Genomic DNA, 54,652 nt, shown 5'->3' with positions numbered 1-54,652 from the left:
CGTCGTCGTCCTTGTGCGGGTTGAAACCCTTGTCGGCCTCCGGGGTGTCGAAGTGATCACCGACCTCGGCGGCGCGTTCGTTGTATTCGGCGTAGCGCCCGATCTCTTGGTTCTCGTCGATCTCGAGCTGGTCGGGCAGGCCCGAGCCGGTGTGCGCACGGCTCGGGTCCACCCCCGGCTCGTGATGTGCCACGTCCACGGCGCCGAACATCGCGTCGAAGGCGCGGTCGAATCCGCGTTGTTCGCGACCGTATTTCGCGCAGGTGGCACGCAACGCGGCCCGCAGGGCCGTCAGATCCCTGGCGCCGAGCAGGCCCAGGACCCGACGCACCTCGATCACCTCGGCGGGCGATGTCGCCACACCGGCCCGACGCAGCAACTGACCGAATGCCGCCGCGGCGATGTCGAGGATCTGAGACGGTGTCACTTTCGGCCGCCGCGTCCGCGGAACGCCGCGGTGGTGGTGTTGGCCGGCCGCGACGCCACGGTGACTCGCTCGTGCACTTCGGTTGCGACAGTGGGTGTTTGCGTGAGGTGACGCAGCGCGATGTCGCGGTCGCTCGTGAACTTCACCAACGTCGACAGCAGCAGGTCCTGCGACACGTCCCCGCCGAGCAGCGCAGCCGCGCGTGCCCCGTCGATCACCTCGGAGATCGACGGGCTCTTGCGCAGCGGAAGCTCACGCAGGGTTCGCGCGAGTTCGACCACGTCGGCCACCACCGCGGGTTCGACGTGCGGCGCCCGGACGCCCACGATGTCGCGTTCCCGTTGCGGCGTAGGGAAGTCGAGATGAAAGTGCAGACAACGACGCTTGAGCGCGGCCGACAACTCGCGAGTGTCGTTGGAGGTCAACACGACCCACGGCACCGTGCGGGCCACGAACGTCCCGATCTCGGGGATCGTGATCTGCCGCTCGGCCAGCACCTCCAGTAGCAACGCTTCCATGGCTTCCTCGGTGCGGTCGACCTCGTCGATCAGTAGCACGACGGGCTGCTCGGACAGCACCGATTCCAGTAGCGGACGCACCGACAGGAAGTCCTCGGTGTAGAGGTTCCCGGCGATCTCGTCAATGGCGCTGGCGTCAGCGGCGATTCGATCCCGCAACATCTGCACGTGCAGCAGCTGTTTGGCGTAATCCCATTCGTAGAGCACGCGGTTGTCGTCGAGTCCCTCATAGCACTGCAGCCGGACCAACTTACGGCCGCCCGCCGCGGCGAGCGCCTTCGCCAGTTCGGTCTTGCCGACACCCGCAGGGCCTTCCAGCAACAGCGGCCGGTCGAGTGCGGTCGCGAGATGCACCACGGTGGCGAGGTCGGTGTCGGCGATGTAGTCGTGCTCGCGGAGGGCGTCGGCGAGTTCGGCGGCGCTGTCGAACGAGACCGGCTCGTCGTGCATGGGAATGGTCACGGTGGTCACGGCTGCCTCCAGGGGGTGGGGCAGAGCAGGGGCGTGCTCGGATGGGGGCGACAGCTCCGCCCCTGCTCTGCCACCGGGTCAGTAGGACTCGTTGATCGCGTGGCCGACGACGGGGATCATCGACTCGACGGTGACCTCACGGGGATTGCCCGGCGTGCACCAGTCGTCCTGGATGTGTTCGGAGATCGCGAGGACCGTCTTGTCGTCGCCCTTGATCACCTCACCCCGGCCCGCGTACTTTCCGGTGTTCATCCGGTTCTTGTCGTACGAGTCGGTGCGAATCTGGCTGAAGTTGTCAGGGATTCCGACGTCCTGTGACAGCCGGATGGCGGCTTCCACCGCGGCGTCGGCGGCCTGCACGGTGGTCATGTTGCGGGTGTCGACGCCCATGGCCGTGGCCAGCTGCGCATAGCGCTCGTAACGCGACGGCAGGTTGTACTCCCACACGCGGGGCAGCGCGATCGCGTTGTTGAGGCCGTGGTGGCTGTCGAAGAATGCGCTGACGGCGTGGCTGATCGAGTGCACGATGCCAAGCCCACCGGAGTTGAACGCCTGGCCGGCGATGTACTGCGCGTTCATCATGCCTTCGCGGGCCTTGAGATTGCGCGGTTCGAACACCGCCTCGCGCAGGTGCTTGGCGACGAGTTCGACCGAGTACAAGGCGTTTCCGAGCGACGGCGCGAAGTCCAGCCGCGACACGAACGGCTCACTGCCGTGCGCGAGGACATCGAAACCGCAGTATGCGGTGAAGTGCTGGGGGCAGCTGTAGTACAGCAGCGGGTCATCGATCGCGAGGGTGACGATCGTCGCCTCGTCGAATCCGACCCACTTGTGCGGGTGGTCCATGTCGGAGGTGTCGGTGATGACGTAGGCCCACGAGGTCTCCGAACCCGTTCCGGCCGTGGTGGATACCGCGATGTGGGGCGGGTTCTGCTTGTTGGTGGACTTCGCGAAACCTTCGAACTCGTTGATGTTGCGGCCGTCGTGGGCGATCACCACGCGGGCGCCCTTCGCGGCGTCATGGCTCGAGCCTCCGCCGATCGAGATGATGCTGTCGCAGCGCTCCTGCTGGTAGAGCGCGGCGGCTTCCATGACGTTGTAGTCCTTGGGGTTGGACTCCACCTTGTCGTAGAGCACGACCTCGACGCCCTGGTACTCGATCTTGCCGGTGAGTTCCTCGATGATGCCCGAGCCCCGCAGGCCCGTGGTCATCAGCAGCGTGCGCTTGAAGCCCAGGTTCTTGGCCTCCACGCCGATGATGTCGTGTGCGCCGACGCCGAGCAGCGCACGCGGGAACGGATGGAACTCCTTGATCGGAAAGTCCCAAATCTGGTTCAGCTCAATGGCCATTGGATACTCCTTCTGTCGTGTGACACCACCGTGAACGTTGGTGTGGCGCGTCACAACGATTCGAAGTCGTTACCCGCCGACCGGCATGCCAGAACTGTCCGATCGGGTAGGTCGCGGCCCACTCGTAACGGTGAGTCGCCGTGTGTGGCCGTTCGGCCTAGATCATCCCGGGCATACCAGGTATCCCACCGACTGGTGGCGGTGGCGAAGGTATGCCATACGGGCCGCCGGCACACCGGGTCGGCCGGCATCCTCGACAACCTGCAGCCATAGGCCGCCCGCATTCGTCCGGTTCAGTCGTTGATGCGCGTCGGTGGGTCGGCGAAAGCAAAATCAAACGGATACTGGTGGCCGGGACCCATCACATCGCATCGTTTAACCGGCACCAGGTGGGAGCTGAGGCCACTGGGCACGTACTGGAAAACTCCCACACAACGTTCCCACGTGCCGTCGGGCTGAATGGGCCCGTCGCACTTGCTGATAACAGGTCCGCCGTAGAGGCAGCCCGCGCTCGCCGGCGGCGCTGTGGCAGTCAACCCTCCGGCAAGCAGCACGACAGCCAGTCCTCCGATGATGCAGAGCTTCATGGGGCTCTCCCGTCACATCGCCGCCCGGCTCTTGGCTGGTAAGTACCGTCGGCAACACTGCGAACAACCGTTGACGTTACCGCTTGCGCACGTGGTTTGTGCGCGCAGTTCAGAAACCGAAGTCACTCAGGCCGGGGTGGTCGTCAGGTCGTCGGCCCAGCGGCCAGAAGAACTTACGGTCGTCCTCGGCAATCGGCGCGGTGTTGATCGACGCGTGGCGCGTGTGCATGAGCCCGTGCTCATCGAACTCCCAGTTCTCGTTTCCGTATGACCGGTACCAATTGCCCGCGTCGTCATGGTTCTCGTAGGCGAACCGGACGGCGATGCGGTTGCCGTCATACGCCCACAGTTCCTTAATCAGCCGGTAGTCGAGTTCGGTGTTCCACTTGCGGGTCAGCAGAGCGACGATTTCGTCTCGGCCCGTCGCGAACTCCGCGCGGTTGCGCCAGCGCGAGCCGACGGTGTACCCGAGTGACACCCGCAGCGGGTCCCGCGTGTTCCATGCGTCTTCGGCCAATCTGACCTTCTCTATTGCACTTTCACGGGTAAACGGTGGCAACGGCGGCCTGGCGGATTCCGACATTCGACTTCGCTCCCTTCAACGGAGAACGATCGTTCTCCTTTATCTGCTACCGTAGAGAACGTTGGTTCTCCGCGCAAGGAGCGAAGGGTGTTGGATCAGGAAACGGCCCAGGAGCGGGCTCTCGAAGCAGCCGAACAGCTCTTCTACAGGCGCGGCATCCAAGCGGTCGGCATGGATGCCGTGCGCACCGCATCCGGGATATCCCTCAAGCGCCTGTATCAACTGTTCCCGTCGAAAGAGGAACTGGTTCTGGAGTTTCTGCGGCAGCGCGATTCGCGATGGCAGCGCGCGCTCGTCGACCATGTCGAAGCCCAGACGCCGGCCGAGCGAGTCACCGCGGTGTTCGACTGGCTCTACAACTGGTTCTCCGAACCCGACTATCGCGGGTGTGCCTTCATCAATTCGTTCGGCGAACTCGGCGGCGTCTCACCCGCGGTCGCCGAACAGGCACGCCACCACAAGCGCGTCTTCCATGACTACCTCGCCGCCCTCGTCGAAGCCGCCGGCCGACCACGCGCTCTCGGCGGTCAGCTCGCGCTACTCGCCGAGGGCGCGATCACCACAGCCGCGATCTTCGGTACGCCCGAGCCCGCACACCAAGCACGGGAAGCCGCGCAGGTCTTGATGCGGGCGTGATCGCGCGTCAGTGTCCGTTAGGCCCTTCGCCCAGCGCCGTCGCGAAATGCTCCAAGTCGTCGAGTGTCGTGTCGATGTGCGGCGAGATCCGCAGCACCGGCTTGGTCATCTCGAACGGCGCACGCATCACCTCGCAGGCCGTGGTGACGATGCCGCGTTCGGCGATCAGCCAGGCCCGGACCGTGGTGGGATCGGCACCGTCGGTCGGTTCCAAGGTGGTGATCGCGGTGGGCTCGTCGACGGGTTCGATGACGCGCCAACCGGATACATCGGCCAGGACCGTGCGGGCAGTGCGGCCCACCTCCGCGAGCCGGGCCCGCACGAGGTCCGGCCCGGCCGCCAAGTGCTCGCCGATGGCCACCGAGAACCCGATCCGGGCCGCCGCATTGTGTTCGCCGTGCTCGAAGCTCTGCAGCAGGTTCACCGGCACATCCCAGTCCACCGGGGGAAGCTGTCGTTGCAGCCGTTCGGCGAGTTGCGGCCGCACAGCCAGGACTCCGACACCGCGCGGCCCCGACAACCACTTGCGGGACGACGAATACAGCGCATCGGCGCCGACATTGCAGTCCAGATGCCCGAGCGCCTGCGCGGCGTCGACCACGATCGGGATGCCTTCGGCGCGGCAGGCCGCGACGAACTCGGCGACCGGCTGCGCAACACCCCGATGGCTCGCCAGCGCTGTGAAATGCACGAGCGCCGGGGGATTCGCCACTAACTCACGTATGGCCTCGTCGACAACCACCCGGCCGTCGCCATCTACCGGCAGTGCCCGCACCTCAAACCCGTTGGCCGCCATGACCGCAAGGTTGGGCCCGAATTCGCCGGGCAGACACGCCAGTGTCCGCTCCCCCGGCCAGCTCGCGAGCAACAGACCCAACGTATGGTTGGAGCCGGTCGTGTAGACGACATCCGACGCATCGAACCCGGTGAGCGCCGCGACCGCGGCCCGCCCGGCGTCGAGTACGGGGGCGGCGGCTTCGAGCGCGACGTATCCGCCCACCTCGGCTTCGTGGCGGGCATGCGCGGTGGCGGCGTCGATCACCGCGAAGCTCTGCCGCGAGCACGCGCCGCTATCCAGATGCAGGCCGGCGACTTTCGGGCGGGCATCCCGCCACTGCTGCGCGAGACTCATTTCACCGCCAGCGACAAGCCGAAATCGCCTGCCGAATCGGTCCACCAATGAGTCTGCCGCAGACCGGCTTTCGCGAGCTCGGCGGCGACACCATCCGGCCGAAACTTGCACGACACCTCGGTGAGCATCTCCTCACCGGCGGCATAGGCAACGTCGAGATCCAACGCCGCGATCCGGACCTGCTGCGGGGTGCGCGCGCGCAACCACATCTCGGTCCGCTCCTCGACGCTGTTCCACTTCGCGACATGGTCGAAGGCGTCCAGGTCGAAATCGGCGTCGAGCTCGCGGTTCACGACGGCCAGCACATTGCGGTTGAACGCGGCCGTGACACCCGCGCTGTCGTCATAGGCCCGCACGAGCCGCTCGGATTCCTTCACCAGATCGGTGCCGAGCAGCAGGCTGTCGTCGGGTTGAAGCGTGTCGGCGAGGGCGCTCAAAAAATCCATCCGCGGGCCGGGTGTCAGGTTCCCGATCGTCGAGCCGAGGAACACGACCAGCCGCCGCCCGACGCGCGGGATCTTGCCGAGGTGTTCTTCGAAATCACCGCACACCGCATCGATCTCGATGCCCGGATACTCGCGGCCGATCGCGTCACCGGCGGCGCGCAGCACCCCGGCGTCGACGTCGAACGGGATGAAGCGGCGCAACGACCCACCCGCACGCATGGCGTCGAGCAGCATTCGTGTCTTCTCCGAGGTCCCGCTGCCGAGCTCGACGAGAGTGTCGGCTCCGGCCGCGGCCGTGATCTCGGCGGACCGCTCCCGCAGGATCTGCGCCTCGGTGCGGGTCGGGTAGTACTCGGGCAGCCGAGTGATCTGATCGAACAGATCACTGCCCACCGAGTCGTAGAACCATTTTGGCGGAAGGGTTTTCGGGGTCTGCGTAAGTCCATCGCGCACATCGCGGCGCAACGCGGCGGCCGCGGAATCGGCCGCGAGGTAGTTCGACAGCGAGAGCGTCATGCCGGTCCTTTCAGAGGTGTCAGCTCGACGTGAGAGTCCTGCACATGGACGAGATGGCGGTCTGGGATGTCCTGCCAGCCGGGATCGTCGTCGTAGGGTTCGCTCGCCAGCACCACGCCGTCAGAACAGCGCAGCAGCGACAGGGTGTCACCCCAGGTCGTGGCGAGCATACGAGATCCGTTGGCGGCCAATATGTTCAGCCGGGCATTCGGGTCACGACCACCGACCTCGACGATCGTGTCGCCCAGCGCGTCGAGGCCGCGTTCGAAGATCAGCGCCGCGAGCACCGCGCTGTCGACCGCGGATTCGGCACGCGCCGTGAGCGGCAGAACCGCACGGTCGACGAGGCCGTTGTGCGACAGCAGCCACTGGCCGTCGCTGAACGGAGCCGACGCCGACGGTTCGATCGGCATGCCGATGGTCGCCGACCGCACCGCGGCCACGATGCAGCCACTGCGCAGCGCGGGCGCGACCGACGCGAACGAGGCATCGCCCCACAGCGGTTTGTCGCTGCGCCAGCGCGCGGGCGTCGGCAGATCAGGCGAGAAAAAGCCCGCACCCCAACCGTCGGCGTTCATCAGGCCATGCTTCTGGCGCCGTGGCGCATAGGACTGCACCAGGAGCGCCTGCGGCGGTTCGAGCACGAGTGAGGCCACCGACCGGGGTTCGCCGAGCCAGCCCATGTGCCGGCACATTACGAGGCGTCCCAGGCCAGCCGGACACCCGAGAAGATCTGCCGCCGGACCGGATGGTCCCAGTTGCGGAAGCTGGGCCGCAGAATGCTGGGCGCGACCGCCCACGAACCGCCACGCAGGACCTTGTAATCGCCGTCGAAGAACGGCTCGGTGTAGCGGTCGTACACCATCGGCGTGAAGCCGGGCCACGGACGTAACGGCGAGCTCGTCCATTCCCAGACGTCGCCGAGCATCTGCTCGACACCGTAGGCCGACGCGCCGTTCGGATACGCCCCGACGGGTGCGGGCCGGAGCGCATCGCCGCCGAGGTTGACCAGCATCTCGGTCGGCTCCGAAGCGCCCCAAGGGAATCGGCGCCGGCTGCTGGCGACGGGATCCCACGCGCAGGCCTTCTCCCATTCGATCTCGGTCGGCAGTCGGGCTCCCGCCCAAGCCGCGTAGGCCTCGGCTTCGAAGTACGTTACGTGCTGGACGGGTTCGTCGGGCGGGATCGCTTCGGTGTGGCCGAACCGGGTGCGGGTGCCATCGGCGTTCCAGAACTGCGGCGCCGTCAGGCCCGCATCCTGCCGATGGGACCAGCCGCGTTCGGACCACCACCGCGGTTGGTCGTATCCGCCGTCGGCGATGAACTCACGCCATTCCGCGTTGGTCACCGGGACGCGGCCGATGCGGAACGACGCCACGTCGACGACGTGCGGCGGCCGTTCGTTGTCGAGCGAATGCGGTTCGGTGAGCTCGTCCACCCCGAGCACGAACGGTCCGCCCGGTATCAGCACCGAGGTGCCTGCGAGCCCGGACCGCCCGGCGGGCAGGGCCGCTCCGGCGTCGAGTATCGCCGGGCCTTCGCGGAGGTTCAGCGCCTGCAGCATGGTTTCGTCGTGCTGGTTCTCGTGGCTGATCACGAGCCCGAAGTTGAACCCGGGATCCTCGTCGTGCAGCGCGTCGAGCGCGTCGAGCGCCTTGGACCGCACGGTGGCGCAGTAGGCCCGTGCATCGGCGGGCGGCAGCAGCGGCAGGTCGACTCGGCTCGCGCGCGAATGCACGAACGCGTCATACAGCCGGTCGACCTCGGGCGCCAGCATCCCGGGCCGGTTCGGGTTGCCGTCGCGCAGAAGCCACAGTTCTTCCTGCTGGCCGATATGGGCCAGATCCCACACCAGCGGACTCATCAGCGGGTTGTATTGGCGGTGCAGTTCTGCGTCGTCGAAGTCGACGAGGCGCAGAGTTCGCTCCCGGGCTCTCGTGAGCTCTCGGGCCAGCATCTCGCGTGTGGTCAAAGCTCACCTTTCGCCAGTTGGCTCACCGCGGCGGCGATCCCGTGTTGCACTGCCTGATCGGCGAAGTCGTCGGCCGGGCACCGTCCCTGTTCGACCGAACGCACCAAATGCCGCATCGATTCCTCAAGTTCGGCCGGTGCCCGCTCGGCCGCGGCCTGTACGCACGTCAGCGCGGCGGCATGCAGGTGGCGATCGGCCAGCCCGGCCTGCGCGGCGCGATCCCACGCGGTGGCGACCGATTCGGTGGCCTGTGCCGCGATCTCCGCGGCGTCCGGATCATCGAGCAGCGTGGTGAGGGTGAACACCGCCGCGGGCCACAGCGCGTCGGACACGCTGTCGAGATAGCGGATCTCCAACCATCGACGCGGCCGCACGGGCGGGAACAACGTCGTGAGGTGGTAGTCGAGGTCGGCTTCGGTGGGCCGACGGCCACCCAGGACGGCCCGGCCGTCGGCCCAGTCGGCGAACGGCACCCAGTTCGTCACCGGAACCGCATCGGGCGAATTCACCAGCATCACGGGCGCCCGCATCGCATAGCGTGCCCAATCGCTGGCCGGATCATCACCGTCCACGCCGAGGATCGGCCCGCACCGGGCGGAATCCAGCTGGCCCCACACCCGCTGGCGCGTCGAACTCCAGCCGGTGAACTGACCGCCCAAAACCGGCGAATTCGCCGTGATGGCAATCATCATCGGCCCGAGCGCATGCGCGAGCCGCACGCGATCGGCCCAGCCGTCGCGCGGTCCGGCATCTAGATTGACCTGGACCGAAGCCGTCGACGTCATCATCGCGGCACCCGGTTCGGACGATCCGCTGGCCGTGAAGAACTGCTCCATGGCCTGATAGCGCTGCCCGGGGTTGACGCGCTGCGTCGGCCGCAACGGATCGGTGCCGAGCAGCACGAGCCCCAGACCTTCGCGCGCGAACGCCGCGCGCAGCACGGCCCGGTCGGCCAGCAGCGCGCCGATGGCTGCCATCGGGCCGTCGAACGGCGGACCGGACAGTTCGACGGCGCCGCCCGGCTCGACCGTGATCCGGCTACCGCCCGGCAGTGGCGGCACGGTCGCGATCACCGCCGAAAGCTCATCCCAGCCCGGACGCCGCATCGGATCAGCGAGGTCATAACAGTGCGCCTCGATCTCAAGACCGACCCGCCCGGTCGGCCCGTCCTGCAGGCAACCGGCGCCGACATGTGCTGCGGCCTGCTCTGCGCTGGTGAACTCCTTGGGTGGTAGGCGGCCTGGGTCAACTCTGATGGGTACGGCCATGGCAACACCCCTCCCGGTCCTCACCGGTGTCGGACCGTCTGGTGTCCTCTATCTTCCAGATGGCACCGACAAGTCGCGACCCTGTTATTGCCCGAGCGTGTTCTGCATCGCGCCGGCCAGCACGTTGACGGCGGGGCCGCCGTTGCCGGACTGACACACTTTGGCCTGTAGCAGAACATTTTCGCGCTTGCGCGTGGTCGTGAAGCAGCGGCGGTCGGTGCCGGCCTCCTGTTTGACCCAGTCGGCATCGGTCGCCGAGGCCGGGCCACCGGTGAACGTCCACACCTCGTTGACGAAGTTGTCCAGATGCATCGCCGTCGTCTGACCCGAGCAGCCCACTGTCCGGTCGACGACACGGTGGAACGCCCGGTCGGCCGCGTCGGGGTTCGCGAAGACTCCGACGGCCTGCTTGACGAGGTGGGTGTCGTCGCCCGCGGCGGTCTGGGTCGTCGCGCCGTTGAACGACGCCAGATCCGGATCGTTGTACACCTCGGGCAGCCCGATGTCGGCCCAGTTGTTGCACACCGGGTTGTCCACCGAGAACCCCTGGAACGGTTCGGTGAACTCGGCTTCCCATCGCATCGGGGCGCCGACGATGTTGCTCACCGAACCCTTCGGCATGACGGCGTAGGACACCACACCCGGATCGGACGGACGTGCACCCGCAGGTGCCGCCAAGGCCAACGCGAGACCGGCCACCCCGAGACCCACAGTCACGGCACGCATGGGCTCGATCATGCCAGTCAGTACACGGTGCGGGTGCAATAGGTCCGGGCGGGCGACGGGTACGGCCACGCGAATTGTCCGGCCGCCGTTGGGCATGCGGCCTGGTCACGGACATCGAGCCGCTGCGTCACCTGCACCAGGACGCCCTGACCGCGATCCGAGCAGTCGGCCAGTTCGACGACGCCGGCAGGCAGCCCGAGCTCGTAGCAGTGATCTGCGACGAGGTTGGGCACAAGGCACAGCCGGGCGGTCGACGGATCGGCGTACTCGGCGGGCAGATGCTGGTATTCGCTGCTCGGGCAGGCCCCGCTGCCGTCGGCGATCGCGCCGACCGTGTAGCTGGGATCGGCGCTGCAGTCGACCTCGGCGGCGCGGACCACCTCGGGCGCCTGTGGCGTGCCCGCGGGCACGCTCACGCAATCTCCGACGGCAAAGACCAGCACCGCGCCGCGTTGCGGTTCGGAGCCGCGCACGCCGCAGCCGCTGGCGACAAGCAGGACCGCCAGCAGCGCAACTAGAACCCGACCGCGCGTCATGGTTAGCGAGAATCTCACGATTCCGGCCGCCGTGCCCAGGGCTTCGGACGAATAGCAGACCAATAGCAGAAGCCCCGGCCACCGAGGGGTCGTGGCCGGGGCGTCCTGCGGGCTGCAGATGTGGTCTAGACGGTGCTGCTGTTCGCCTGGCAGTCGGCGCAGACTCCCCAGAAGACCACCTCGGCCTCATCGACCGTGAAGCCGGCGAGGTCGGAGGGTTCCAGGCACGGGGTCTCCCCCACTGCGCAATCGACGTCCGCCACCCGGCCGCAGACCCGGCACACCAGGTGGTGGTGGTTGTCGCCCGTTCGGGTCTCGTACCGAGCGGACGAACCGGCAGGCTCTATCCGCCGGACGAGACCTGCGTTGACGCAGGCCCGAAGCACGTCGTACACGGCCTGCGTGGACACCGATCCCAGGTTCTGGCGAACTCGCCCGGCCACATCGTCTGCAGTCGAATGCGGCTCGGCGGCGAGCGCCTCCAGCACCGCGACCCGCGGCGCAGTGACCCGCAACCCGACGGCCCGTAACAGGGCCTTCGGGTCGTGGTCATGCACCGTGGTCACGAATCCAGTATGCGCGCATTTTCTGGAATCGGTCAAAAAGAGCGGCTGTGATTATGGTCGCGCCGGTGCCGTGGGCGTCGGCGCCTCCGGACGGTCCGGCGGTGACGGCGGACGGAACTCCGGTCCACCGCCCGGCCCGAACGGCGGCATCATGCGCTCGGCCGGAGCCATCATCGGCGGCGGTCCGCCGCGGTGGAACATCATGACGCCGTGCCGATCGCCGTGACCGCCGCGGTGGTGGTCACCACCACCGGAATGGGCGCCGAGGACGAACCCGGTCCCGAAGATGACGGCGACGATGAAGACGACGCCCGCAACGATGCCGACCCATGCGGCGGCTTGGACGACACGGCTTTGGCGGCGCTCGGGCACCACCGGCGCGACGGGCGTTTGCGCAACGGGTTCAGAGGTCACGACCGGACCGGTCGCGGGCTCGGACGTGGCTGGTATTTCTGTCATGTCACGAGCATGCGAGCGCTGTTCAGGTGCCGATCAAGAATCAGCTATGAATCAGCTGTGAAAGGCCGGTAGCGGCCTCCCGCTGCGGTACGGAAACGCAGCGCCTCCAGCGCGCGCCCGGACCGCGGTGCCCCTCCGCCCGCCTATGCGCGACAACAGGTGCCCGGGACCCGGCGTCACTCCCAGGGTTTGATCGGGTTCACGATGTACTGCAGCACGCGGTACGGCGTTCCGCCGCGCGGCGTGGTGTTCCACTGGCTGACGAACACGCGGACCTCATCCAGGGTCGAGCCGGGCGAGATGTAGCCGCCGTACGGTTGGGCCAGTCGGTTGACCTCGGGTGGTGGCAGCGCCTCGGCCGGCTCGGGCCACTCGCTCGCGACCACGACAGTCGTCACCGGCGCGGTCCCGAGCCCGGTCGGATCGTCGGCGACCCGCATCTCCATGTTTCCCGTGCTGGCGTTGAAGTACGAGAGCACCGACTTGCCGTCGATCTGCCGGATGCTCATCTCCCCCACCCGATCGGCCCACAGTGCGGTCGGCGGCTTACCCCAGCCGCCTCCTGGCGCCGCGGACCAACCCTGCCAGGCCGCCCGGTCGGTGAATGCCTGTGGAGTGGCCCGGTACAGAAACACCGGACCGCTCCGGTCGAAGTTGTTGGCGACGATGTAGACCCACCCGCGCGGCGAATCGGGCGTGGGAATCGGGTCGTAGTAGCCGCTGATCTGGGATTGCGCACCGCCCAGATACGACGCGTCGCGCGCCGAACCGGCAATCGTCGGCCAATTACCTTGCGCCGCGTCGGCTTTCACCAATCGGGAAGTCTGCGGCACCAGGTTTCGCGTGGTGGTCACCATCATGTAGTTCTCGCGGTTGATGGCCACGACACCCGCGGGCAGCTGGGATCCACCCGGTGGCGTCGCATCGGCGAGCAGCGGTTTGTCGACCCCGCTGACGCCGTCGTAGCGGACCCCGGCCGGATCGTCGATGGAATCGGACTCGACGTGCAGTGCGATGGGTGAATACCAGCCACCAAATCCGACGGCCTGCCCGGCGAAGCTGTCACCACACACCTGCAGGACCCGGCTCGGGAACTCCATGAACTCACACAGATCGGTGGCGCCGATACCGTAATCGCCTGTCGGCGTGCCGGTTCCGGCTATCGGCCCGATCCGCAGCACCTGGCCGGGCGCCAGCTTCGGCAGAACCGGTTCAGGCCACGGCTCCGGCGGATTGGCATGAACCACCGTCGCCTGCCACACCGACGCAGCGATCAGCACCGCGGCAGCGGAGAACCAGCGGGCCACCCGAAGGGGTCAGAGCTCGGCGGCCAACAGCTCGGCGATCTGAATGGTGTTCAGCGCCGCACCTTTTCGTAGGTTGTCGCCGGACACGAACAACGCGAGACCGCGGCCGTCGGGCACACCGGGATCCTGGCGGATGCGGCCGACCAGTGACTCGTCGACACCGGCGGCGGCCAGCGGAGTCGGCACGTCGACGAGCTTGACCCCGGGCGCCGAAGACAGCAGCTCGGTCGCCCGCGACACCGAAAGCGGTTCGGCGAATTCAGCATTGATCGACAACGAGTGTCCGGTGAACACCGGAACCCGCACACACGTACCCGACACGAGCAGCTCGGGAATGCCGAGGATCTTACGGCTCTCGTTGCGCAGCTTCTGGTCTTCGTCCGTTTCGCCCGAGCCGTCGTCCACCAGCGAACCGGCCAGCGGAACGATGTTGAACGCGATGGGCGCGACGTACTTCACGGGCGCGGGGTACTCGAGCGCCGATCCGTCATGGACCAACTGCTCGACACCGTCGATCACCGCACGCGCCTGCGACGCCAGCTCTTCGACACCGGCCAGGCCGCTGCCCGAGACGGCCTGATAGCTCGACACGATCAGCCGGGTCAGGCCCGCTTCGTCGTGCAGCGGCTTGAGCACCGGCATCGCGGCCATGGTGGTGCAGTTCGGGTTGGCGATAATGCCTTTGGGACGTCGTCCGGCGTCGCGCGCGAAGTTGACCTCGCTGACGACCAGCGGCACGTCCGGGTCCTTGCGCCAGGCCGACGAGTTGTCGACGACGACGGCGCCGGCCTCGGCGAATCGCGGCGCCTGCACGCGCGACATCGTCGCGCCGGCGGAGAACAGCGCGATGTCCAGACCGGACGGATCGGCCGTCTCGCTGTTCTCGACCTCGATCTCCTGGCCGCGGAACGGCAGCTTCTTGCCCTCGGACCGTGCCGAGGCGAAGAACCGAACCGAGCTGGCCGGGAAGTTGCGCTCCTCCAGCAGGGTGCGCATGACCTGGCCGACCTGGCCGGTCGCACCGACGACTCCGATGTTGACCATCTCTAACGCCCCGTTCCGCCGTAGACCACGGCCTCGTCGTCACTGCCGAGGCCGAACGCCTCGTGCAACGCCGCGACGGCCTTGTCCAATTCGGTGTCCTTGATCAGCACCGAGATGCGGATCTCGGAGGTCGAGATCAGGTCGATGTTGACGCCGACCTCGGCCAGCGCCTCACAGAACGTGGCGGTGACGCCGGGGTGGCTGCGCATGCCCGCGCCGACCAGCGACACCTTGCCGATGTGATCGTCGTACAGCACCTGGCTGAACCCGATCTCTTCCTTGAGCGCGGTCAGCTTCTCCACCGCGCCGGGACCGCTCTCGCGCGAGCACGTGAAGGTGATGTCGGTCTTGCCGTCTTCGATCTTCGAGATGTTCTGCAGCACCATGTCGATGTTCACGTCGGCCTCGGCGACCGCGCGGAACACCTGGGCGGCGTAGCCGGGCACGTCGGGCAGCCCAACCACCGTGACCTTCGCCTCGCTGCGGTCGTGGGCTACTCCGGTCAGGATGGCGTCTTCCATGGGGATGTCCTCGATCGATCCTTTGACGATGGTGCCGGGCTTGTCCGAGTACGACGAGCGGACGTGTATCGGAACGTTGTACCGGCGGGCGTATTCGACGCAGCGCAGCATGAGCACCTTGGCACCGCAGGCCGCCATCTCGAGCATTTCCTCGAACGACACGGTGTCGAGGTGGCGCGCGTTGGGCACGATGCGCGGATCGGCGGTGAAGATGCCGTCCACGTCGGTGTAGATCTCGCAAACGTCGGCGTTCAGCGCGGCGGCCAGGGCCACCGCGGTGGTGTCGGAGCCGCCGCGGCCCATGGTGGTGACGTCCTTGCTGTCCTGGCTGACGCCCTGGAAACCGGCGACCAGCACGATGACGCCCTCGTCCAGCGCGTCGCGCAGGCGACCGGGGGTGACGTCGATGATCTTGGCGTTGCCGTGGGTGCCGGTGGTGACGATGCCGGCCTGCGATCCGGTGAAGGAGCGGGCCTGCGCGCCGAGCGACTCGATGGCCATCGCGACCAGCGCGTTGGAGATGCGCTCACCGGCGGTGAGCAGCATGTCCATCTCCCGCGGCGGCGGCGCGGGCGAGACCTGGCGCGCCAGGTCCAACAGGTCGTCGGTGGTGTCGCCCATCGCGGAGACGACTACGACGACGTCGTTGCCCGCCTTCTTGGTCTCCACGATCCGCTCGGCGACGCGGCGGATCCGCTCGGCATCCGAAACCGAGGATCCGCCGTATTTCTGTACGACGAGCGCCACTGTCTGCCCTTCAAAAGCTGGGAATGAGTCGCATCAAGGATAAGGGAGACACGCATCCGATTTTGTCCGCCGGTAACTTGGCGGACGTGCCCGACGCCCCGAGCGATCGGCGGGCCGCCACGAGCGTCCCGATCCATCCCGATCTCGCCGCCCGCTGGAGCCCGCGGGCCTTCGACCCTCAAGCCATCATCACTGGTGAGCAGCTCACCGCCGTGCTCGAAGCAGCGCGGTGGGCGGCGACGTGGGGCCACCGGCAGCCCGTGCGGTTCGTCGTTGGCTCACGGGACGACGAGACGTTCGCCACACTCGCCGGCCTGCTCAAACGCGGCAACAGCTATGCGCACGCCGCCGGTGCCCTGATTCTCGTGTGTGCCGACGAGGGCGAAGATGACCGCACCGCGCTCTATGCCGCCGTCGACGCCGGGGCCGCGATCGCCCAGTTGACGGTCGAAGCCGTCTCACGCGGGCTGATCGCGCACCCGATGGCGGGGTTCGACGTCGACGGCGCCCGGGCCGCGTTCGCCATCCCCGACGGCGTGCGACCACTGGCCGTCGTCGCACTCGGCACGCTGGGCGACTACGCGGCCGTCGATGACGCCATCGCCGAGCGCGACGGCCGGCCACGCGAACGGCTGCCGCTCGCAGAGATCGCGTTCACCGGCCGCTGGGGCACGCCGCTGCGCTAGACGGTCCACCAGTTCTGCCCGTCGGAGATGACATCGACGGCATCGTTGCGGCCGAGCCTGACATGGCGGCCACCGTCGACCTCCTGGCCGCTGGGAGCGATCAACCGGCTCGCACCGATGGCGAGGTTCTTGACGGTGTAGCGGTTTGTGTTGCCGACGGCCGTCGGCAGCGTGGCCTCGGCACCTCGATCGAGCAGGTACACGTAGTCGGTACCGGATGCGGCGGCCATCGTGACGTCGTCGCTGACCGAATTCACCACGCGTGTCGGCAGATTCGCCGAGGTGTTGCCGGCGATGCCGACGTTGCGCCCGGATGCGCGCACCGCCGCGACACTGAATCCGTTGTTGTCCCATTGGTTTCCGGAGATCGCGAGGTCGTCGACGTACTCGGCGTCCACCGCGTAGGACCAGCCGGCGCCCTCATCCTCGTTGGCGATGAAGTTGCCGGTGATGTTGAAACCCTTAGTGCGGTGGTCGGCGTCGCGGGAGTAGATGCCGATCGCCGGGTACGCGTCGGGCGCGCCCTTGCCGCCGTTCGTGATGTTGTTCGCCACGATCTGTACCTGCGGGCTGTCGGCGTCGAGGAACGACGGCATCGTGTAGATGATCGCCTCGCGCCGCGCCCCTTCGCAGATGTTGCCGACGATGGTCAGCGACTTGTTGCCGCGCAGCTCGATGTTGTTCTCCGGCGCCCCGTTGAGGTGATTGGCCAGGATGCGCACCGGCCCACTCTCGACCGACAGATTGGGCCTTGTCGATCCCACGTTGTTGTTGACGATCCACGAGTCGTAGAACCGGTACGTCGTGTAAACGCCGTAGCCCGTGCATTGTTCGACGAAGTTGTCGTCGATCCAGTTGAGCAGGCCCTCGGTGGTGGCGTTGAGCCGGATGCCGTAGTCGGACCAGCCGCGCACCCGGCAATGCCGGACGTAGCTCTTGTCCACATCCACGTCGAGTCCGGGGCCGCCCCGAAAATCGGCGTCTATCACCAGGTTCTCGATGCGGCTTTCGATCCACCGCCCGGAGATGGGAGCGAAGTTCCCGGTCGCCAGCAGGCGCGCGGCCCGCTCACCGTCCCCGAGCAGCCAAACTCTTGCCAGCCCCGCCTGATCCCCTAGCGAAGCCGACAGCGCGTAGTCGCCCGCGGGGAAGAACACCGTGCCGCCGACGTCGGCGACCGCGCGGATCGCGGACAGCACCGCCGGGTAGTCGTCGGTCACCCCGTCGCCGATTGCACCGTGCGAGCGGACATCTACGACTGCCATTGGCCAATGGTAGATACGCGCGCGTCAAATCAGGTTTAACGCGCCCGCAACACGCGATGACTGTCCACGTAACAGAAACATCGGTTACTGCCGGTGATCGGCCCGTCGGGGCCGCCACCCCCAGGAGATGTTTGATGGATACAGGAACCACGGCATTCATGCTGTGCTGCATCATCGGCCTCACGCTGATGATTCCCGGCCTCGCGCTGTTCTACGGCGGCATGGTCTCGGTCAAGAGCTCGACCAACATGATGATGATGACCTTCGGCGCGGTCGCGGTTGTCGGCCTGCTCTGGGTCCTGTTCGGCTTCTCGATGGTCTTCGGCACGTCCTACAGCGGATTCGTCGGCAGCTTCACCGAATTCGCGGGCATGACGAACCTCACCGAACCGATGACGACCATCGACGGGCTGCCCATCAGTTTGTTCTCGCTGTTCCAAGCCTTGTTCGCGGCGATCACCGTCGCGCTCATCTCCGGAGCCGTCGCCGACCGGATGAAGTTCGGCGCCTGGATGATCTTCGCCGCGGTCTGGGCCGTGCTCGTCTACTTCCCGGTCGCACACTGGGTGTTCGCCTTCGACGGTGTCGTCACCGAGAACTCGGTCGGCGGCTGGATCGCCAACAAACTCCACGCCATCGACTTCGCCGGCGGCACCGCGGTGCACATCAACGCGGGCGCGGCCGCCCTGGCCGTCGCGATCGTGCTCGGCAAGTCGGCCATGTTCGGTCAGCTGCGCAAGCCGCACAATGTTCCGCTGACCCTGCTCGGTGCGGGCATGCTGTGGGCCGGCTGGTACGCGTTCAACGGCGGATCCGCACTTGCCGCAGGCAATTCGGCCGCGATCGTCATGGTGACCACGTTCGTCGCGACCTGCGCCGCGGTGCTCGCCTGGCTGGCCGTCGAGAAGTTCAAGACCGGCCATGTCACCGGTGTCGGCGCGGCCTCCGGCGCCATCACCGGCCTGGTGGCGATCACGCCCGCGTGCGGTGCGGTCACCCCGATCGGCGCGATCTTCGTCGGCGGCATCGCGGGCGCGGTCTGCGTGTACGCGGTCGGCCTCAAGGACAAGTTCGGCTATGACGACTCGCTCGACGTGGTCGGCGTGCACCTGGTCGGTGGTGTCGTCGGCACGCTGTTGATCGGCTTCTTCGCGAGCGAAGGCATGCCCAACGCCGTCAACGGCCTGCTCTACGGCGGCGGCATCGACCAGTTGTGGCGGCAGGCGGTCGCGGCCGCCGCGGTGATGGCCTACTCGTTCGTGGTCGCCTATGCCATCGCGTTCGCGATCAAGAAGACCATGGGCATCCGCATCTCGCCCGACGAGGAGGAGAAGGGCATCGACGCCAAGTTCCATCGCGACTCGGCATACGAGCTCGAATTCGCCTGATCTGAACGGTGATTCCCCGGCCCGGTCACCGCGGACGGTTTTCGCGGCGACCGGTCACCGGGGTTTCGTCGGCTTGCTGAAGTTTCACGCTGTGATACATTGATTCCCGACAAGAGACGAAAGTTCTGGAGCCATGCCCCTCGATCTCGCCACCCTCGCCGAACAGTCCGGCACGAAGTTCATCCTCGCCCTGTTCGTGGACCTGCGCGGAAAGCCTTGCGCCAAACTGGTTCCCGTCGAAGCCATCGACATGCTGGCCACCGAGGGCGTCGGTTTCGCGGGCTACGCCGTCGGCGCCATGGGCCAGGAGCCCAAGGATCCCGACCTGATCGCCATCCCGGACCCCGCCTCGTTCACCCCGATCCCGTTCATCAAGGAGGGCCTGGCCCTCGTCCACTGCGATCCGCATGTGGAAGGCAAACCGTGGCCGTACGCGCCGCGCGTCATTCTCAAGAGCCTGATCCAGCAGGCTGCCGACGCCGGCTTCGAGCCGTGGATCGGCGCCGAGGTCGAGTATTTCCTGTTGCGCCGCAACGCCGATGGCAGCCTGGTCACCGCCGACACCGACGACACCGCCGCGCAGCCGTGTTACGACGCGCGCGGCGTGACACGGATGTATGACCACCTCACCGCGATCTCCACGGCGATGAACCAGCTCGGCTGGTCCAACTACGCCAACGACCACGAGGACGGCAACGGCCAGTTCGAGCAGAACTTCAAGTTCGCCGATGCACTGACCACTGCCGACCGCGTGATCACCCTGCGCTACCTGCTGTCGATGATCGCGGCCGAACGCGGCATGGTGGCCACGTTCATGCCCAAGCCGTTCTCCGACCGCACCGGCAGCGGCCTGCACTTCCATCTGTCGCTGACCAGCGGCGGCAACCCGGTGTTCCCTGGCGAGACCGACGAGCGAGGGCTGGGACTGTCCGAGACGGCATACGCGTTCATCGGCGGCGTCCTCGACCATGCGTGCGCGCTGCAGTCCGTCGTCGCGCCAACAGTCAACTCCTACAAGCGAACCGGTGCGGTCAGCACCGCATCGGGCGCCTCGTGGGCACCGCGCAAACCCAGCTACGGCGGCAACGACCGCACGCACTACATCCGGGTACCCGACAACCAGCGCATCGAACTGCGCGGCGGGGACGGGTCGGCCAACCCGTATCTGGCGATCGCGGCTACGCTGGGCGCCGGGTTCGACGGCATCAAGCGCAGTATCGACCCGGGCGCCGTCGGCAGCCAGGGCACCTCGGCCCTGCCGCCCACCCTGCTGCACGCGGTCGACGCGCTCGAGACCGATCCGGTGGTCGCCGGTGTGCTCGACGTCGCGGGCGACGGTGTGGCCACCTATTTCGCGAACATCAAGCGCGAAGAGTTCTTCACCTACCACGGCGCCGTCACGCCGTGGGAGATCGACTCCTATCTGACGGCCTTCTGAGAGGACAGCAAGAATGTGCGGGATCGTGGGGTTGCACCTGCGCACACCGGAGCTCTACCCCCGGTTGGGTGAACTACTCAGCGGCATGCTGGGTGAGATGTCGGACCGCGGCGCCGATTCGGCAGGCGTCGCGGTGTACGGCGACCCGGTGTGGTCACCACCCGGGCGCGGGTGCGTATCGGTGACCGACCTGCCAGGGCAACCCGACCTCGGTCCGGATGTCGATGTGGTGCAGGTGGATTCGACCTATCTGCTGTCATCCGACGAGAGCTCCGAGGCTCTGCTCAAGCGCGTCAAAGCCGCATATCCGGATGCGCTCGTCGCGGGGTTCGGCGCCGATCTGGCCGTGCTCAAGGGCGTGGGCCACCCCCGCACGCTCACCGACGCGTGGGGTCTGGCCAAGGCCCAGGGCTGGCAGGGCGTAGGACATACCCGGATGGCCACCGAGTCGGCGGTGACGCCGTCGGGCTGTCACCCGTATACGGTTGGGCCGCAGCAGTGCCTGGTGCACAACGGATCCTTCGCGAACCACGCCACGATCCGGCGCGATCTCCGCCGCGCCGGCGTCGAGTTCGACAGCGAGAACGACACCGAGGTGGGCGCGCGGTTCGTCGCACAGCAACTGGCGGCGGGGCGCGACGTGGAGACCGCGTTGAAGGAACTGTGTGTCACGTTCGACGGCTTCTACACACTACTGGTGTCCAACCACGATTCGTTCGCAGTCGTGCGCGATGCGATCGCGTGCAAGCCCGCGGTGATCGCCGAGACTGCCGAATGGGTCGCGATGGCGAGCGAGTACCGCGCACTGTCGGGGCTGCCCGGCGTCGAATCCGCCAAGATCTGGGAACCCGAACCGGAGGTCGTCTACGCATGGACCAGGTAACTCTCACCGCGACCGGATTCGACCTTCGCACAACGCCTTTGCGTGAGGTCAACACCGCGCTGCACCGGCCCGGCATCGACGGCGAGTTCGTCATCGAACATCCGGCGGGTGCGCACAACGTGGCGGTCGGCCTCAACGCGCCGGTCACGGTGACCGTCGAGGGGCATGTCGGCTATTACGCCGCCGGGATGAATCAACTCGCCGACGTCACCATCAACGGCAACGCGGGCACCGGAGTCGCCGAGAACATGATGAGCGGCACCGTGCGGGTCAAAGGCAACGCGTCGCAATCGGCCGGTGCGACCGCACACGGCGGTCTGCTGGTCATCGAGGGCGACGCCGCGGCGCGCTGCGGCATCTCCATGAAAGGCGTCGACATCGTGGTGGGCGGCGACATCGGGCACATGAGCGCGTTCATGGCCCAGGCCGGCCGACTCGTTGTGCGCGGCAATGCCGGTGAGGCGCTGGGTGACTCGATCTACGAGGCCCGGATCTACGTGCGCGGCACGGTCGCGTCGCTCGGCGCGGACTGTATCGCCAAGCCCATGCGGCCCGAGCATCATGCCGAGCTCGCGGATCTGTTGGCTGCCGCGGGTTTTGGCGACGACACCGCGGAATACACCCGCTACGGCTCTGCCCGAAACCTCTACCATTTCCACGTCGACAATGCGAGTGCCTACTGATGACGTTCACGACAGACGATCGCGCCCGGCTCGGCCTGCGCGAATCGGCCACATTCGACCGCCCGACGATCGCGGCGATCCAGCGCGCCGCCGAGACCGGCATCTACGACATCCGGGGCTGGGGCGCCAAACGGCCCCTTCCCCACTTCGACGATCTGCTGTTCCTCGGTGCGTCGATGTCGCGCTACCCCCTGGAGGGTTACCGCGAACGCTGCGGCACCGACGTGGTGCTCGGCGACCGCAACGCCAAACACCCACTGCACCTGGATATCCCGGTCACCATTGCGGGTATGAGCTTCGGCGCATTGTCCGGCCCGGCCAAGGAGGCGCTGGGCCGCGGGGCCAGCGAGGCAGGCACGTCGACCACCACGGGTGACGGCGGCATGACCCCCGAGGAGCGCGGGCAGAGCAAGCATCTGGTCTACCAGTACCTGCCGTCGCGGTACGGCATGAATCCCGACGATCTGCGCAAGGCCGACGCGATCGAGGTGGTGCTCGGCCAAGGCGCCAAACCGGGCGGCGGCGGAATGCTGTTGGGCCAGAAGATCTCTCCGCGCGTCGCAGGCATGCGCACGCTGCCCGAGGGCATCGACCAGCGAAGCGCCTGCCGGCACCCGGACTGGACCGGGCCCGACGACCTCACCATCAAGATCAATGAACTGCGCGAGATCACCGACTGGGAAAAACCGATCTACGTCAAGGTCGGCGCCACCCGCACGTACTACGACGTGAAGCTGGCGGTGCACGCCGGCGCCGACGTCGTCGTGGTCGACGGCATGCAGGGCGGCACGGCCGCCACCCAGGATGTGTTCATCGAGCACGTCGGCATCCCGACGCTCGCGGCGGTGCCGCAGGCCGTGCAGGCACTGCAGGAACTGGGAGTTCACCGAGCCGGGGCGAGCGGAGCTTGTGGAGCGACGGGAAATAAGGGTGTGCAGTTGATCGTGTCCGGCGGGATCCGCTCGGGCGCCGACGTCGCCAAGGCCCTCGCGCTGGGCGCCGACGCCGTCGCGATCGGCACGGCCGCGCTCATCGCCCTCGGTGACAACCATCCGCGGTATGCGCACGAGTACGAAAAGCTCGGCAGCGCAGCCGGTTTCTACGACGACTTCCAGGACGGCCGTGATCCGGCCGGCATCAGCACGCAGGATCCGGAGTTGGCCGCGCGGTTCGACCCGATCGAAGGCGGCCGGCGGCTGGCCAACTATCTGCGGGTGCTGACGATGGAGGCCCAGACCATCGCGCGGGCATGCGGCAAGGCGCACGTCTGCCACCTGGAGCCCGAAGACCTCGTCGCGGTCACCATCGAGGCGGCCGCGATGGCGCGGGTTCCGCTCGCCGGCACGAATTGGATTCCGGGCTCGTGAACACTGCAGATGTGGTCATCGTCGGCGGCGGCCTGGAAGGGGCCGCCGCGGCATGGGCGCTCAGTCAGCGTGGCGTGACCGATGTGCTCGTCGCCGAACGCAACACCGTCGGCTCTGGCATGACCGGCAAGTCGAGTGGGATCGTGCGTTGCCACTACGGGGTCAGCTCGCTGGCCGCGATGGCTGCCGTCGGGCTTGAGGTCTTCGAGAGAGCCGACGAGATATTCGGTGACGACATCGGATTCCGCCAGACGGGTTACGTCGTCGGCGTCGGTGAACCCAACGTCGACGCCCTGCGCAAGAGCCTGGCCGCGCAACGTGAGGTCGGGGTGCAGACCGAGGAGATCGACAAGAGCGAGGTCGCCGAGCTCTGGCCGTGGGCCGACCTGAGCCCGTTCGCGGCGTTCGGCTGGGAAGCGCGCGGCGGCTACGGTGACGCGTATCAGACCGCGCAGGCGTTCGCGATGTCGGCGAGGGCGGCAGGGGTGCGAATTCGGCAGGGCTGCAACGTCACCGACCTGCTGATCGACGGGGACAAGGTCACCGGGGTCCGATTGGCCGACGGCACCGAGGTTTCGGCGCGCACCGTCGTCGTCGCCACCGGAGCGTGGACCCGCCCGTTCCTGGAGCCCTACGGCGTCGATGTGCCGATCCGGGTGGTGCGCGAACAAATCGTCCTGATCCACCCTGGCGTGGAAAGCACAGCTATCGCCAAGGTTCCCGTGTTCTCGGATCTGGTGTCGCTGCAGTACGTGCGCCCCGAGCTGGGCGGGGAAATCCTGTTCGGCAACAGCGATCTCGCGCACTGTGAGGAGACCGATCCCGACAACTACCTCAACCGCGCCACCGACGACTTCGTCGACCTCACCGTCGAGAAGGTCAGCAGCCGCTTCCCCGGGCTGCCGAACGCGTCCATCACCGGCAGCTACGCCGGCTGCTACGACGTCACGCCGGACTGGAACCCCGTCATCTCGACGACCGGTGTCGATGGCCTCGTCGTCGCGGCGGGCTTCAGCGGGCACGGATTCAAAATCGCGCCCGCTGTCGGCAGGCTCGTGGCCGATCTGGTGATCGACGGACGCAGCGGCGACCCGCGGATTCCGGATACCGATTTCCGATTGAGCAGGTTCGCCGAGGACAATTTGCTGAAGAGCCCGTATCCATACGTCGGAGCGGGAGAGATGCGCTGAGGACAAGGGGGCACAGATCGCATGAGCGACGTTCCGCTACTCCGTAACAAGTCGGGAACGGCACGTGACCGCGATCCGCACGAACCGGTCGAGGAACTCGAGTTCGAGGCCGCGATCGGACGCAATGTCCGACAGCTCCGTCAGCAGCACGGGCTCACGGTCGCCGAGATGGCGGCCCGGGTCGGCATCTCCAAGGCGATGATGAGCAAGATCGAGAACGCGCAGACCTCCTGCAGCCTGTCGACCCTCGCGCTGCTGGCCAAGGGGCTCGACGTACCGGTCACGAGCCTGTTCCGCGGCGCCGACGTCGAGCGCCCGGCGGCGTTCGTGAAAGCCGGCACCGGCCCGGAGATCGTGCGCAACGGCACCAAGCAGGGCCACGAGTACCAGCTGCTGAGCTCGCTGCGCGGCGAGCACAAGCGGCTGGAATGCCTGCACGTCACGCTCACTGAGAAGAGCCAGACCTATCCGCTGTTCCAGCACCCTGGCACCGAGTTCATCTACATGCTCGAAGGCGTCATGGACTACAGCCACAGCCGTTCGGTGTACCGACTCCAGCCCGGCGACTCACTGCAAATCGACGGTGAGGGCGCACACGGGCCGGTCGACCTGGTCGAGCTACCGATCCGCTTCCTGTCGGTGATCGCGTTCCCCGATTCTCAGGTCTGACGAGATGGCTTAGACAGCCTCAATTTTCGCGCGCGTAAGGATTCGGTTTCCGCCACGCGCCGGTGGCGACGTCGCTAAAGTCACACCCGACAAAGGGGACCGCCCATGAGCACAGCCGCCGAACGCGCAGCACACCTCGACCTTGTCGGACGACTGAAGTCGGGCTATCCCGAAATCCCCGACGCGCCAACGCCGGATCTTCTCGATCACGAGCGCTTCCTGGCCTACATGAAAACCGTCCACGACGTGGGCGGCGAGCCGGATGCTCCGATGAAGTACGAGAACAAGGACTACGAGTACTGGGAGCACATGACCTATGTGATGTGCGAGGTGCTCGGATGGCGTGGGATCTGGCTGTCCGAGGAACGCCGCCGGATCGGCAACGTCGACGTCGGGCGCGCGATCTACCAGGGCTTCCCGTACTACGGGCGCTGGCTCTGGGCCGTCGCACGCGTCCTGGTGGAAAAACACCACATCAGCCTCGGCGAGCTCACGTCCCGGATGGCCGAGGTGAAAGGTCGCTACGAAGGCGGCCTGAACGGGCGCAAGCTCGAGGCGCAGCCCAAGTCCGAGGGCGACGGCGCCGACGTCAAGCGCAACGAGCACCACATCCGCGCGGTCGGTATCGGCGATCCACAGGTCTACGCCGGCAAGGCCGGCCAACCCAAGTTCAAAGTCGGTGACGCGGTCGTGGTGCGCGAACTTCCGGTGCTGCTCTACACCCGCACCCCGGAATACGTGCGCGGCGCGCGCGGCGAGATCGCCGAAGTCACCTACGAGAGCCCGGCCGCCGAGGACGAGACGTGGGACCGCGCCGATGCCCCGCCGGAGTGGTTCTACATCGTGCGGTTCAACCAGTCCGAGCTGTGGCACGGCTACACCGGAACGACCTCCGACACCCTGCAGACCGAGATTCCCGAGCGCTGGCTGGAGAACGCATGAGCGATCATCACGACCACGATCACGATCACGACCGCACGGTCAAACCGATGGTCGACGAGATCACCGACTTCGAAGTGCTCGAGATCGCGCTGCGCGAGCTGTGCATCGAAAAGGGCATCTTCACGGCCGAGGAACACCGCCACTTCACCGAGTTCGCCGAGCAGATCGGGCCGACACCTGCCGCGCGCCTGGTCGCCCGGGCGTGGCTGGACCCGGATTTCAAACAGCTCGCGGTCACCGACGCGCTCGCGGCCAGCAAGGAGGTCGGGGTCGACTGGCTGGAGCCGACGGGCTTCGGCACGCCGAGTGACTTCGTCGCATTCAAGATCCTCGAAGACACCCCGACGCTGCACCACGTGATCGTGTGCGCGCTGTGCTCGTGCTATCCCCGGCCGATCCTGGGCAATTCACCGGAGTGGTACCGCACCCCCAACTACCGCAGGCGCCTGGTGCGCTGGCCGCGGCAGGTGCTCGCCGAGTTCGGGCTCTACCTGCCCGACGACGTGGCAGTCCGGGTCGAGGACTCCAATCAGAAGCATCGCTTCATGGTGATGCCGGTGCGCCCGGACGGCACCGAAGGCTGGAGTGAGGATCAGCTGGCCGAGATCATCACGCGGGACTGCCTCATCGGCGTCGCGCTGCCCAAGCCCGGCGTCACGACCAACGCGATCGTGGACACCCGGGCCGCGATCCACCCGGCGGGGTAGGCGATGGCCGACGAGATCGCGACGCTCAAGCACATCGCCGAACGCAATCAGGTGTGGCCGCGCATGGCCGCCAAATACGGCGTCGAGAACCCGGTGCCGCCGTGGAAGTCGAGTCTGGACGGCCTGTGTGATGCCCTCGACCACTCGGCCTGCGGCGATCAGGTGCTGACGTTCAAGGAGCGGCGCGACGAGGAGGATGCGCTGTCGGCGACGGTCTATGCCGATCTGCCGTATCCGGAGAACCAGCTGATGGCGTTGGCACACTCGCTGCTGGTCCGCGGGGTCATCGACGAGGCGGAACTGCAGCGGCGGCTCGAAGTGGTCAGGGCCCGGCTCGAAGCCTGACCGGCCCCGTTGTCACACGGGCCCCTGACGTACCCATTTTTGGGCAGGCCAGGGATGCGGAGTACAGTGGCCCTCGATGTTGACTGTGCAGCGGGTGCTCCTTCTCGGACGCCGCGACGGGGTCTGATCCAGACTGGCCTCCCGTCGCGGGTTTTCGCGATGCGCCGGTCTGAATCCACAGGGTTGATCCCCAAGACTCCGGAGCAGAAATCATGACCACCCCCGACATCTCTTCCGACGCATTCAATTCGGTACGCACCATCAACACGCCTGCCGGCGCACCGCACCCCACCCAGCCGTCCTGGAACACTCAGCGCGGGTCCTCGATGCCGGTGAGCCGGTACCGCAGCTTCGACGAGGAAGTCCAACCGATCAGGCTGCCGGACCGCACCTGGCCCGACAAGGTCATCGACACCGCACCGATGTGGTGTGCGGTCGACCTGCGCGACGGCAACCAGGCCCTGATCGACCCCATGAGCCCGGCCCGCAAGCGCCGCATGTTCGACCTGCTGGTCCGGATGGGTTACAAGGAGATCGAGGTCGGTTTCCCGTCGGCGTCCCAGACCGACTACGACTTCGTCCGCGAGATCATCGAGCAGGGCGCGATCCCCGACGATGTGACGATCCAGGTGCTGACCCAGTGTCGACCCGAGCTGATCGAGCGCACCTTCGAAGCCTGCCAAGGTGCGCCGCGCGCCATCGTGCACTTCTACAACTCGACGTCGATCCTGCAGCGCCGCGTGGTGTTCCGCGCCGACCGGGCGGCCGTCAAGAAGATCGCCACCGACGGTGCCCGCATGTGCGTCGAGGAAGCCAAGAAGTACCCCGGCACCAAGTGGCGCTTCGAGTACTCCCCCGAGTCCTACACAGGCACCGAACTGGAGTACGCCGTCGAGGTGTGCAACGCCGTCAGCGACATCGTGCAACCCACCCCCGAGTCGCCGCTGATCGTCAACCTGCCCGCGACGGTCGAGATGGCCACGCCCAACGTCTACGCCGATTCGATCGAGTGGATGAGCCGCAACCTGGCTCGCCGCGATTCCATCATCCTGAGCCTGCACCCGCACAACGACCGCGGGACTGCCGTTGCCGCAGCCGAATTGGGCTACGCAGCCGGGGCGGACCGGATCGAGGGCTGCCTGTTCGGCAACGGCGAGCGCACCGGCAACGTCTGCCTGGTGACCCTGGGCCTGAACCTGTTCAGCCGCGGCGTGGATCCGCAGATCGACTTCTCCAACATCGACGAGATCCGGCGCACCGTCGAATACTGCAACCAGCTGCCGGTGCACGAGCGTCACCCCTACGGCGGCGATCTGGTCTACACCGCGTTCTCCGGCAGCCACCAGGATGCCATCAACAAGGGCCTGGACGCCATGAAGGTATCGGCCGACGAGCAGGACGCGGACGTTGACGACATCCTGTGGCAGGTCCCGTATCTGCCGATCGACCCCAAGGACGTCGGCCGCACCTACGAGGCCGTCATCCGGGTGAACTCGCAGTCCGGCAAGGGCGGCGTCGCCTACATCATGAAGGCCGACCACGGTCTGGTGCTGCCGCGCCGGTTGCAGATCGAATTCAGCCAGGTGATCCAGCACATCACCGACGGCGAGGGCGGCGAAGTCTCGCCCAAGGAGATGTGGGACGCGTTCTCCGAGGAGTACCTGGCCCCCATCACCCCGCTCGAACGGATGCGGCAGAAGGTCGTCGCCGCCGAGGTCGACGGCGGAACCGACACCATCACGGCGATCGTGAAGATCAACGGCGAAGAGCGCGAGATCGTCGGCGCCGGTAACGGCCCGCTGGCCGCATTCGTCGACGCACTCGGCGCGGTCGGTTACGACGTCAACGTCCTGGACTACTCCGAGCACGCCATGTCGTCGGGTGAAGAGGCGCAGGCCGCGGCCTATGTCGAGGCATCGATCGGCGGGCAGACCGTGTGGGGCGTCGGCATCGCGACGTCGATCACGACTGCATCACTTCGTGCCGTCGTGTCTGCCGTCAACCGGGCAGCGCGTGGTTAACTGACGGTCGCGCAGGTTGCTGCGCGACCGTCAACTCAAGGAGTGACCCATGGACTGGGGCCCCACCTGGGATTTTCTCTGGCACTTCCTGATCATCTTCGCTTGGATCGCTTACCTGCTTGTGCTGTTCCAGATACTCGGCGACCTGTTCTGGCGGGATCACAAGACCTCCGGCTGGGTCAAGGCGGTCTGGGTCGTCTTCCTGATCCTGTTCCCCTGGCTGACGGCGCTCGTGTACCTCATCGCGCGCGGCAAGGGCATGGCCGAGCGGGCCCGGGACGCAGCGCTGGCGGCGAAGCGAGACACCGACGCCTACATCCGCGAGGCAGCGGGCCGGTCACCGGCTCAGGAGATCGCCGATGCGAAAGCACTCCTTGAGGCGGGCACCATCACCGCCGACGAATTCGAGGCGTTGAAAGCCAAAGCGCTGAGCTAGTTTTCGCGATCAGAACAACGTGTACTGATCGCCGTCGACGGTGGTGTCGGTGAACTCCTCGACGTCGGCGCCGCCGAGCACATGGCCGAGCAGGCCCATGAAGTCCTCGTCGGTGACCAGCGGGACACCCAGCTCGCCGGCCTGATATCCCTTGCCCTGCTCGGGTGTGGGCTCGTTGCAGATCACCAGTGACGTCTGCTGGTCCACCAGATCGCTGTAGGCCAGGCCGGCGTGCAGGATGCGCTCGATGAGCTCCTCATGCGTGCGCGCCACCTCGGCCGACAGCGCCACCCGCATGCCCTGTACGAGGGGACGGCCGGGTACGTACGGGCCCGGGTTCACATACGGGCACGGCAGCCGGGAAGCCAGAACCTTCAGCGGCCGCAGCTCCTCGTGCGTGATCAGTCCGTTGGGCCAGCGCTTGCGGCTGACCTCGCGCAGCGGCAACCACACCTTGCGTTCCCGGGCCCGCGCGAGCGTGGGCTTGAGAATCTGGGCGAGCACCTGCGCGTCGTCGAGTGCATCGTGCGGCTTCATCTGACTGACACCCCAGTGTGCGGCCAGGGTCTCCAGCCGCAGGTTCTCGGTGCCCAGCGCGAGGCGGCGTGCCAGCTCCACCGTGCACATCACGCTGTCGATTGGCAGTTCCGCGCCGACGAGTTCGGCTTCGGCGGCCAGGAAGCTGTAGTCGAAGCCCACGTTGTGGGCCACCAGGGTGCGGCCGCGCAGCACGTCGATCACGTCGCCGACGACGTCGGCGAAACACGGCTGGCCCTCCAGCATCTCGGCGGTGAGCCCGTGCACGTGCGTGGGGCCGGGGTCGACGCCGGGATTGAGCAGCGACGCGACGCTGTGCTCGACGTTGCCGTCATCGCCGACCGCGAGTGCCGCGATGCTGACGATGCGAGCCTGGCCCGGCCGAAAGCCCGTGGTTTCCACGTCGACAACGGCCCACCCGGCGCCTGCTTCGCCGGCCGGTCGGCCCCATGGGTGGCTCATAACCCGAGAATGGCACGGTCCTCCGACAACCTTGGATCGCAGCACCGCGTGTCGGGCCCCTAAAATCCCGGGAATGCTGACCGTCCGTGGGCGCGCCGCACTGGCCGCCGGAGCAACCGCACGCTGGGCGTCGCGGGTCACCGGCCGCGGCGCCGGCGCGATGATCGGCGGCTTGGTCGCGATGACGCTGGACCGCTCGATCCTGCGTCAATTGGGCCGAGACCGTCGCACCGTGGTCGTGACCGGGACAAACGGCAAGTCCACGACCACCAGAATGACGGCGGCGGCCCTGGCCACGCTCGGCCCGGTGGCCAGTAATTCCGAGGGCGCCAACATGGACGCCGGTTTGGTCGCGGCGCTGGCCGGGGCCAGGGATGCCGAGCTGGCCGCACTGGAAGTCGACGAGATGCACGTGCCGCACGTGTCCGATGCGGTCGATCCCAGCGTGATCGTGCTGTTGAACCTGTCGCGGGATCAGCTGGACCGCGTGGGTGAGATCAACCACATCGAACGGACCCTGCGGGCCGGGCTGGCCCGGCATCCCGACGCGGTGATCGTGGCCAACTGCGATGACGTCCTGATGACGTCGGCGGCCTACGACAGCCACAACGTGGTCTGGGTCGCGGCCGGTGGCGGCTGGGCGAACGACTCGGTGAGCTGCCCGCGCAGTGGCGAGATCATCGTGCGTGATGGCGGGGAAAGCCGGGGCTGGTATTCCACTGGATCCGACTTCAAACGCCCCAGCCCGCACTGGTGGTTCGACGACACCCACATCCACGGTCCCGACGGCCTGGTACTCCCGATGACGCTGGCGCTGCCGGGCACCGTCAACCGCGGCAACGCCACGCAGGCCGTCGCGGCGGCCGTCGCCCTCGGCGCGGACCCGGCCAAGGCGGTGGCCGCGGTGTCGCGGGTCGACGAGGTCGCAGGCCGCTATCGCACCGTGCAGGTCGGTTCGCACACCGCCCGCATCCTGCTGGCCAAGAACCCGGCAGGCTGGCAGGAAGCGCTGTCGATGGTCGACAAACACGGCGCAGGCGTCGTCATCTCGGTCAACGGTCAGGTGCCCGACGGTGAGGATCTCTCGTGGTTGTGGGATGTGCGCTTCGAGCACTTCGAGGACACGCAGGTTGTCGCGGCCGGTGAGCGGGGCACCGATCTCGCGGTCCGGCTCGGGTACGCCGGTGTCGAGCATTCCCTCGTGCACGACACCGTCGCCGCGATCGACTCGTGCCCGCCCGGCCACGTCGAGGTCATCGCCAACTACACGGCGTTCCTGCAACTGAATCGACGGATCTCATGACGGTGCGAATTGGTCTCGTGCTCCCCGACGTGATGGGCACGTACGGCGACGGCGGCAACGCGGTCGTGTTGCGGCAGCGGCTGCGGCTGCGCGGAATCGACGCCGAGATCGTCGAGATCACCCTTTCCGAGCCGGTGCCCGACTCGCTCGACCTCTACACCCTCGGCGGCGCAGAGGATTACGCCCAGCGGCTGGCCACCAAACACCTGATCCGCTACCCCGGCCTGCAGCGCGCGGCCGAACGCGGTGCACCCGTGCTGGCGATCTGTGCGGCGATCCAGGTGCTCGGGCATTGGTATGAGACCTCGGCCGGTGAGCGCGTCGACGGCGTTGGCCTGCTCGACGTCACCACCTCACCGCAGGAGTCCCGCACCATCGGCGAGGTCGCCTCCAAGCCGCTGCTCGCCGGGCTCACCCAACCGCTCACCGGCTTCGAAAACCACCGTGGCGGAACGATTTTGGGCTCGGATGCGCGGCCGCTGGCCGCCGTCACCAAAGGTGCGGGCAACCGGGCGGGCGACGGCTACGACGGTGCGGTGCAGGGCAGCGTCATCGCCACCTATCTCCACGGCCCGTGCCTGGCCCGCAATCCCGAGCTCGCCGACCATCTGCTGTCGCGAGTCGTGGGCGAGCTCCCGCCCCTCGAGCTACCCGAGGTGGATCTGCTGCGTCGCGAACGGTTGGCGGCGCCGCGCCGGGTCTAGGACCCTAGACCCGCACAACCGTGATGCCCGCGTCTTCGAAAGGGCGCACCTGCTCATCGCCTGCGGTGGAGTCGGTGACAAGCGTGGCCCCGGGCGGAATGGGTGCCCAGGCGTGGAACGGGCGTTGGCCGAGCTTTTCGGCGTGTGCGAGCACGTAAACCTGGCCGGCCCGCTCGATCATGATCTCTTTGAGCCGCGTCTGCACGAGCTCGGCTTCGCAGATCCCGAGGTCGGCCGTGACGGCGTCGGCGCCGAGGAAGGCACGATCGAAGGTCAGTCGCTGCAGCGTGGCTTCGGCGAGCGGGCCGATGAAGCCCTGGCTCAGATGCCGCAGGGTCCCGCCGATGCACTCGACCCGGACGTCGTCGGCGTCGGCCAGCGCTTCCAGCACGGTCAGCCCGGCCGCCACCACCACAAGGTCGCGCCGGTCGGTCAGGAAGGGGCCCATCGCGCCGACGGTCGTGCCGGCGTCGAGCAGGATCGTCTCAGCGGACCGCACCTGGTCGGCGGCCCACCGCGCGATGGCGCGCTTGGCGTCGAAGCCCTCCAAAGCCCGTTGGCGTAGCGAGGATTCCGGTTGCTGGTCCAGCGGAATGGCTCCGCCGTAGGTACGCGCGATCAATCCCTGCGCGGTGAGCTGGCTGAGGTCACGACGAATCGTGGATGCGGTGACACCGAACTGTGCCGAGAGTTCCTCCACGCTGGCCAACCCGATTGACCTGGCAAGCCGGACGATCTCGGACCGGCGGGCCTGCGACTCGCGGATGGCCATGTGTTTACCCGGTTACCTCACAGTCGCTGTGCTGGTTGCCAGCTCCGTAGCCTGGCGGAGCGCCTCGATCATACTGCCGTGTTCGGCGATTCCTTTGCCGGCGATGTCGAATGCGGTGCCGTGGTCGACCGAGGTGCGGATGACCGGCAACCCGACGGTGATGTTCACGCCTGCCTCGATGCCCAGTACTTTCACCGGGCCGTGCCCCTGGTCGTGGTACATCGCGACGATCAGGTCGTAATCGCCGCGGCCGGCCAGGAAGAACGCCGTGTCGGCGGGCAGCGGTCCGTGCACGTCGAGGCCCTCGGCCTTGAGTTTGTCGACGGCCGGGATGATCTTCTGCTCCTCCTCGCCGTAGCCGAACAGGCCGTTCTCGCCCGCGTGCGGGTTGATGCCGCACACCCCGATCTTGGGGTGTGCCAAGCCCGATCGCACCAGCGCGTCGTGCCCGCGGCGGATCGTGCGCTCCACGAGCCCCGGCTCGATCCTGGCGACCGCATCGATGAGCCCGATGTGGGTCGTGACGTGGATGACCTTGAGTTTCGGTGTCGACAGCATCATCGACACCTCGTCGGTTCCGGTCAGGTGTGCGAGCAGCTCGGTATGGCCCGGGTAGATGTGCCCGGCCGCGTGCAGCGCCTCCTTGTTCAGCGGTGCGGTGCAGATCGCCTGCACCTCACCGCGAACCGCGAGTTCGGCTGCGACCCTGATGTATTCGTACGCGGCGTTGCCTGCTGCCGCCGAGAGTGTGCCCCATTCGAGGTCGGCGGGCAGCAGGTCGAGGTCGATGACGTTGATGACGCCGGGTTGCGGAACAGCGTCCGCGGGCGAGGCGACGGTGTTGATCCGCACGTCGATTCCGAGGATCCCGGCCGCCTGCCGTAACCGCTTGGCGTCGCCGATCACGACGGGGTTGCACCGGGTCAGCACGTATTCGTCGAGCAACGCCGGCACCACCACTTCCGGGCCGACCCCGGCGCCGTCACCCATGGTGACGGCGATGACGGGGGGTTGGGGTGATGTCATGAGTCTTCCTCATTTCGTTCGGTGAGGTAGCGGACTATGGCGGCCAGACTGTCGGTGTCGCCGAAGCTGCCGGGGCGAGTGACGACGCGCCGGCCATCGGGTGCCACGGAAACGACAGCGCCGTGATGGATCTGGTGCACTGGACGCAAGGAGCTGATCCCGATCGCGTCGACGACTGCCCTGGCCGTCTCACCACCGGTGAGCACAAGATCGGGCAGCGTATGGGCCTGCACGGCCGCGACGAACGCGGCGAGCGCACGCGAAACAGCCGACGTCTCAGCGGGTTCCACCGGCCCGCCGACCGTGACCACGGCCGCGCCGCGCTCCAGCGCCCGGTGTACCGGTTCGGGGTCGGCCTTGTCGTGTAATAGCGCGCGGGAGTCGATCACCACGGTGGCGATCCCGGCCGGATCGAGCTCGCTGATCTGCTTCTGCGCGACGTGCGCTGCGGTACCCACCACGGTCAGCACCGCACGCGCGGACCGTCGCGGGATGCTCGGCGTCGCGGCGACCGGCAGGGTACGTGCGACGGCGGCCGCCAACGCCGCGGTTCCGACGAGTTGGATTTCCGGACCGCCGGCTTCGACGATCTCGTCGAGGTCGGCGTCGGTGGCGGCGTCGCGGACCGTGACGCCGGTCAGGCCGTCGAACAGTTCGGCGACACTGCGCGGCGGGCCACTGCGTTCGGCATGCCAGGCATCGGTTTCATGCAACGGCGTATCGCCGACATACAGCACTCCTCCGGCGGTGCGACGCTGCAAGGCGGGCAGGGCGACGGCGACTGTCACCGGTCCACGTTCGGCGAGCACCGCGACCTCGGCGCGAATGTGCCCGCGCAACAACGAGTCGATCTTCTTGACGACGCGGGTGCCTGCCGCAACACCGTCGAGTGCTTCGCCGACCGTGCGCATGGCGTCGGATTCCGTCATGGTGCGGGTGTTCAGGTCGACAACTGTCACGACTGCCGAATTCGGGCCGTCGCCCAAGCGCAAGACCAGGTCCGATTCACGGCCGAGGAAACCTCCGGCCACCTCGGCGGCACCCGAGAGATCGTCGGCGAGGACGTGAATGGCCGTCATGACAGCGACACTCCCGCGCATTGAACGATCGTCTGCCCGGTGATGCTCGCACCGTACGGGCCGAGCAGGAATCCGATCAGTCCGGCGACCTCGTCGGGGCCCACGAAGCGACCCATCGGCGGCAGCTTCGGTGGTGTGTTGCGGCGCGCCGGGTCGTTGAGCATCGGGGTGTCGGTCGGCCCGGGTGCGACGACGTTGACGGTGATCTGCCTGCCGACGAGCTCGGCGGCCCAGGACCGGGCCATGCCGACGAGCGCGGATTTGGTTGCGGCGTACTGACTTTTACCGGCGTTGCCGGTCATGGTGCGGCTGCCGACCAGGACCACACGACCGCCGTCGCGTATGCGATCGGCCAGCGCGTCGACGAGCACCTCTGCCGCCGCCACGTGTACGCGCCACATCGCCAGGCCGTCCTCGACGTTCAACTTCCCAAGCGCGGACGACCGCTGCAAGCCTGCGGCATGTACCACCGCGTCGACCGGACCAATCCGGGCAAGACTGTCACGCAGCTGGCCGAAGTCGTCGAGATCTGCTGCGAGCCAGTCGAATCGGCCATGCTCCGATGACGGGTCACGGCGGCTCACTCCGACCACGTGCCAGCCGTCGTCGAGCAGGCTGCGGACGGTGGCCGCACCGATGCCCGAGCTGGCACCGGTGACCACGGCCGTCGGCGGTGTGGTCATCCGCCGACCCAGTCGTCGGCGAGTTCGACGTACTCGATGGCTTGACGGAAGCGCGTGAACGCGATGTGCAGCAAGCCGCCTGCCGCGGTGATGGTCGGGTAGGAGAACTCGCGGTTGAGCCCGTCGCGGGAGTTGTTCGACAGGCAGTAGCCGTCGCCGATCTCGATGTTGCGCCGGATCGGCCAGGTCAAGCCGGCGTCAGCCGAGATCGCCAAGGTCATGGGTGCCCGCGGCGCACCCCAGAATGCGCGGCCGACGTGCTCGTTGGGCTGCACGGGCGCCAATGCGGCATCGGCCAGACCGTCATCGTCGATCTCGTCGTACAGCGAGGTCCGCCGGTCGGTGGCGTCGTCGGCGCTCGATTCGTTGAACACCAGGGCAAGCCGGTCATCGGGAAGCACCACGAACTGGATTGACGAGTTGTTGTTCGGCAGCTCGGTGGGCACCGGGGCGGTCCACGTCTCGCCGTCATCGGTCGAGGTGCTGCGGTAGACGGCGTCGGCCCAGCGGCTGCGGTAGAGCGCGACGAGCGTGCCGTCGGATAGCCGGCCGATGTTCATGTGCACGCATCCGGTGCTGCCGGGAACCGCTACCTCCCGCCAGGATTCGCCGGAATCGTCCGAGACCATCACGGCGCTGTAGTCGTGGTCGCCGACCCATTTGTGGCCAGGCACCTTCACGCAGTGGAAGACCGGCAACAGCAGGCGCCCACTCGGAAGCCTGACGACGGGTTGACGGATGAACACGCCACCCTCGTCGGTCTCCGGTATGAGCGTGTGCACCGGGCCCCAGCTCGCGCCGCCGTCGGTCGATATGCGGCGCAGCACCCGCGCGGTGTCCTGATTGCCCGCGTGCTGCGAGGTCCACATGAGCCACACCGCACCGGATTCGGTCACGTGCAGCACGGGGTTCTGCTCGGACCGGGTGGGATCGTCGGACAGCTGCACCGGTGACGACCACGCGTCGCCGTCGAGCCGCGACATCCACACGCTGATGTCGGGAACTCCTTCCTGGGTACCCGCGAACCACACGCACGCGAGCGTTCCGTCGGGCAGGACCGCGAGATTCGCCGCGTGGTTCTGGACCTGCGGTGCCGGCAGCAGCGCCTGACGGCGGCCGGGTTCGTCGGTCGGGCGGACGGCGCCGTCGGTGGTCGTGAGTGGTGTGTTCATGAGTGCAGCGATACCGCCGTCAGATCGTAGGAATTGGTGGGGCGCAGGGCGATACCCTCGATGCGGGTCCGACGCGCCAGGACGGCCTTCGGCACGAACGACCACAGCATCGGGCAGGTGTCCCAGATCCGTCGCTGTGCGTCGGCGAGCAGTGCCGCGCGGCGTTTGGGCTCGGGCTCCTCGGAGGCCTGGGTGATGATGGCGGTGATCTCGGGGAACACGTAACCGTGGTAGCTGTCGCGGGTCGCTTCCTTCTCCGCGGTTCCGGCGTACATGCCCTGCATGATTGTCAATGCCAAGCCGGTGGGGCTGGGGAAGCCGTTGCCCAGGATGTCCCAGTCGCCTGCCTTGCCCTGCCGCCACTGCATGATGTCGCCGCCCGGTTCGAACTGCTGCAGCCTCGCCCGCACACCCGCGGCGCCGAGCATCTGGACCAGGGATTCCATGATGTCGGTGTCCGCGGCGAATTCGCCGGATTCCCAGATGATCTTGAGGTCCAGATCGTGGATCCCGAGCGCATCCAGTTCGGCGCGGGCGCGCAGCGGATCGTAGGTGTATTCACCGGTTTCGATGGCTCCGTCCAGGGTCAGCGGGATGACCCCGCGCGATGCGGTGGCCGAACCCTGCATGACCTCATCGATGAGCGACTTGCCGTCGATCGCGTAGGTCAGCGCGCGGCGCACCCTGACGTCGGCGATCGGATGCCCCTGCGGCTTGCGGAAGTTGAAGAACAGTTGGTTGAGGCGAACCCCGTCGACCCGGTCGATGGCCACGCCGGACAGCCCGTCGAGCTGGTCGGCCGAATCGGGCGTGATCGAGTCGATCACGTCGATGTCCCCGCTGCGCAACGCGACGACGCGGCTGGTTTCGTCGGGGATGAAGCGCACCCGCACCGATTCGACATGTGCCGGTGCGCCCCAGTAGTTTTCGTTGCGCACCAGGGTGTACGTCCCGGCCCCGCGGTTGCTTTCGGTGACGACGTACGGGCCGGTCCCGACCCCGCTCTGTAGTTCTTCCGGCTTGTTCGCCGCCGCGGGGGTGATGAGGATGTTCGACATGAGGTAGTCCAGGACCGGCACGGGACGCACGGTGTTCAGCGTGAAACTGGTGTCATCGATCGCCTCGACTGTGGGGAACTCGGGGAAGAACCCGGCGACGAAGGACCCGTCGACCTCGCTGTACATCTTGAGTGCGGTCGACACATCCTCGACCCGTACCGGCGAGCCATCGGAGTACCGCACTCCGGGTCGCAAGCGGACATACCACTGTGTCGGCGAGGTGAGCCTGAACTGGTCGGCCAGGACGAGTTGCGGGCGCAAGTCGCGGTCGATCTCGGTAAGGGCCTGACGGACCCCGCGTTGCACGGTGAGAGCGGCGTCGAACTGGTTGAGCTTGTTGTCGAGGCTCACCAGCGACCGGTTGAGGCCCAGGCTCATGGTCGTCGGCCCCGGTGTGCCGGTCGGGGTGGCACAGCTTGCCAGCGACCCGCCGAATGCCAACCCGGCGCCGGCCAACAGGCTGGACCGTAGCAGCGTGCGGCGCGAGAACTGTTGATCCAAAGGAGATTTGGTCACCGTCGGCCTCCAGGCTGCGAACAAGGGTCGGTGTGATGGTTGACACATCGGACTGTAGTCGTGTTGCGCATAGCGCGCAAGTGTCAACAAGTACTTGCGCACAATACGCAACCATGTCATTGTGAGCTGTGTAACAGAAAGGTCGATGATGAACTTTTCGCCACTGCATGCGGGCGTGCGATGACTCAGCAGCTCATCGCAGCGCCCTCACACACCGTCGGCGGCCGGTTGGCGTCGGCCCTACTGCCGCGTTACATCGCAAAACGCCTCGGCCAGAGCGCACTCGCGGTCTTCCTCACCCTCACCACCGTGTTCGTCCTCATCCGGTTGGCGCCGGGAGACCCGGCCTACGCCATGGCCGGGCCGCTGGCGACGAGCGAGGACATCGAACGTATCCGCAGCACCATGGGCCTGGACCAGTCGGTCTTCGTCCAGTACCTGCGTTACCTGCAGGGCCTGCTGCACCTGGACCTCGGGACGTCCTACTCGTTCCAGGCACCCGCCTTCGACGTGGTGCTGGACCGGCTGCCGTACACCATGACGCTCGCGATCGCCTCCATCCTGCTGACCACCGTGGTGTCGGTGCCGCTTGGGGTGTGGATGGCGCGCCACGCCGAAACCCGACGTGAACTCGGCGCCAACGCGGTCACGATCGCCGGCCAATCGATGCCCGACTTCTGGACCGGGCTCATGCTCATCACGGTGTTCGCGGTGCTGATCCCGATCTTCCCGACCGCAGGGTTCGCAACCTGGTCGAGCCTGGTGCTGCCGACCGTGACGATCGCGATCCTGCAGATCGCCCTGATCTCGCGCCTCGTGCGCCGCGAGATGTTCGGTGCGTTCACGTCGCCGTACGTCACGGTCGCCCGTGCCCGCGGTGTCTCCGAGCGCGAATTGATCTGGCGGTATTCGATGCGCAACTCCGCGATTCCGGTGCTGACCGCACTGGGCACGCGCTTCGCCTCACTCCTCAACGGCGTCGTCGTGGTCGAGGTGGTGTTCGCCTGGCCCGGAGTCGGCTCGCTGGTTGTGCGTGCGCTGGAGACCCGTGACTATCCGCTGATCCAGGCGACCGTCCTGGTGACCGCGGTCCTCGCGGTCCTCGTCCAGCTCCTGGTCGACCTCTGCTACCCACTGCTCGATCCGCGCGTTCGACTCGGGAAAGGAACTGCCAAGTGACCACCGTCATCGCTCCGCCCACCGAACCTCGCCCGTCTGCGGTCACGCCCCGCGACATCGCCCGCGCCGGCGCCACGCGCCGGGAGCGCGACAGCCGGGTCAAGATCTGGGTGGGGAGTATTTGCACCCTGCTGGTCATCCTGCCGGTCGCATTTGCCCGCTTACTGCCGCTGCCGTCGCCCGACGCCACCCACCTCGGGGAACGACGGCTTCCCCCGCTCACCGACGGACATCTGTTCGGCACCGACCAGCTCGGCCGCGACCTGCTGGCCCGCGTTCTGTACGGCGGGCAGGTGTCGCTGGCGGTCGGCATCCTCGCGGTGGTGGTGTCGGGACTGATCGGTCTGGCGCTCGGAGCGGCGGCCGGCTACTGGGGCGGTTGGGTCGACACCGTGGTGAGCCGGCTGCTGGAGGCGCAGCTGTCGCTTCCGCTGCTCATGATGCTGCTCCTCGTGGTGGCGCTGTTCGGCCCGTCCATCCCGGTCATCACGTTCGTCATCGCGATCGCCCAATGGCCCGAGATCGCGCGCCTGACGCGGTCGCTGTGCCTCGTCGAACGCGAAAAGCCTTACGTCGCAGCGGCCCGCGTGCTCGGTCTCGGCGGGTTCGCCATCCTGCTGCGGCACGTGATCCCCAATGTCGTCAAGCAGGTGTCACTGGTGGTGCTCCTTCTCCTGGCGCAGGCCGTGTTGTTGGAGAGCGCGCTGAGCTACTTGGGCGCCGGGCCGCAACGGCCGTTCGCCACGTGGGGCCGCATCATCTCCGACGGCCAGGACTACGTCACCACCTCATGGTGGCTGGTGACCCTGCCCGGGCTTGTCATCGCGCTGTTGGTGATCGGGGTGAATCTGCTCGGCGACGGTTTGCGCGACCGCCAAAGCGGGTTCAAATTCGGTCTGTTCAAACGACTTCCGCTCTCCAAGAAAGCAGGCTGAGCATGGGAAACCTGTTGAAGGTCGACGAATTGCAGGTTGAGTTGATCACCGCGGCCGGGGTGATCCGCGCGGTCGACGGGGTGTCGTTCACCATGGATCCCGGCGAAACCGTCACGATCATCGGTGAATCCGGTTCCGGCAAATCCACCACGGCAATGGGCATTCTCGGCTTGTTGCCCGCCGATCTCGCCGTGCTGTCGGGAAAAGTCTCGTTCCAGGGCAACAATATTCTGGATGACGCCAAGGCTCTCGAGAAAGTACGCGGCCGACACATCGCGCTCATCCCCCAGGATCCGATGACCGCGCTGAGCCCCGTGCACAGCATCGGGTCACAACTGCGCGATGCGATCCGCCACAGCGGTATCCGCGGGAAGACCCGCGAAATAGCAAGAGCCGTAGAACTTCTCGAGCAGGTGCGAATCCCCCGGCCCGAAACGCAACTGGGCAAGTACCCACATCAGCTGTCGGGTGGCATGCTGCAACGCGTGCTGATCGCCACCGCACTGGCCGCGGGCCCCGAGCTCATCGTCGCCGACGAGCCGACCAGCGCACTCGACGTGACCGTGCAGGCCAGCATCCTCGACCTGCTGCTCGAAGTTCAGGAGAACACCGGCGTCGGCATCCTGCTGATCACCCACGACCTCGGCGTGGCCCGGCTGATGTCCGATCGCATCCTGGTGATGAAGGACGGCCGGTTCGTCGAGTCCGGTGGCGCCGAGGATCTCATCTGTCACCCGCAAAGCGATTACACCCGCAAGCTGCTCGCCGCCGTCCCCCGGCTCGGTGACCAAGTACGACAGGGAGTCCCGGCGTGACAACACCACTGCTCTCAGTCGAGAATCTCGTCGTCGAATACCCCGTCGCCGGAGGTGTTTTCCGCGCGGTCGACAAGGTGAGCTTCGACGTGCCGAAGGGTTCCACGCTCGCTGTCGTCGGCGAGTCCGGCTGCGGTAAATCGACGATCGCCAAGGCGATCGTCCGGCTGGTGACTCCGACCTCGGGCCATATCCGGGTCGACGGTACCGACATCGCCCAGCTCTCCGAGCGTGCGCTTCGGCCGTACCGCTCGCGCATCCAGATGGTGTTCCAGGACCCGTACGGGTCGTTGGATCCGCACCTGAATGCCGTCGACATCGTGTCCGAACCCCTGCGGCTCAGGGGTATCGGTAGCCGTGTCGCCCGGGAGAAGCGGGCCGCCGAACTGATCGATCGCGTCGGCCTGCCCTCCACCGCCTTACAGCGCAAGCCCGCCGAGTTCTCGGGCGGTCAGCGGCAGCGCATCGGGATCGCCCGCGCCCTCGCGAGCGAACCGGAGCTGCTCGTATGCGACGAGGCCACCAGCGCGCTCGACGTGTCGGTACAGGCGCAGGTGCTCGAGCTCCTGCGCGAGATCAAGCGCGACACCGGTTTGACCTACCTGTTCATCTCCCACAACCTCGGCGTCGTCCGCGAGATCAGCGACACCATCATCGTGATGTCGTCGGGCACCCTCGTCGAAACCGGCGTGACCGCAGACGTTCTGGCACATCCGGCCGAGCCCTACACTCAGGCGCTGCGGGCGGCCGCGCTCGATCCGACCACCATGACCGGCCTAAAACCCCGGCACCTGCTCAAAGGAGTTGCTTGATGCTCGACCTCGGCCCACTCGTTCTCGGCACGATGACATTCGGCGACACCGTCGATGCCGACGGTGCCGCGGCGATGCTCGACGCCGCGCTCGATGCCGGAATCACCCACATCGATACGGCCAACGGCTACGCCGGCGGTGAGTCCGAGCGGATCCTGGCCGAACTACTGCGCAGCCGCCGGGACAAAGTCACGCTGGCGACCAAGGCGGGCATCCCGCACCCGGACGCCGGTGACCACGCACCACTTTCGGCGGCCGGGCTGCGTGCCGGCATCGACGGCAGCCTCTCGCGGTTGCAGACCGATCACGTCGATCTGTTCTATCTTCACCAGCCCGATCGCGCGACCCCAGTCGCCGAAACCCTCGAAACCATCGCCGAACTCGTACGCGAAGGCAAGATCGGCGCACTCGGCGTTTCGAACTACGCGGCGTGGCAGATCGCGGAGCTCAACCACGTCGCCGACACCGTGGGTGCACCGCGGCCGGTTGCCGCACAACAGCTCTACAACCTGCTGGCGCGGCGTATCGAGGACGAATACGTCGAGTTCGCCGCTGTGACGGGCCTGACGACCGTCGTCTACAACCCGCTCGGCGGGGGTCTGCTGACCGGCAGGCATTCCTTCGGCACCGAGCCCGCCGAGGGCCGGTTCGGCGACTCGCGCCTGGCCCAGATGTACAAGCAGCGTTACTGGAACACGGCGATTTTCGAAGCGATCGAGGCGCTGGGCATCGTCGCCGACAAGGCCGGCCTACCGCTCACCGAACTCGCCTTGCGCTGGCTGGTGTCCAAACCGGCGACCGGGCCGATACTGCTCGGCGGCTCGAAAGTCAGCCACCTGCAATCGAATATCGCTGCGGTGTCGAAGGGCCCGCTGACGGACGACGTGGTGGCGGCCTGCGACGACGTGGGTTCCGCGCTGCGCGGCCCGATGCCAAACTACAACCGATAGGTATCGATCGATGCGTGCACAGGAATTCGCGGCCCGGCTCCGGGATCGGCAGCGGCTGCTCGGGTACTGGTCGGTGATCGACAGCCCGGTCTCCACCGAATGGCTCGCGCACGTCGGCTGGGACTACATCGCGCTCGATCTGCAGCACGGCCTGATCGGATACTCGGGCATGGTCGCCGGGCTGACGGCCATCGACGCGTCGGGCTCAGCGGTCGGCCTGGTGCGGGTGGAAGCCAACGACGCCACCGCGATCGGCCGGGCGCTCGACGCCGGGGCGGCCGGCGTCATCGTCCCGATGGTCGATGACGCCGAGGCGGCCGCGCGCGCCGTAGCGGCCGCGACGTATCCACCCGCCGGCATCCGTTCGTACGGACCGATGCGTTCACAACTGCGGATCGGGCCGGTACCCGCCGAGGCCAACCGTGACACCGTGGTGCTGGCAATGATCGAAACACCCGGCGGTCTGGCGAATGTCGAGCAGATCTGCCGCGTCCCCGGACTCGACGGCATCTATGTCGGCCCGTCGGATCTGCGACTGGCGATCGGTGGAGCGACGTCCCAGGACCCAGCAGTTGCCGAGGAGTTCGAGGCGGCGGTCAAACGGATCAGGGTCGCCGCCGAGAACGCCGGGATCGCGGCAGGAATCCACAATCCCGACGGGGCCTCAGCGGCCAAGCGACTGGCCGAGGGCTACACCTTCGCCACCGTCGCCTCCGACCTGGTCCACCTCAAGCAGGCCTCAGCCGCGCATTTGAAGGCCGCGAAGGGCGAATAGTCCGGCGCCGGCTAGATCGTGTCGCCCAAGCCCGCGAGCAATGCCTGCCTGCTGGCCCGCACGTGTTCGCGCATCACCCGCTCGGCGCTGTCGCCGTCCTTGGCGATGATCAGGTCCAACACGACGTGGTGCTCCCGGTCCGACTGCAGTGGACGGCCGGGCTGACTGAGCGACGTGTGGACCAGCCGTGCGTAGGCGAGCTGGTTCATGAGCATGCGGTAGTGCGCCTCGAGCTTGTTGTTGTCGGCGCCGACGATCAGCAGATCGTGGAATTCCTCGACGAGTTCGGCGTAGCGGGCCCGGTCGTCATTGGCGACGGCGTGGTCGGCCTGGCGGAGGTTTTCCTCCAGCTTGTCGATCTCGGGTACCCGGCCGCGCTGCGCCAGCAGCCGGGCCGCCGCACCCTCGAGCAGTTCCTTCATCTGGAACAGCTCGGTGATCTCGCGTCGCGACGGCGTGGTGACGAATGTGCCGACGCGCGGCCGGATCTCGATGAGTCCTTCGGTCTGCAGCTGCTTAAAGGTCTCGCGGACCGGGGTGCGGGACACGCCGAACTCTTCGGCGATCGCAAGCTCGGAGATGTTCACGCCCGGCGAGATCTCCCCGGCGATGATCCGGCGGCGGATCTCCTCGATCAGCCGACCCTGAATCGAGCCATTACTGCTGCTCACCGCCACTCCCTACGTCGCTATCCCAATGCGGGCAGGCTGCCGCCATCGAAGAACCTACCGGCGCTGTAGACCATCGGGTCACGATCGCCGACCGAAGCATGGACCACCCGGCACATGAAGACGGTGTGGGTGCTCGCCTGCAGCCGTTCGCGGATCTCGACCTCCATGGTCGCGGCGCTGCGGTCGATCAGCGGGCTGCCGAACGGCCCCGGACGCCAGTCGAGGCCGGAGAACTTGTCGTCGGACTTCGCCGCGAAGCGATTCACCACATCGAGTTGGTCGGTCGACAGAATGTTGATCGCGAGATGGCCGGCGCGGAACAGACAGTCGTGGGTCGACGAGGTGTGCTGGACCGCGACCATGACCGTGGGCGGCTCCAGCGAGATGCTGGCGAACGCGTTCACGGCAAGGCCGCGGGGCTTGTCCCCGTCCAGCGCCGTGACGACGGTGACCCCGGTGACGAACTGCCGATTGACCCGCTTCATCAGGTCCAGGTCGGGCACTACGGGTGCGGTCACCGGTCCTGCCCCACCGCGATGATGCCGAGCGCGGTCAGCAGTGCGCGGGGATCCCACGTCACGTGCTCTTCGACGATTCGGTCGTTTTCGAAGCGCGCGAAGGTAGCCCCGCTGACCTCGACCTGGCGTTTGGTGGCGGGCACACCGAGGAACGAGTGCTCGTGGCTGCCGGTGCTGTGCCACCGGATGGCAGCCCGGTCGCCTTCCACCACCACCTCGTCGACGACCGTCAGCAGATCGGGAAACGCCGAGCGGGTCGCGGTGATCGAAGCCTTGAACTCGTCACGCCCGTGGCTGGTTCCGGTGCCGCTGATGCGCCGGTACCCACCGGCGAGCAGGTCGTCGAATGCGTCCACGTCGCCCCGGTCCCACGCCGCCTCCCATGCGGACGTGATGCGGGCGCGGCGGGAATCATTGTCGGTCATGGCTTTTCCTTTCGGCTAATCGTCGATGAGTTCGACGAGCGGGGTCTGCGGCGTCGTGTGGCGGTTGTCGGCGATCAAGTCTTTCCAGAACGACACCGCCAGACACGCGATGATGATGAGGAACGGCAGTGACGCGACGATCACGGTGTTCTGCAGCGCGTTCAGGCCGCCCGCGAACATGAGCACCACCGCCGTGATGCCGGTGAGCACCCCCCACAGGACGAGCACGCCGCGCCGCGGTGTCAGGGTTCCGTCGCTCGTCATCATGCCCAGGACGAAGGTGTTCGCGTCCGCGCCGGAGATGAAGAAGATGAGCACCAGCAGGATGGCGACGACCGAGGTCACCGATGCGAGCGGGAAGTGTGCCAGCGTCGCGAAGAACGCACTGTTGATATCGGCGGCGGTCTGCTCGCCGATGTCGCCGCCCTCGAACATGTCGATGTGGATGGCCGCCCCGCCGAACACCGTGAACCAGGTGAAGAAGACGACGCTCGGCACCACCAGCACACCGACGATGAACCCACGAATGGTGCGGCCCTTCGAGATTCGCGCCAGGAACACCCCGACGAAGGCTCCCCACGACACCCACCACGCGAGCATGAAGTAGGTCCACCACTGCATCCATTCGAGGTCGCCGAAGGCCGTGCCCTGCAGGCTCATCCGGAAGAAATCTGTTGCCCACGTGCCGAGCGACTCGATGTAGAGGTTGGCGATGAACACGCTGGGCCCGACGATAAGCATGAAGACGAACAGCGCCACCGCCATGACCGTGCTGCCCTGGCTGAGGAACTTGATGCCCTTGCTCACCCCCGTGACCGCCGACATCGTGAATATCGCGGTCACCGCGGCGATGATGACGACCTGGGTGGCATTGCTGACCGGGACACCGAACAGCGAGAAGAGGCCGTTGTTGACCTGAAGTGCGCCCAGCCCAAGGGAAGTCGTGGTGCCGAACAGCGTCGCGAACACCGCGAGGACGTCGATCAACTTACCGATCGGCCCGTTGACCCGATCGCCGAGCAACGGGGTGAACAGCTGGCTGACCAGCGTGCGACGGCCCATGCGATACGTCGAATAGGCAATGGCGAGACCGAAAACCGCGAAGATCGCCCAGGCGTGCAAGCCCCAGTCGAAGTAGGAGTACTGCAGTGCCCGCACCGCGGCCTGCGGCGTACCGGGCTCGGCGAGCCCGTGCGGTGGTGTGGTCAGATGTGAGATCGGTTCGGCGACACCGTAGGACACCAGGCCGATGCCCATCACCGCACTCAGGATCATCGCGAGCCACGTGATCGTCCTGAACTCCGGCCGGTCCGTGTCCTTGCCGAGGCGCGTATCGCCGTACGGGCTGAACGCGAGGAAGACCAGGAACACCAGGATGCCCAGCGTCACGACCAGGTAGAGCCAGCCGAAGCTGCCCGTCACCCAGTTGAGCGACGCGGCCGTCACCTTGTTGAGGTTCTCGGTGAACAGCACGGCCCATACGACGAACACGGCCGAGATCGCCACCGACGTCCAGAAGACCGATCCGAGTCGCCCGGATGGCCGAGGCGGTTTCTCCGCGGCTGCGGGCGCAGCGGGCGTTGCGCTGAGGTCACTTGTCATGGGGAGCTCCCGGGAACGTCGCCGAGCAAGTACTGGCATACAACAGAATGTAAGCGCAGTCACAAAGCAGTGTCAACGGCTTCCCGGTCGCACGATCGCCGAGTGCCCACTCGAACTGCGTTTTTACTGCGATTTTACGTCGCCCCAAGCCATCCGACCGCCGGCCTGCCGGCTAGCGCACCGTGAGCGCTTGACCTACATCACAGTCGCAAACTATCGTCTGTGGCATGCAAGAGCGCATCTCCGGCGTCAGCCTTGGACTCCGCAAGGTCGTGGTGTACCGCGAAACCGTGGTGACGGAGGCCGGAGTGCGACCTGCCTGTCCGGCCCTGCAAGCCAGCGTCGCCGCCGTGGTGCGCAACCCGTGGGTGGGCACCGGCCCGGCACGTGATCTGTCGCCGGAGGTGGCCCGCATCGCCCCGGTGCTGGCTCAGTTGGTGACGCGCCGCCTCATCGACACGCTCGGCGGCGTCGATGCTGTCGAGGCATTCGGCAAGGCCGCGATCGTCGGGCTCGACGGCGAGATCGAGCATGGCGGCGCCCTGATCCACACGCCGTACTTCGGCAACCTGATGCGCGAGTTCCTCGACGGCGAATCGATCATCTGCTTCGCCGACGCCCGGGCCGATGCCGGCGACCCGCTCGTCGTCCCGCTCTGGCACAAAACCCATGCCGCGACACGCAGCCACTATCAGACCGTGAGCACCCGCGTGCCCGACGGTCCGCGCGCCGACGAGATCGTCATCATCGCTGCCGGGTCAACCGGCCCTCGGCCCCATCCCCGCATCGGGGACCGCACCACCGACCCCGCCGTCACCGTCAAGAGTCTGGAGAGTGTCCTGTCATGAAACTGCGCAAGATCGTCACCGTGGTCGAGGAGATCCGTACCGAGGGTGGTCGTGAGGTCAATCCGCCGGCGCGCGTCGCCATCGTCGCCGCTGTGATCGAGAACCCATGGGCTGGACAGGGTTTCGTGGAGGATCTGGCGCCTGGTATCGACAGCACCGCGTCCGATCTCGGCGCCCTGCTGGCACCGCTGGTACTCGAGGCGCTCGAAGAGCCCGCCGAGGCTTACGGCAAGGCCGCGATCGTCGGGCTCAACGGCGAGATCGAGCACGGCTCGGGCCTGATCCACACGCTGAAGTTCGGCGATCACTTCCGCAAGGCCGCCAACGCCACGACCCTGCTGCCCGCGGTCGAGAAGCGCGGCCCGGCGGGTGTCATCTTCGACATCCCGCTCAAGCACATCACCGACGCCACCATCCGGTCACACCATCAGACCGTGGAGGTGCGCATCGCCGACGCGCCGCATGCCGACGAGATCGTGATCGCTCTCGCCGCCGCGTCACAGGGCCGTCCGCAGCAGCGCCTCGCACCGCTCAGCAGCGAGAAGTAAGCCGATGTCCCGGCCGACGCTTGTGTTCCTGCACGGAGTGGGCTTGGACCACACCGTGTGGGGCCCGGTCACCGAACTGCTGCCCGGCTTCGAGGTCATTACACCTGACCTACCCGGACACGGCGCCCGGCCGGCCGCTCCCGCGGGAGTGACGTTGGCGGACTTGGCCGATGGCGTCGCCGACGAGATCCCGGCCGGGTCTCACCTGGTCGGGTTCTCCCTCGGCGCCCTCGTCGCCCAGCACCTTGCGGTGCACCGCCCGGAGCTGGTGGCGTCGTTGACGTCGGTGAGTTCGGTGTGCCGGCGCACCGACGAGGAGCGGGCCGCGGTCCTCGGCCGGCTTCGCACGGCTGAGCAGGATTTCGCCGCGAGCGCGGCTGCGTCCCTGCGCCGTTGGTATGACGGCACCGACGTCGACCCCGAGCACGTCGCACGCACGGAAGCGACGCTGTTGGCCAACGATCCGGCGAGCTTCGTCAACTGCTACCGCGTATTCGCCACCGCGGATGCCGAGATCGCACCACAGTTGAGCCGCATCGGCGTGCCCGCGCTCGCGATCACCGGATCCGACGATCCCGGCTCCACCCCGGACATGACCTATCGGCTCCCGGCGGCCATACCCGAGTGCGAAGCCGTCGTTGTCACCGGTGCCCGCCACATGCTCCCGGTTCAATGCCCACGCGAACTCGCCGACGCCCTCACTTCTTTCATCGGAAGGTCCGTCCATGTCTGAATCCCCGAAACTGCAACACTTCATCGGCGGCGAACCGGTCGCCCCGTCGTCCGGGGAGTACTTCGAGAGCACCAATCCGGCGACCCGCGAGGTGCTCTATCAAGCCGCGCGCGGCAACGCCGCCGACATCGATGCGGCCGTCGCGTCGGCCACCGAGTCCTTCGACGACCCGCGGTGGCGCGATCTGAGCCAGACCAAGCGCGGGCACCTGCTGCGCCGTCTCGGTGACCTGATCGGTGAGCACGGTGAGGAACTCGCACGCTCCGAATCGCTCGACAACGGAAAGTTGTTGCGCGAGATGCGCGGCCAGCTCACGACGCTGCCCGAGTATTACTACTACTACGCCGGTCTGGCCGACAAGATCCACGGCGATGTCATCCCCACCTCGGACCGGCAGGTCCTCAACTACACGGTGCGCGAGCCGCTGGGCGTGGTCGGCGCGATCACGCCCTGGAATTCGCCGCTGACGCTGACCACCAGCAAGCTGGCCCCGGCGTTGTGTGCCGGGAACACCGTCGTGATCAAGCCGTCCGAGTACACCTCGGCGACCGTGCTCAAACTGGCCGAGCTCGTGATCGAGGCCGGATTCCCGCCCGCTGCGGTCAACGTGGTCACCGGATTCGGGGCCGAGGCGGGCCAGCCGCTCGTGGATCACCCGGGGCTGGCGAAGATCTCGTTCACCGGCAGCACCGCGACCGGGTCACGGATCGCGTCGGCGACGGCGGGCCGGTTCATCGGGTCGACGCTGGAGCTGGGCGGCAAGTCCCCCAACATCGTGTTCGACGACGCCAATGTCGCCAACGCCGCGACGGGTGTGGTCGCGGGAATCTTCGCGGCCGCGGGACAGACCTGCATCGCGGGCAGCCGGGTGTTCGCGCACCGCGCGATCTACGACGAACTGCTGGAACGCGTGTCGGAGCGGGCCCGCAGCATCCGGATGGGAAATCCGCTCGACGATGCCACCGAGCTCGGCCCGCTGGCGTTCGAGGACCAGCGCGACAAGGTCGCCTCCTACGTCGATCTCGGGCGGTCGGAAGGCGCGCGGGTGCTCACCGGCGGACGTGCCACCGACGGCGGCTTGGGCGGGTTCTTCTACGAGCCAACGGTTCTGGTGGACGTGAACAACCAGATGCGGGTGGTCCGCGAAGAGATCTTCGGCCCGGTCGCGGCGATCATGCCGTTCGACACCGAGGACGAGGTCGTGGCCTTGGCCAACGACACCGAGTACGGCCTGGCCGCGGGCGTGTGGACGACCAACCTGGCCCGGGCGCACCGGATGGCCGGGCGCCTCGATGCCGGCACCATCTGGGTCAACACCTACCGGGCGATGTCCCCGATGTCGCCGCGGCAGGGGTTCAAGAGCAGCGGCGTCGGCGTCGAGCACGGCACCGAGACCATGAAGGAATACACCCGGCTCAAGAGCGTGTGGATCAACACCGACGAGGGCCCGGTGCCCGATCCGTTCGTGATGCGGAGCTGACATGCCGAACGTCGAAGTCACCATCGCGCAAGGCCGTTCGCCCGAGCAGATCCGCGCCATGATGCACGAGGTGCACGAGGCCGTGCTGCGGACCGTCGGCACCCAACCCGAGCACATCCGCGTCATCGTCCGCGAAGTGCCCCGGACCCATTGGGCCACAGGCGATCTCACGATCGCCGAGATGAAGGAGCAATCATGAGATTTTCGTTGTTCGTCCACATGGAGCGCTGGGACGAATCGGTGTCCCACCGCGAGCTCTTCGAGAATCTGACCGAGCTGTCCCTGATGGCCGAGGCCGGTGGGTTCAGCACGGTGTGGATCGGCGAGCACCACGCCATGGAGTACACGATCTCGCCGAGCCCCATGCCGCTGCTGGCCTATCTGGCCGGGCAGACCACGACGATCCGTCTCGGTGCGGGCACCATCATCGCGCCGTTCTGGAATCCGATCCGGGCCGCCGGTGAGTGTGCGCTGCTCGACGTGATCAGCAACGGCCGCATGGAGGTCGGGCTGGCCCGCGGCGCGTACCAGATCGAGTTCGACCGGATGATGCCCGGCCTGCCTGCCTCCGAGGGCGGCAAATACCTGCGCGAGCTGGTGCCTGCCGTGCGCAAACTGTGGCAGGGCGACTACGCACACGACGGCGACATCTGGCAGTTCCCGACATCGACGAGTGTGCCCAAACCCGTGCAGCAGCCGATGCCGCCGATGTGGATCGCCGCGCGCGATCCCGATTCCCACGACTTCGCGGTCGCGCAGGGATGCAACGTGATGGTCACCCCGCTCATGAAGGGCGACGAAGAGGTCGTCGACCTCAAGCGCAAATTCGATACCGCGGTCGAGAACCATCCCGAGGTGGCCCGACCGCAGCTCATGGTGTTGCGCCACACCCACGTTCATGCCGCCGAGGATCCGGACGGCTGGCGCCCGGCCGCCGAGGCGATCTCGAAGTTCTACCGCACGTTCGACGCCTGGTTCGGCAACAAGACCACCCCGGTCAACGGGTTCCTGGAGCCCAGCCCGGAATCCAAGTTCGCCGAGCGGCCCGAGTTCGAGCTCGAGTCACTGCACCGCACCGCGATGATCGGCACCCCAGAGGAGGTCATCGAGCGCCTGCGGTTCTACCAGGAGCTCGGCGTCGACGAGTTCAGCTTCTGGTGCGACAACAGCCTGCCGCACGACGAGAAGCGTAAGTCCCTTGAGCTTTTCATCAAGGAAGTCGTCCCGGCGTTTCAGTGAGGAGCCAGCCATGGATGGGGTAAGAATTCACGCCGTCGATCTGCAGGACGCCCAGCGACGCGCCGGCAAGCTACGGGCCGACGCGCCCGAGCTTCCGGTGCTGCTCGACATCGAGGTACTCATCGACCGCGATATCCACGCCGCGTTCGCCGCACTCGACGGTGTGCCGTCCGGACATGCGCTGCGCTACATCGGAACTCCGCGGGGGCTGGCCGGTTTGATCGCCGACGTGCAACGCCTCGGCATCGCCGACGGCGTGGTGCTCAAGCCGTTGGCAGACAGCCCCGTCACCGACCTGATGCTGGAGGAGCTGGCGCCTGGCCTGTGTGCCTGACGGCGACACGCCCAAAGCGACGCAATGGCTGAGATACCAAGGAAATTCCCACCACAGCGTCGCTCTCGCGGCGGTCAGGCCGCGAACGGATCCGTCGCCGCCGCTATGCGCGCGGCCGCGTCGGTCAGCACCGCTTCGCCGTGGCCGAAGCCCGCGATCTGCGCACCGGTCGCGGCGATCCGAGCCAGCGACTGGACGGCGGCCTGACGGTCGGTGTTGAAGACGCCGAGGATGACCTGCCCGTGGAACTCGGCGACGGTATCGCCCGTGAGAACCGCGTCGGCGGCGGGCAGATACAGCGCGATGCTGCCCGGCGTGTGGCCCGGCACGCCGATAACCCGTGTCCCTCCCGCGAAGTCGAGCACATCGCCGTCGCGCACCGCGCGATCGACCCGGCACGCCGGGCCGTGCGGTGAGGCGTCGAGGTCCGGGCGGATCTCGCGCTCGCGGTCGGTCAGCAAGGGCAGCGGGCCGGGTTCGTCGCCGCGAACATACGAGGCGTCGCCGGCCCCCGCGACCACCTCGATGTCAGCCCAGTCCGCGATCTCGGCGGCGGACCCGCAATGGTCCTCGTGGAAATGCGTGAGCACGATGCGCTTCACGTGCAGGCGGCGCATGCCGAGCGCGGCCAGCGCTTCGGCGATCAAGCCTGCGCTGCCGGGCCAGCCGGTGTCGATGAGCGTGACACCGTCCGGCTCCAGCCACAGGTAGCTGTTGAGCAGATGTGCCTGGCCGCCGGGGATGCGCAGCCGGTACAACGAGGGCGTCAGCTGGAGAAGGTCGGCCATGACACCCGACGGTAGTGATCATGACCCGTCACGGTCGAGGCGTTTCGCTCTCGCCGAAATCCCTCAGTCCCCGCGAATCAGGCCACCGCGGCTGAGCCGCGAATCAGGCCACCGCGGCTGAGCCGCGAATCAGGCCATCGCGCGGCGGCCCGCCAGGGCGCGGCCCAGCGTCAGCTCGTCGGCGAACTCCAGATCGCCGCCCATGGGCAGCCCGGACGCGATCCGCGTGACCGTGAGGCCCGGGATGTCGCGCAGCATCCGCACCAGATACGTGGCGGTGGCCTCGCCTTCGGTGTTGGGGTCGGTCGCGATGATCACCTCGGCGACGTCGACGCCATCGACGCGTTCCCCGATCCGGTTGAGCAGCTCGCGGATGCGCAGTTGCTCTGGCCCGATGCCCGACAACGGGTCCAGTGCCCCGCCGAGCACGTGGTAGCGGCCGCGGAACTCCCGGGTGCGTTCGACGGCCTGCACGTCCTTGGGTTCCTCGACGACACACACCAGTGAGGCGTCACGACGCGGGTCGCTGCAGATGCGGCAGCGTTCGTCGTCGGACACGTTGCCGCACACCGCACAGAACGTGACACCGTCGCGGATGCGGCCGAGCACGGCCGTCAGCCGGTCGATGTCGGGTGGCTCGACCGACAGCAGGTGAAAGGCGATCCGCTGCGCACTCTTGGGCCCGATGCCGGGCAGCTTGCCGAGCTCGTCGATCAGATCCTGGACGGGACCCTCAAACATTGCGGTACAACTCAGACCCCCGGGATACCGAAGCCGGAGAGACCGCCGGCCAGCGGACCGAGCCGGCTCTGCGCGAGGATTGTCACCTGCTTGGACGCGTCGGCCAGCGCGCCGA

Annotated in this window: 61 protein-coding genes (2 of these 61 running past the window's edge); 29 read left to right on the top strand and 32 right to left on the bottom strand. The window is 67.1% G+C overall.

What is annotated here, in order from left to right; genetic code table 11:
- The 5 genes from madC to AWC31_RS04535 form a co-directional block, all read right to left on the bottom strand.
- Window positions 1-427, bottom strand: partial view of a MadC family VWA domain-containing protein gene (gene madC, locus AWC31_RS04555; protein ID WP_085143103.1) — the 5' portion only. Its footprint begins 1,070 nt before the window's first position; the window shows 427 of its 1,497 coding nt (coding positions 1-427); it begins with the start codon at window positions 425-427; the stop codon falls past the left edge of the window.
- Complete coding sequence (locus AWC31_RS04550; protein ID WP_165765919.1) at window positions 424-1,395, bottom strand: MadB family AAA-type ATPase; 972 nt, start codon at window positions 1,393-1,395, stop codon at window positions 424-426. Before AWC31_RS04550 ends, madC begins: the two co-directional genes overlap by 4 nt.
- 99 nt (window positions 1,396-1,494) lie before the next feature.
- Window positions 1,495-2,766: an NDMA-dependent methanol dehydrogenase gene (mdo, locus tag AWC31_RS04545; RefSeq protein ID WP_085143099.1), complete on the bottom strand. Its 1,272-nt coding sequence runs from the start codon at window positions 2,764-2,766 to the stop codon at window positions 1,495-1,497.
- A gap of 293 nt (window positions 2,767-3,059) precedes the next feature.
- Entirely contained in the window at window positions 3,060-3,353 is a 294-nt protein-coding gene (locus tag AWC31_RS04540; protein WP_085143097.1) for a CDGP domain-containing protein, read from the bottom strand.
- 109 nt (window positions 3,354-3,462) lie between these two features.
- Complete coding sequence (locus AWC31_RS04535) at window positions 3,463-3,936, bottom strand: nuclear transport factor 2 family protein (protein WP_067851780.1); 474 nt, start codon at window positions 3,934-3,936, stop codon at window positions 3,463-3,465.
- Window positions 3,937-4,023: 87 nt separating this feature from the next.
- Here AWC31_RS04535 and AWC31_RS04530 point away from each other — a divergent pair, with 87 nt between their 5' ends.
- Window positions 4,024-4,572, top strand: coding sequence for a TetR/AcrR family transcriptional regulator (locus AWC31_RS04530; RefSeq protein WP_085143095.1), 549 nt, complete (start codon window positions 4,024-4,026; stop codon window positions 4,570-4,572).
- 7 nt (window positions 4,573-4,579) lie between these two features.
- On the opposite strand, the gene egtE is transcribed toward AWC31_RS04530, so the two are convergent.
- The 12 genes from egtE to AWC31_RS04470 form a co-directional block, all read right to left on the bottom strand.
- Window positions 4,580-5,704, bottom strand: coding sequence for an ergothioneine biosynthesis PLP-dependent enzyme EgtE (gene egtE / locus AWC31_RS04525; RefSeq protein WP_085143093.1), 1,125 nt, complete (start codon window positions 5,702-5,704; stop codon window positions 4,580-4,582).
- Window positions 5,701-6,666, bottom strand: coding sequence for an L-histidine N(alpha)-methyltransferase (gene egtD, locus AWC31_RS04520; RefSeq protein WP_085143091.1), 966 nt, complete (start codon window positions 6,664-6,666; stop codon window positions 5,701-5,703). The genes egtE and egtD overlap by 4 nt, the downstream gene beginning before the upstream one ends.
- The gene (gene egtC / locus AWC31_RS04515) at window positions 6,663-7,361 is read right to left on the bottom strand and encodes an ergothioneine biosynthesis protein EgtC (protein WP_085143089.1); all 699 of its coding nucleotides are present in this window, start codon (window positions 7,359-7,361) and stop codon (window positions 6,663-6,665) included. Before egtC ends, egtD begins: the two co-directional genes overlap by 4 nt.
- Window positions 7,361-8,638, bottom strand: coding sequence for an ergothioneine biosynthesis protein EgtB (egtB, locus tag AWC31_RS04510; RefSeq protein ID WP_085143087.1), 1,278 nt, complete (start codon window positions 8,636-8,638; stop codon window positions 7,361-7,363). The genes egtC and egtB overlap by 1 nt, the downstream gene beginning before the upstream one ends.
- A complete protein-coding gene (gene egtA, locus AWC31_RS04505; RefSeq protein WP_085143085.1) occupies window positions 8,635-9,906 on the bottom strand; it encodes an ergothioneine biosynthesis glutamate--cysteine ligase EgtA in 1,272 nt (423 codons plus the stop codon). The genes egtB and egtA overlap by 4 nt, the downstream gene beginning before the upstream one ends.
- Window positions 9,907-9,990: 84 nt before the next feature.
- Entirely contained in the window at window positions 9,991-10,632 is a 642-nt protein-coding gene (locus AWC31_RS04500) for a sensor domain-containing protein (protein ID WP_165765911.1), read from the bottom strand.
- A 17-nt stretch (window positions 10,633-10,649) separates the two neighbouring features.
- Window positions 10,650-11,168, bottom strand: coding sequence for a hypothetical protein (locus AWC31_RS04495; protein ID WP_165765910.1), 519 nt, complete (start codon window positions 11,166-11,168; stop codon window positions 10,650-10,652).
- Window positions 11,169-11,293: 125 nt separating this feature from the next.
- Window positions 11,294-11,734, bottom strand: a complete 441-nt coding sequence (locus AWC31_RS04490) for a Fur family transcriptional regulator (RefSeq protein ID WP_067851773.1) — start codon at window positions 11,732-11,734, stop codon at window positions 11,294-11,296.
- Window positions 11,735-11,785: 51 nt separating this feature from the next.
- Window positions 11,786-12,193, bottom strand: a complete 408-nt coding sequence (locus AWC31_RS04485) for a hypothetical protein (RefSeq protein ID WP_085143081.1) — start codon at window positions 12,191-12,193, stop codon at window positions 11,786-11,788.
- 176 nt (window positions 12,194-12,369) lie between these two features.
- The gene (locus tag AWC31_RS04480) at window positions 12,370-13,470 is read right to left on the bottom strand and encodes a DUF4185 domain-containing protein (RefSeq protein WP_275082761.1); all 1,101 of its coding nucleotides are present in this window, start codon (window positions 13,468-13,470) and stop codon (window positions 12,370-12,372) included.
- A 39-nt stretch (window positions 13,471-13,509) separates the two neighbouring features.
- On the bottom strand, window positions 13,510-14,544 hold the full coding sequence (locus AWC31_RS04475; protein WP_085143077.1) for an aspartate-semialdehyde dehydrogenase: 1,035 nt from the start codon (window positions 14,542-14,544) through the stop codon (window positions 13,510-13,512).
- A 2-nt stretch (window positions 14,545-14,546) separates the two neighbouring features.
- A complete protein-coding gene (locus AWC31_RS04470) occupies window positions 14,547-15,812 on the bottom strand; it encodes an aspartate kinase (protein ID WP_067851769.1) in 1,266 nt (421 codons plus the stop codon).
- Between the two features lie 86 nt (window positions 15,813-15,898).
- Between AWC31_RS04470 and AWC31_RS04465 the strand changes: the two genes are divergently transcribed.
- Entirely contained in the window at window positions 15,899-16,498 is a 600-nt protein-coding gene (locus tag AWC31_RS04465; protein ID WP_085143423.1) for a nitroreductase family protein, read from the top strand.
- Here AWC31_RS04465 and AWC31_RS04460 read toward each other — a convergent pair.
- The gene (locus AWC31_RS04460; protein ID WP_085143075.1) at window positions 16,495-17,763 is read right to left on the bottom strand and encodes a glycosyl hydrolase family 28-related protein; all 1,269 of its coding nucleotides are present in this window, start codon (window positions 17,761-17,763) and stop codon (window positions 16,495-16,497) included. The two genes, AWC31_RS04465 and AWC31_RS04460, sit on opposite strands and share 4 nt — an antisense overlap.
- Window positions 17,764-17,897: 134 nt before the next feature.
- Between AWC31_RS04460 and AWC31_RS04455 the strand changes: the two genes are divergently transcribed.
- The 12 genes from AWC31_RS04455 (at window position 17,898) to AWC31_RS04400 (ending at window position 29,832) form a co-directional block, all read left to right on the top strand.
- A complete protein-coding gene (locus AWC31_RS04455) occupies window positions 17,898-19,151 on the top strand; it encodes an ammonium transporter (protein ID WP_067851764.1) in 1,254 nt (417 codons plus the stop codon).
- A gap of 133 nt (window positions 19,152-19,284) precedes the next feature.
- The gene (glnT, locus tag AWC31_RS04450; protein ID WP_085143073.1) at window positions 19,285-20,589 is read left to right on the top strand and encodes a type III glutamate--ammonia ligase; all 1,305 of its coding nucleotides are present in this window, start codon (window positions 19,285-19,287) and stop codon (window positions 20,587-20,589) included.
- 13 nt (window positions 20,590-20,602) lie between these two features.
- Complete coding sequence (locus AWC31_RS04445; RefSeq protein WP_085143071.1) at window positions 20,603-21,472, top strand: class II glutamine amidotransferase domain-containing protein; 870 nt, start codon at window positions 20,603-20,605, stop codon at window positions 21,470-21,472.
- Complete coding sequence (locus tag AWC31_RS04440) at window positions 21,460-22,155, top strand: GltB/FmdC/FwdC-like GXGXG domain-containing protein (RefSeq protein WP_085143069.1); 696 nt, start codon at window positions 21,460-21,462, stop codon at window positions 22,153-22,155. The genes AWC31_RS04445 and AWC31_RS04440 overlap by 13 nt, the downstream gene beginning before the upstream one ends.
- Window positions 22,155-23,522, top strand: a complete 1,368-nt coding sequence (locus AWC31_RS04435; RefSeq protein WP_067851756.1) for an FMN-binding glutamate synthase family protein — start codon at window positions 22,155-22,157, stop codon at window positions 23,520-23,522. The genes AWC31_RS04440 and AWC31_RS04435 overlap by 1 nt, the downstream gene beginning before the upstream one ends.
- Window positions 23,519-24,712 carry an NAD(P)/FAD-dependent oxidoreductase gene (locus AWC31_RS04430; RefSeq protein WP_085143067.1) on the top strand — a complete coding sequence of 398 codons (1,194 nt, stop codon included), beginning with the start codon at window positions 23,519-23,521 and terminating at the stop codon, window positions 24,710-24,712. Before AWC31_RS04435 ends, AWC31_RS04430 begins: the two co-directional genes overlap by 4 nt.
- 21 nt (window positions 24,713-24,733) lie before the next feature.
- The gene (locus AWC31_RS04425; protein WP_067851752.1) at window positions 24,734-25,381 is read left to right on the top strand and encodes a type II toxin-antitoxin system RelB family anti-toxin; all 648 of its coding nucleotides are present in this window, start codon (window positions 24,734-24,736) and stop codon (window positions 25,379-25,381) included.
- 105 nt (window positions 25,382-25,486) lie between these two features.
- Entirely contained in the window at window positions 25,487-26,323 is an 837-nt protein-coding gene (locus AWC31_RS04420; protein WP_085143065.1) for a nitrile hydratase subunit beta, read from the top strand.
- On the top strand, window positions 26,320-27,030 hold the full coding sequence (gene scnC, locus AWC31_RS04415) for a thiocyanate hydrolase subunit gamma (protein ID WP_085143063.1): 711 nt from the start codon (window positions 26,320-26,322) through the stop codon (window positions 27,028-27,030). The genes AWC31_RS04420 and scnC overlap by 4 nt, the downstream gene beginning before the upstream one ends.
- 3 nt (window positions 27,031-27,033) lie before the next feature.
- The gene (locus AWC31_RS04410; protein WP_085143061.1) at window positions 27,034-27,375 is read left to right on the top strand and encodes a thiocyanate hydrolase; all 342 of its coding nucleotides are present in this window, start codon (window positions 27,034-27,036) and stop codon (window positions 27,373-27,375) included.
- Window positions 27,376-27,587: 212 nt separating this feature from the next.
- On the top strand, window positions 27,588-29,396 hold the full coding sequence (gene leuA, locus AWC31_RS04405) for a 2-isopropylmalate synthase (protein WP_085143059.1): 1,809 nt from the start codon (window positions 27,588-27,590) through the stop codon (window positions 29,394-29,396).
- A 49-nt stretch (window positions 29,397-29,445) separates the two neighbouring features.
- Window positions 29,446-29,832, top strand: a complete 387-nt coding sequence (locus AWC31_RS04400; protein WP_085143057.1) for an SHOCT domain-containing protein — start codon at window positions 29,446-29,448, stop codon at window positions 29,830-29,832.
- A 9-nt stretch (window positions 29,833-29,841) separates the two neighbouring features.
- Here AWC31_RS04400 and AWC31_RS04395 read toward each other — a convergent pair whose 3' ends face one another.
- Window positions 29,842-30,831, bottom strand: a complete 990-nt coding sequence (locus AWC31_RS04395; RefSeq protein ID WP_085143055.1) for a DEDDh family exonuclease — start codon at window positions 30,829-30,831, stop codon at window positions 29,842-29,844.
- Between the two features lie 73 nt (window positions 30,832-30,904).
- Between AWC31_RS04395 and AWC31_RS04390 the strand changes: the two genes are divergently transcribed.
- Entirely contained in the window at window positions 30,905-32,134 is a 1,230-nt protein-coding gene (locus AWC31_RS04390) for a Mur ligase family protein (RefSeq protein ID WP_085143053.1), read from the top strand.
- Window positions 32,131-32,838, top strand: a complete 708-nt coding sequence (locus AWC31_RS04385; RefSeq protein WP_085143051.1) for a type 1 glutamine amidotransferase — start codon at window positions 32,131-32,133, stop codon at window positions 32,836-32,838. Before AWC31_RS04390 ends, AWC31_RS04385 begins: the two co-directional genes overlap by 4 nt.
- A 4-nt stretch (window positions 32,839-32,842) precedes the next feature.
- Here the strand turns inward: AWC31_RS04385 and AWC31_RS04380 are convergent, their stop codons facing one another.
- From AWC31_RS04380 to AWC31_RS04355, 6 genes are read right to left on the bottom strand one after another with little or no spacing between them, the layout of a single operon-like run.
- The gene (locus tag AWC31_RS04380) at window positions 32,843-33,610 is read right to left on the bottom strand and encodes a DeoR/GlpR family DNA-binding transcription regulator (RefSeq protein ID WP_085143049.1); all 768 of its coding nucleotides are present in this window, start codon (window positions 33,608-33,610) and stop codon (window positions 32,843-32,845) included.
- Between the two features lie 12 nt (window positions 33,611-33,622).
- Window positions 33,623-34,636, bottom strand: coding sequence for a 4-hydroxythreonine-4-phosphate dehydrogenase PdxA (gene pdxA / locus AWC31_RS37745; RefSeq protein WP_085143047.1), 1,014 nt, complete (start codon window positions 34,634-34,636; stop codon window positions 33,623-33,625).
- On the bottom strand, window positions 34,633-35,715 hold the full coding sequence (locus AWC31_RS37740; RefSeq protein WP_165765909.1) for a four-carbon acid sugar kinase family protein: 1,083 nt from the start codon (window positions 35,713-35,715) through the stop codon (window positions 34,633-34,635). The genes pdxA and AWC31_RS37740 overlap by 4 nt, the downstream gene beginning before the upstream one ends.
- Window positions 35,712-36,398 (bottom strand): SDR family NAD(P)-dependent oxidoreductase, encoded by a 687-nt coding sequence (locus tag AWC31_RS04365; protein ID WP_085143043.1) that lies wholly within the window; start codon window positions 36,396-36,398, stop codon window positions 35,712-35,714. Before AWC31_RS04365 ends, AWC31_RS37740 begins: the two co-directional genes overlap by 4 nt.
- Window positions 36,395-37,570: a sialidase family protein gene (locus tag AWC31_RS04360; RefSeq protein WP_085143041.1), complete on the bottom strand. Its 1,176-nt coding sequence runs from the start codon at window positions 37,568-37,570 to the stop codon at window positions 36,395-36,397. Before AWC31_RS04360 ends, AWC31_RS04365 begins: the two co-directional genes overlap by 4 nt.
- Window positions 37,567-39,192: an ABC transporter substrate-binding protein gene (locus AWC31_RS04355; RefSeq protein ID WP_085143422.1), complete on the bottom strand. Its 1,626-nt coding sequence runs from the start codon at window positions 39,190-39,192 to the stop codon at window positions 37,567-37,569. The genes AWC31_RS04360 and AWC31_RS04355 overlap by 4 nt, the downstream gene beginning before the upstream one ends.
- A 195-nt stretch (window positions 39,193-39,387) precedes the next feature.
- Between AWC31_RS04355 and AWC31_RS04350 the strand changes: the two genes are divergently transcribed.
- Genes AWC31_RS04350 through AWC31_RS04325 form a run of 6 tightly spaced genes read left to right on the top strand, consistent with a single transcriptional unit; the run spans window position 39,388 to window position 44,610 of the window.
- Window positions 39,388-40,323: an ABC transporter permease gene (locus AWC31_RS04350; protein ID WP_110774917.1), complete on the top strand. Its 936-nt coding sequence runs from the start codon at window positions 39,388-39,390 to the stop codon at window positions 40,321-40,323.
- The gene (locus AWC31_RS04345; protein ID WP_085143037.1) at window positions 40,320-41,258 is read left to right on the top strand and encodes an ABC transporter permease; all 939 of its coding nucleotides are present in this window, start codon (window positions 40,320-40,322) and stop codon (window positions 41,256-41,258) included. Before AWC31_RS04350 ends, AWC31_RS04345 begins: the two co-directional genes overlap by 4 nt.
- Before the next feature lie 2 nt (window positions 41,259-41,260).
- Window positions 41,261-42,073 (top strand): ABC transporter ATP-binding protein, encoded by an 813-nt coding sequence (locus tag AWC31_RS04340; RefSeq protein ID WP_085143035.1) that lies wholly within the window; start codon window positions 41,261-41,263, stop codon window positions 42,071-42,073.
- Window positions 42,070-42,885: an ATP-binding cassette domain-containing protein gene (locus tag AWC31_RS04335; RefSeq protein ID WP_085143033.1), complete on the top strand. Its 816-nt coding sequence runs from the start codon at window positions 42,070-42,072 to the stop codon at window positions 42,883-42,885. Before AWC31_RS04340 ends, AWC31_RS04335 begins: the two co-directional genes overlap by 4 nt.
- Window positions 42,885-43,835 carry an aldo/keto reductase gene (locus AWC31_RS04330; protein ID WP_085143031.1) on the top strand — a complete coding sequence of 317 codons (951 nt, stop codon included), beginning with the start codon at window positions 42,885-42,887 and terminating at the stop codon, window positions 43,833-43,835. Before AWC31_RS04335 ends, AWC31_RS04330 begins: the two co-directional genes overlap by 1 nt.
- Before the next feature lie 10 nt (window positions 43,836-43,845).
- Window positions 43,846-44,610 (top strand): HpcH/HpaI aldolase family protein, encoded by a 765-nt coding sequence (locus AWC31_RS04325; RefSeq protein ID WP_085143029.1) that lies wholly within the window; start codon window positions 43,846-43,848, stop codon window positions 44,608-44,610.
- An 11-nt stretch (window positions 44,611-44,621) separates the two neighbouring features.
- Here the strand turns inward: AWC31_RS04325 and AWC31_RS04320 are convergent, their stop codons facing one another.
- The 4 genes from AWC31_RS04320 to AWC31_RS04305 are packed head-to-tail and all read right to left on the bottom strand — an operon-like array spanning window position 44,622 to window position 47,826.
- Window positions 44,622-45,281 (bottom strand): GntR family transcriptional regulator, encoded by a 660-nt coding sequence (locus tag AWC31_RS04320; protein ID WP_234790908.1) that lies wholly within the window; start codon window positions 45,279-45,281, stop codon window positions 44,622-44,624.
- 17 nt (window positions 45,282-45,298) lie between these two features.
- Window positions 45,299-45,799 (bottom strand): flavin reductase family protein, encoded by a 501-nt coding sequence (locus AWC31_RS04315; protein ID WP_234790907.1) that lies wholly within the window; start codon window positions 45,797-45,799, stop codon window positions 45,299-45,301.
- The gene (locus AWC31_RS04310; protein ID WP_067851711.1) at window positions 45,796-46,224 is read right to left on the bottom strand and encodes an ester cyclase; all 429 of its coding nucleotides are present in this window, start codon (window positions 46,222-46,224) and stop codon (window positions 45,796-45,798) included. The genes AWC31_RS04315 and AWC31_RS04310 overlap by 4 nt, the downstream gene beginning before the upstream one ends.
- A 15-nt stretch (window positions 46,225-46,239) precedes the next feature.
- Window positions 46,240-47,826 carry a BCCT family transporter gene (locus AWC31_RS04305; protein ID WP_085143027.1) on the bottom strand — a complete coding sequence of 529 codons (1,587 nt, stop codon included), beginning with the start codon at window positions 47,824-47,826 and terminating at the stop codon, window positions 46,240-46,242.
- 227 nt (window positions 47,827-48,053) lie between these two features.
- Between AWC31_RS04305 and AWC31_RS04300 the strand changes: the two genes are divergently transcribed.
- Genes AWC31_RS04300 through AWC31_RS04270 form a run of 7 tightly spaced genes read left to right on the top strand, consistent with a single transcriptional unit; the run spans window position 48,054 to window position 53,008 of the window.
- Window positions 48,054-48,674: an amino acid synthesis family protein gene (locus AWC31_RS04300; RefSeq protein WP_085143025.1), complete on the top strand. Its 621-nt coding sequence runs from the start codon at window positions 48,054-48,056 to the stop codon at window positions 48,672-48,674.
- The gene (locus AWC31_RS04295) at window positions 48,671-49,222 is read left to right on the top strand and encodes an amino acid synthesis family protein (protein ID WP_067851705.1); all 552 of its coding nucleotides are present in this window, start codon (window positions 48,671-48,673) and stop codon (window positions 49,220-49,222) included. Before AWC31_RS04300 ends, AWC31_RS04295 begins: the two co-directional genes overlap by 4 nt.
- A gap of 4 nt (window positions 49,223-49,226) precedes the next feature.
- Window positions 49,227-49,955, top strand: coding sequence for an alpha/beta fold hydrolase (locus AWC31_RS04290; RefSeq protein ID WP_085143023.1), 729 nt, complete (start codon window positions 49,227-49,229; stop codon window positions 49,953-49,955).
- Window positions 49,948-51,435 carry an aldehyde dehydrogenase gene (locus AWC31_RS04285; protein WP_085143021.1) on the top strand — a complete coding sequence of 496 codons (1,488 nt, stop codon included), beginning with the start codon at window positions 49,948-49,950 and terminating at the stop codon, window positions 51,433-51,435. Before AWC31_RS04290 ends, AWC31_RS04285 begins: the two co-directional genes overlap by 8 nt.
- Before the next feature lies 1 nt (window position 51,436).
- Window positions 51,437-51,634, top strand: a complete 198-nt coding sequence (locus AWC31_RS04280) for a tautomerase family protein (protein WP_085143019.1) — start codon at window positions 51,437-51,439, stop codon at window positions 51,632-51,634.
- The gene (locus tag AWC31_RS04275; RefSeq protein WP_085143017.1) at window positions 51,631-52,674 is read left to right on the top strand and encodes an LLM class flavin-dependent oxidoreductase; all 1,044 of its coding nucleotides are present in this window, start codon (window positions 51,631-51,633) and stop codon (window positions 52,672-52,674) included. Before AWC31_RS04280 ends, AWC31_RS04275 begins: the two co-directional genes overlap by 4 nt.
- A gap of 10 nt (window positions 52,675-52,684) precedes the next feature.
- Window positions 52,685-53,008: a hypothetical protein gene (locus AWC31_RS04270; RefSeq protein WP_085143015.1), complete on the top strand. Its 324-nt coding sequence runs from the start codon at window positions 52,685-52,687 to the stop codon at window positions 53,006-53,008.
- A 74-nt stretch (window positions 53,009-53,082) separates the two neighbouring features.
- Here the strand turns inward: AWC31_RS04270 and AWC31_RS04265 are convergent, their stop codons facing one another.
- The 3 genes from AWC31_RS04265 to AWC31_RS04255 form a co-directional block, all read right to left on the bottom strand.
- On the bottom strand, window positions 53,083-53,796 hold the full coding sequence (locus AWC31_RS04265; RefSeq protein ID WP_085143013.1) for an MBL fold metallo-hydrolase: 714 nt from the start codon (window positions 53,794-53,796) through the stop codon (window positions 53,083-53,085).
- Window positions 53,797-53,925: 129 nt separating this feature from the next.
- Window positions 53,926-54,537 (bottom strand): recombination mediator RecR, encoded by a 612-nt coding sequence (recR, locus tag AWC31_RS04260; RefSeq protein WP_067851691.1) that lies wholly within the window; start codon window positions 54,535-54,537, stop codon window positions 53,926-53,928.
- A gap of 11 nt (window positions 54,538-54,548) precedes the next feature.
- A protein-coding gene (locus tag AWC31_RS04255) for a YbaB/EbfC family nucleoid-associated protein (protein WP_067851689.1) crosses the window boundary here: on the bottom strand, window positions 54,549-54,652 show its 3' portion. Its footprint extends 229 nt past the window's final position; 104 of the gene's 333 nt are visible here — the last part of the coding sequence; its start codon lies off the right edge, out of view; its stop codon occupies window positions 54,549-54,551.

Origin of the sequence: Mycolicibacterium wolinskyi, from assembly GCF_002101965.1 — a bacterium.
Lineage (GTDB): Bacteria > Actinomycetota > Actinomycetes > Mycobacteriales > Mycobacteriaceae > Mycobacterium > Mycobacterium wolinskyi.
This window is presented reverse-complemented; position numbering and strand designations above follow the sequence as displayed.

What these genes read in the sequence shown, in the direction of transcription:
- AWC31_RS04550 (WP_165765919.1), bottom strand. Translation starts at nt 1,395, where the DNA reads ATGCACGACGAGCCGGTCTCGTTCGACAGCGCCGCCGAACTCGCCGAC.
- mdo (WP_085143099.1), bottom strand. Translation starts at nt 2,766, where the DNA reads ATGGCCATTGAGCTGAACCAGATTTGGGACTTTCCGATCAAGGAGTTC.
- AWC31_RS04540 (WP_085143097.1), bottom strand. Translation starts at nt 3,353, where the DNA reads ATGAAGCTCTGCATCATCGGAGGACTGGCTGTCGTGCTGCTTGCCGGA.
- AWC31_RS04535 (WP_067851780.1), bottom strand. Translation starts at nt 3,936, where the DNA reads ATGTCGGAATCCGCCAGGCCGCCGTTGCCACCGTTTACCCGTGAAAGT.
- egtE (WP_085143093.1), bottom strand. Translation starts at nt 5,704, where the DNA reads ATGAGTCTCGCGCAGCAGTGGCGGGATGCCCGCCCGAAAGTCGCCGGC.
- egtD (WP_085143091.1), bottom strand. Translation starts at nt 6,666, where the DNA reads ATGACGCTCTCGCTGTCGAACTACCTCGCGGCCGATTCCGCGGCCGCC.
- egtC (WP_085143089.1), bottom strand. Translation starts at nt 7,361, where the DNA reads ATGTGCCGGCACATGGGCTGGCTCGGCGAACCCCGGTCGGTGGCCTCA.
- egtA (WP_085143085.1), bottom strand. Translation starts at nt 9,906, where the DNA reads ATGGCCGTACCCATCAGAGTTGACCCAGGCCGCCTACCACCCAAGGAG.
- AWC31_RS04500 (WP_165765911.1), bottom strand. Translation starts at nt 10,632, where the DNA reads ATGCGTGCCGTGACTGTGGGTCTCGGGGTGGCCGGTCTCGCGTTGGCC.
- AWC31_RS04495 (WP_165765910.1), bottom strand. Translation starts at nt 11,168, where the DNA reads ATGACGCGCGGTCGGGTTCTAGTTGCGCTGCTGGCGGTCCTGCTTGTC.
- AWC31_RS04485 (WP_085143081.1), bottom strand. Translation starts at nt 12,193, where the DNA reads ATGACAGAAATACCAGCCACGTCCGAGCCCGCGACCGGTCCGGTCGTG.
- AWC31_RS04475 (WP_085143077.1), bottom strand. Translation starts at nt 14,544, where the DNA reads ATGGTCAACATCGGAGTCGTCGGTGCGACCGGCCAGGTCGGCCAGGTC.
- AWC31_RS04460 (WP_085143075.1), bottom strand. Translation starts at nt 17,763, where the DNA reads ATGGCAGTCGTAGATGTCCGCTCGCACGGTGCAATCGGCGACGGGGTG.
- AWC31_RS04455 (WP_067851764.1), top strand. Translation starts at nt 17,898, where the DNA reads ATGGATACAGGAACCACGGCATTCATGCTGTGCTGCATCATCGGCCTC.
- glnT (WP_085143073.1), top strand. Translation starts at nt 19,285, where the DNA reads ATGCCCCTCGATCTCGCCACCCTCGCCGAACAGTCCGGCACGAAGTTC.
- AWC31_RS04445 (WP_085143071.1), top strand. Translation starts at nt 20,603, where the DNA reads ATGTGCGGGATCGTGGGGTTGCACCTGCGCACACCGGAGCTCTACCCC.
- AWC31_RS04440 (WP_085143069.1), top strand. Translation starts at nt 21,460, where the DNA reads ATGGACCAGGTAACTCTCACCGCGACCGGATTCGACCTTCGCACAACG.
- AWC31_RS04435 (WP_067851756.1), top strand. Translation starts at nt 22,155, where the DNA reads ATGACGTTCACGACAGACGATCGCGCCCGGCTCGGCCTGCGCGAATCG.
- AWC31_RS04425 (WP_067851752.1), top strand. Translation starts at nt 24,734, where the DNA reads ATGAGCGACGTTCCGCTACTCCGTAACAAGTCGGGAACGGCACGTGAC.
- AWC31_RS04420 (WP_085143065.1), top strand. Translation starts at nt 25,487, where the DNA reads ATGAGCACAGCCGCCGAACGCGCAGCACACCTCGACCTTGTCGGACGA.
- scnC (WP_085143063.1), top strand. Translation starts at nt 26,320, where the DNA reads ATGAGCGATCATCACGACCACGATCACGATCACGACCGCACGGTCAAA.
- AWC31_RS04410 (WP_085143061.1), top strand. Translation starts at nt 27,034, where the DNA reads ATGGCCGACGAGATCGCGACGCTCAAGCACATCGCCGAACGCAATCAG.
- leuA (WP_085143059.1), top strand. Translation starts at nt 27,588, where the DNA reads ATGACCACCCCCGACATCTCTTCCGACGCATTCAATTCGGTACGCACC.
- AWC31_RS04400 (WP_085143057.1), top strand. Translation starts at nt 29,446, where the DNA reads ATGGACTGGGGCCCCACCTGGGATTTTCTCTGGCACTTCCTGATCATC.
- AWC31_RS04395 (WP_085143055.1), bottom strand. Translation starts at nt 30,831, where the DNA reads ATGAGCCACCCATGGGGCCGACCGGCCGGCGAAGCAGGCGCCGGGTGG.
- AWC31_RS04390 (WP_085143053.1), top strand. Translation starts at nt 30,905, where the DNA reads ATGCTGACCGTCCGTGGGCGCGCCGCACTGGCCGCCGGAGCAACCGCA.
- AWC31_RS04385 (WP_085143051.1), top strand. Translation starts at nt 32,131, where the DNA reads ATGACGGTGCGAATTGGTCTCGTGCTCCCCGACGTGATGGGCACGTAC.
- AWC31_RS04380 (WP_085143049.1), bottom strand. Translation starts at nt 33,610, where the DNA reads ATGGCCATCCGCGAGTCGCAGGCCCGCCGGTCCGAGATCGTCCGGCTT.
- pdxA (WP_085143047.1), bottom strand. Translation starts at nt 34,636, where the DNA reads ATGACATCACCCCAACCCCCCGTCATCGCCGTCACCATGGGTGACGGC.
- AWC31_RS37740 (WP_165765909.1), bottom strand. Translation starts at nt 35,715, where the DNA reads ATGACGGCCATTCACGTCCTCGCCGACGATCTCTCGGGTGCCGCCGAG.
- AWC31_RS04365 (WP_085143043.1), bottom strand. Translation starts at nt 36,398, where the DNA reads ATGACCACACCGCCGACGGCCGTGGTCACCGGTGCCAGCTCGGGCATC.
- AWC31_RS04360 (WP_085143041.1), bottom strand. Translation starts at nt 37,570, where the DNA reads ATGAACACACCACTCACGACCACCGACGGCGCCGTCCGCCCGACCGAC.
- AWC31_RS04355 (WP_085143422.1), bottom strand. Translation starts at nt 39,192, where the DNA reads ATGTGTCAACCATCACACCGACCCTTGTTCGCAGCCTGGAGGCCGACG.
- AWC31_RS04340 (WP_085143035.1), top strand. Translation starts at nt 41,261, where the DNA reads ATGGGAAACCTGTTGAAGGTCGACGAATTGCAGGTTGAGTTGATCACC.
- AWC31_RS04330 (WP_085143031.1), top strand. Translation starts at nt 42,885, where the DNA reads ATGCTCGACCTCGGCCCACTCGTTCTCGGCACGATGACATTCGGCGAC.
- AWC31_RS04325 (WP_085143029.1), top strand. Translation starts at nt 43,846, where the DNA reads ATGCGTGCACAGGAATTCGCGGCCCGGCTCCGGGATCGGCAGCGGCTG.
- AWC31_RS04310 (WP_067851711.1), bottom strand. Translation starts at nt 46,224, where the DNA reads ATGACCGACAATGATTCCCGCCGCGCCCGCATCACGTCCGCATGGGAG.
- AWC31_RS04305 (WP_085143027.1), bottom strand. Translation starts at nt 47,826, where the DNA reads ATGACAAGTGACCTCAGCGCAACGCCCGCTGCGCCCGCAGCCGCGGAG.
- AWC31_RS04300 (WP_085143025.1), top strand. Translation starts at nt 48,054, where the DNA reads ATGCAAGAGCGCATCTCCGGCGTCAGCCTTGGACTCCGCAAGGTCGTG.
- AWC31_RS04295 (WP_067851705.1), top strand. Translation starts at nt 48,671, where the DNA reads ATGAAACTGCGCAAGATCGTCACCGTGGTCGAGGAGATCCGTACCGAG.
- AWC31_RS04290 (WP_085143023.1), top strand. Translation starts at nt 49,227, where the DNA reads ATGTCCCGGCCGACGCTTGTGTTCCTGCACGGAGTGGGCTTGGACCAC.
- AWC31_RS04285 (WP_085143021.1), top strand. Translation starts at nt 49,948, where the DNA reads ATGTCTGAATCCCCGAAACTGCAACACTTCATCGGCGGCGAACCGGTC.
- AWC31_RS04280 (WP_085143019.1), top strand. Translation starts at nt 51,437, where the DNA reads ATGCCGAACGTCGAAGTCACCATCGCGCAAGGCCGTTCGCCCGAGCAG.
- AWC31_RS04275 (WP_085143017.1), top strand. Translation starts at nt 51,631, where the DNA reads ATGAGATTTTCGTTGTTCGTCCACATGGAGCGCTGGGACGAATCGGTG.
- AWC31_RS04270 (WP_085143015.1), top strand. Translation starts at nt 52,685, where the DNA reads ATGGATGGGGTAAGAATTCACGCCGTCGATCTGCAGGACGCCCAGCGA.
- AWC31_RS04265 (WP_085143013.1), bottom strand. Translation starts at nt 53,796, where the DNA reads ATGGCCGACCTTCTCCAGCTGACGCCCTCGTTGTACCGGCTGCGCATC.
- recR (WP_067851691.1), bottom strand. Translation starts at nt 54,537, where the DNA reads ATGTTTGAGGGTCCCGTCCAGGATCTGATCGACGAGCTCGGCAAGCTG.